Consider the following 55,078-nt stretch of genomic DNA (forward strand, 5'->3'; position numbering starts at 1 on the left):
CACGAATCTGGTCGAAGGCATCAACAATCGGATCAAGGTGATCAAGCGCATGGCCTATGGCTTCCGCGATGACCACTACTTCTTCCTCAAGATCCGTGCGGCTTTCCCCGGAATTCGGCGATGAACCTTATTTTTGCGGCGTGCTCGAAACCGGCGGAAAGGCGCCATCGGTGGCGCGGCTGCGCGCTGACGAAGCGCGCTTGCTGCGCCTGCTGGACGCGGTGCAGCGCGGAGGCTGAAAGGGCATTCGGCTGAATGGGCATGCGCGAGCGGCCATCCGGCGCCCGGGCTTCAGTACTACAGCGCAGTACTACAGCGGACCGAGATAACCGGGCAACTCGCGCGCGCCTGCGGCATGCGCCAGCCGGAACGCGCGCGCCAGCGCGGCGGCGAAATGATGCGCCGTGTCGAACGGACCCGGCACGGTGCGGCGGAAATAGTCGGCCCAGCGGAAATCCAGGTAAGCGGTCTTGACCTTGCGATAGCCGCCGGCGAGCTGCACGAACGCCTCCAGGCTGCGGTAGGGATCATCGCGCATGTCGTGGATGGCCTCGGGCAGCTCCGTCAGCGGCCGGCGGCGGCCGTTCTCGTCAAACGGGTGCACCAGATGGTTGGCGACCATGTAGCGCCAGAATGCCGGCACGTCGAAATCGCTGACATCGGCGCGGACGATGGCGGGCACATGGGTCAGGCCGAGGTCGTGCCAGGCGCGGACCCAGTGGTGGTGGTCGACCACGTAGAGCGCCTGCTCCGGCCCGACCACCAGGTGGACGCGGTGCCGGTCGAGGAACGCAGCGCGGGCCTCGGGCGGCACGCGGCGCGTCACGTGGACCTTCTGCGCGACGTGGTAGCCGCCGACGGTGATCTGGGTCGGGTGCAGCGTGTCCAGAGGCACCATCAGCTTGCTGTCGGGACGAAATTTGCGGGGATGGCGCGGCATGTCGGCGCGGCGCGGGCTGGCGCTTGCACGCGCCGCGCCGCGCCGGATGTCTGACGCTCAGCTCTTGTTCAGCGTGCGCTCCGGCGACGTGCCGGTGCCGCCCGCGGTGCTGCCTGCATCTTCGCCGCCCACCTCGGAGCCCGTGGCCCAGGCCGAGCCCCGGCCGGCCTGGGCACCTTGCCCGCGTTCCACGCGCAGCCGGTTGTCGACCTCGGTCACGCCGAACACCGCGTCGGCGATTTCCTCGATGACATACTTCTCGCGGCGCTCGCGCACGGTGCCGTCCAGCGTGACCACGCCGTTGGCGACTTCAACGCTGACTTCGCCGACATCGATGTACGGATTCATGGCGAGGCGCTCGCACACGTCCTCGCGCACGCGCTCGTCCGAGCGGCGGTAGCCCTTGGGTCCGGTCATGCGCCTGCCCGCGTGCTGGCTGCGCTGGCTCCATCCCTGCGCGGCCGCCTGCTCGCCGAAGGCCCGGCTGCGGCGATAGCCATGATCGTCCGGATAGACCCGCTGCCCGCCGCTGAACGACTGGCCGCCGCTGGCGGAATCGCCATAGTAGCCGCTGCCATAGCTCGGCTCGCCGCCGCGCTGGCTGCGGTCGCGCTCCATGCCTTCGCGCCAGTGCATGGCGCGGCCGCCACGCTCGCCACGCTCGCCACGCTCGTCCCGGTCATCGCGCTCGCCGCCTCGGCCGCGCGGCCCGAAGCGGTCTTCGTCGCGGTAACCATAGCCCGATTCGCGCTCCTGGCTGCGATAGCCGCTGTCTTGCGCCGACGGACGGTAGCCGCCGTAGGCACTGCTGTAAGGATGGCCGGTGCCGCCGGCATCCGAAGCGCCATAGCCTGGCTGGCCCCAGCTGCCGCGGCCCTGGCCGGCGGGCGTGTCCTGCTGGTACCACGGACCGCCGTGGCGCGCGGATTCGCTGCCGCGGCGTTCGTCGCCACGTTCATTGCCATAAGCTTCATTGCCATAAGCTCGGGCTCCGGAGCGGCCGCGGCCCTCGCCACGCCACTCGCCGCGGCCCTCGCGCTCCTCGGCGCGCTCGTCACCGCGCCAGTCTTCGCCCCATTCCTGGCCCCAGTCTTCCGAGCCTCTGCCCCGGCTCTCGTCGCGCCGGCCCGCTTGCTGGCGCTGGCCCTGATTTCCGCCGCGGCTGCCGCGGTCGTTGCGGAAGTTGAACATTGCTTGCCTCCTGGCTGAATGGTCCGGCTTTGCCGATGCCTGCGCAAAGGCTGGCTGCGGCGCCGGGCCGTTGAAGTGCGGTGATTTCCGCAGGGAAATGCAGCACAGCAAAGCCGCAAAATCCGTGCCCCTTCGCCACCGTGCCCGCACACCGCCACGCGCGCTGCGGCGCTGTAAGGATTGCCGGGCGATGTAAGGGTTACGGGCGGCTGCCACGTCACCGCAGTTGGCGCGGCGCGCCGCCGAGGCAGCATTCCGAATGCGTTCCAGCGGCATGGAACTTGCGCGGCACGCCACATGGGCCAGCGCGCCCTCCACCGACAGGAGTCAGCCATGTCCACACCGAAGAGCGTCCCACCCCAGCACCAGGATCGCCAACCCGGGCTGGAAGCACCCATGCGGCCGCAGCCGGACAGCGGCGCGGACGACTACGTCGGCAGCGGCCGGCTGCAAGGGCGCGTGGCGCTGATCACCGGTGGCGACAGCGGCATCGGCCGCGCCATCGCGGTGGCCTTCGCGCGCGAAGGCGCCGACGTTGCCATCTCCTATCTCGACGAGCATGCCGACGCGCGCGAAACCGTCGAGCTGGTCGAAGCCTCCGGCCGCAAGTGCCTCGCCATCGCTGGAGACCTTGCCGACTGCAGCCATGCCGAAGGGGTCGCCCGCCAGACGCTGCAGCAATATGGCAAGCTCGATATCCTGGTCAACAATGCCGCCGAACAGCATCCAGAGAAGTCCCTGGAAGACGTCGACGAAAGCCAGGTCGAGGCCACCTTCCGCACCAATGTCTTTGCCATTTTCCACCTGACGCGCGCGTTGCTGCCGCACATGAAGGCGGGCGCGTCGATCCTGAACACCACGTCGGTCACGGCGTATCGCGGCAGCAAGCACCTGCTCGACTACTCGGCGACCAAGGGCGCGATCGTGTCATTCACGCGTTCGCTCGCGCTGCAGGTGGTCGAACGCGGTATCCGCGTCAATGGCGTTGCGCCGGGTCCAATCTGGACCCCGCTGATCCCGTCCACCTTTACCGCGGAGGAAGTCGCCGAGTTCGGCAAGAAGACGCCAATGGGCCGGCCGGGGCAGCCGTTCGAAGTGGCGGCGGGCTTCGTGTTCCTGGCCTCGGACGCCGCCAGCTATATCACGGGGCAGATCCTGCACATCAACGGCGGCGAGGTCGTCAATGGCTGAGTCGCTGCTCTGGTCCGCGCACGCCGCCGAGTTTGTGCCCCGCGCGCATGCCGCGCATGTAGTTCGGGTGCGGCGCTTGCAAAAATTGCACGTGCCGCGCGCCGTCGGGGCCACTCCCCGGCAGAATCCGCGCGGGCGTGGCTTTTGCGAGTTGCGTGGGGAAGTACCACATCCATTCTTCGATACCAGGGAGCCGCCATGTCACCGATCGTAGCGGGTCGCTTTGACTCCATCGCCAGCGCCGAAGAGGCGGCGCGAATCTTGTTCTCGCGGGGTTTTTCGGTCTGGGACGTTTCCATCATGTCGATACGGCCGCAAGACGAGACGCACGCCGGGGCGGAAGCCGAGACACACGCCGACAAGAGTACCGGCAACGTGATGCTGGCCGCTTGCGTAGGCAACGGCCTGTCGTCGATCGTGGTAGATGTGCTGCGTGAAGCAGGCGCGAGCCACCTTGAGCGCGCGCAGGGCTGCTGGGAATGCGGGCAGTGGACCGACTTTGACCCGAACGTGCATGGCGAGCCGGTGCAGGACTTCGAGGGCGAATACTGGCCGCGGCCGCTGGCACGCGAATCGGTGGCCGAGCAGTCCACAGGCAACGAGGATCCCGGCAGCGAGCTGGAGCACTTCGTCAATCAGAAGCGTGCCGAGCATGATTGAACGGGGCGACCGCGGCGGCCCCAGGAAAGGCAATGCCATTGCCGAACTCGCCCGGCTGCGTCCAACGCAACTGACGCTGGGCTATATCCACGTCAATCACAAGAAAGAAGTCACGCAGTGCCACGCGGACTCGGACGACCTCGCGGCGCTGCGGCGCTTCATGCGCAGGCATCGCATCGAGACCATTGCGGGCCCCGGCGGCAGCCTCTATATCGTCGATCATCATCACTGGGCGCGCGCCTGGATGGAGCTGGGATACCAGTGGGGGCCGGTGCGCATCCTGCGCGACCTGAGCGCGTTGAGTCCGTCCGCGTTCTGGGAGCGCATGCGCCAGCTCAACCACGTCCACCCGTACGATGAGCACGGCGAGCTCCATGGTCCAAAGGCGCTGCCGCCCACGGTGATGGGGATGCGCGACGATCCGTACCGCAGCCTGGCGGCATTTACGCGCATGGCGGGCGCCTACCGCAAGCCGGGCAATGCCTACGGGGATTTCCGCTGGGCCGGCTTCCTGCGCGAGCGCGTGGTGCAGGATCTCCACAGCATCGCCGGCTTCGGGCTGGCGCTGTCCGAATCGATCAAGCTGGCGCGCAGCAGCGAGGCCAGGCGGCTGCCCGGATTTTGCGGCGGGCCTGCAAACAGCGGAGAAGGGAAAACCTGAAACGGCGCGGCGAGATCCGCGCCGCTGGCCGCGTCGTCCCCGCGGCAGCGGGAACGGCGGGTTGCGGGAAACGCGTCAGCGCTCCGATTTGTGCTTTGGCAGTTTCCTGGTCTTGGTCGATGCCATCTTGTCGAGTTCTTTTTCGCTCATCGACTCGTACATCGAGCGCGAAGCGCCCTTCAGCGATCCGGCCTTCGTATCCCCGCGCTTGGCGGAGAGCGCCGCTCCAGCAGCCTGCTGTTGCGCCTTCGATTTGGCTGGCATGTCAGTCTCCTTGGGACAGGGTGGCAGAAAAGCCGGGCGATGCGGCAGCGGCCCCGGCATGGGTGCCAACGCCGCAGCGATGCCGCCCATGCCGGGGCCTGCCAGCCGCTGTCGCCCGCTGGACAGCCGGAACGCTATATCCGGCCGAGAACCACGAGCAGCAGCACGATCAGGACGATCAGGCCCAGGCCGCCGCTTGGCCAGTAGCCCCACCCGGAACTGTACGGCCAGGCCGGCAGGGCACCTAGTAGCAGCAGGACAAGAATGATCAGAAGGATAGTGCCGATTCCCATGGCTTGCTCCTTGTTCGTGGATCGGGGAAGCCGGGGGCTTCCGTACCGAAGCGGCCCGCGCATCCGAAAGGCCACTGCTCAAGGTTCAGCCTAGGTCAAGGCCCGGCCGCGTCCCTCCGGGCAGGGACTGATATCGGTGTAGGAATCGGACGACGCCGTGCGCCGCGAGCGGCTTTGACGCGCTGCACCACGGCTCGCGCAGCACATTGGCGCAGTTGTGCCTGCGCCCTCAGCCCGCCTCGGTCAGGCCGTGCTCGACCGCGTAGACCGCCACCTGCACGCGGCTGGCGAGGTTGAGCTTCTTCAGGATGTTCTGCACGTGGATCTTCACCGTGCTTTCGGCCACGCCGAGATCGCGCGCGATTTCCTTGTTGCTTTCGCCGCGCGCCAGCCCCTGCACGATTTCGCGCTCGCGCGCAGTCAGGCGCGGCGCGTCGTCGTGGCGCGGCGCGGCGGCGGGCGCCGGTGTGCGGAACTGCGCCACCAGCTTGGCCGTCATGCTGTCGGAGATCACCGGCTCGCCCGCGGCGGCGCGGCGGATGCCGGCGATCAGCGCCTCGGTCTCGATGTTCTTGATCAGGTAGCCGCGCGCACCGCTGCGCAGCGCGGCGGCCAGTTCCTCGGCCTCCTCGGACACCGTCAGCACGATCACCGCGGTCTGCGGCAGGTCTTCCACCAGCAGCTGCAGCGCCTCCAGCCCCGACAGGCCGGGCATGTTGAGGTCCAGCAGGATCACGTCGGGGCGATGCTGCTTGGCGCGCTTGATGCCCTCCACGCCATCGGCGGCTTCGTCGACGATCTCGAAGTCGGTCTGGCGCTGCAGCAGCGCGCGGATGCCGGAGCGGAACAGGGTATGGTCGTCGATCAGCAGGATGCGGATGGTCATGGCTGGGTCTCGGTGGTCTGTGGGGCGCGGCGCGGCAGCACCAGTTCGATGCGCACGCCGCGGCCGGGGGCTGCCTGCACGTGCAGCTGCGCGCCCAGGCGCGCGGCGCGCTCGCGCATGATGTTCAGGCCGATATGCGCGTCGGCGCGCGTGGCGAGCTCGGCGGGATCGAAGCCTTCGCCGTCGTCTTCCACCGCCAGGCGGAAGTCGCGGCCGTGGCTGAGCGCCACCGTCACGTGCGCGGCCAGCGCATGCTTGCGCACGTTGGAGAGCGCTTCCTGCAGGATGAAGAGGACCTGCAGCTGTTGCTCCGGCGCCAGCGGCCGGCCGCCGGCGCCGTTGCCGTCGGCATGCTCGTCGATGGTGAGCGTGGCTTCGGTGCGGCACTGGCGGCGGAAGCGCGCCACGGTGTCTTCCACTGCCGGGCGCAGCTCGCCGCTGCCCAGGCGCGAGCGGAAGTTGTTGAGCAGCTCGCGCACGTCCTGGTAGCTCTCTTCCACGCCGTGGCGCAGCATCGGCACGATCTCGCGGGTTTCGGCGAGGTCGTCGCGCGCGACCGCGTCGTCGAGCAGCTGCACCTGCAGGTTCAGGTAGTTCAGGCCCTGCGCGATGCTGTCGTGCAGGCCCTGCGCCACCAGGTTGCGTTCTTCCACTACCGCAAGCTGGCGCGCCGTCGCCGACAGGCGCAAGTGTTCCAGCGCCGTGCCGAGATGCTGGCCCAGCGTTTCGAGCAGCTGCCGGTCGGAGGCGGGCAGCGCGCGCGGGGCACGGAAATGCAGCGCGAACACGCCGGTGGCGCCGCGCTGGCTTTCGATGCGGAAAGCCGCCAGCGCCCGGAAACCGTTGCGCGCGCACGGCGTGTCGTCCTGCATGGCTGCGGCGCCTTGCCCGCCGCGCAGGTCGGTGATGGTAATCACGGACTCGCGCGTCGCGTCGCCGCAGTGGCAGGCATCGGCGGCGGCACACGACGCGGCCTCGGCCAGCGCCGCGGGCAGGCCCGCGCTGGCCAGCAGGTGCATGCGGCCGTGGCGCGGGTCGAGCACGCGCACGCTGCCGCCCTCGGCATCGAACTGCCGCATCACTCGCGCCAGGAAGCCGCGCGCCATGGTGTCGGCGTCGCGGGCCTGGTTCAGGAACGCCGCCATGTCGTACAGCTCCTCCAGGTCGCGGTTCTGGCGCTCCAGCTCGGCGGTCTTCTGCGCCACGCGTGCTTCCAGGTCGTGATACAGGCTCTGCAACTCGCCGGCCATGCGGTTGAAGCCTTCGCTGAGGGTGCCGAACTCGTCGCGGGTCTCCACCGGCAGACGCAGCGAGAACTCGCGCGCGGCCATGCGCAGCAGGCCGTCCTGCAGCCGCAGCACCGGCAGGATGATCCACAGGTAGAGCAGGTAGATCACGGCCACGGTGCCCACGCAGGCCATCAGTGCCAGCGCCGTCTGCGACAGGCGCAGCAGGTCGGTCTTGCGCGCACTGTCGTGCTCGATCATGCCGACCAGCGTGTCGGCCTGCGCCACGAAGCCCGGCAGCGCGGCGATATAGCGCGCCGGCGCGGTGCTGTCGGCGCCGGCGGCCATGGCGATCGGGCGCAGCTGGGTGTGCCAGTCCCTTGTCACGCGCGCGAGCTGGGCGTGGATGGCGGGTTCGTCGGGCAGGAACAGCGGGCGCGACGGGTTGCCGCGGCGCAGCTGCGCCAGCGTGCCGTCCAGCGCCTGCACCTGCATTGGCAGCGCGTTGCCGCGCTGCGCGTGCGCCAGCGCAAGCTCGATCGCGACCCGGTTGGCGCGCATGCGCAGGCTGCCGGCGTCATTGATGGCGGCGCCGGCGCCTTCGAGCTTCCACGACAGCCACAGGGTGCCGGAAATCATGCCGAGCACCACCAGCAGTACGGCCAGCGACAGCGAGATGATGCGCGTGGAAAGGCGATGGCGCAGCGGGGTGGCGGCCTGCGCTTCGGCCGGGGGATCGGCCGGTGGATCGGTGTAAGGCATGGTTCGGTATCGGGGGCTACCTGTCAGGAAAACGCCGGGGTGTTGGTCACGCGCGCGTCTGGAAGGCAATTCTCCGCGGGACAGGTGCCGCACTACCTGCGCCAGATCAATAAAACGCGAGGTCGGCGGTTCGCATATGCGCGAGGGACCTCATTGCCCGGCCCGCGTCAAGCGTGATGGTGATGAATGCGACGCTCCTGACATGTCACGTTGTGATATATCGACACACCGATCTCCTTACACCGGCTATTGGCGCCCGACTTATTCCCGATCAAATCCCCACGCCGGGCAGCGCCCTAGCATCCGGTCAATACCGGTCCGGAGAATCCACACCATGTCCGATGTCATCGACACCCTGGTGCAGCAGCACCGCAGTTGCGACGCCGCGCTGGCACGCCTGGAAGGCGCGCTGCGCGAAGCCGACTGGACACAGGCTGCCGCGGCGTTCGCCGAGCTGGAGGCGGCGCTTGACGGCAACTTCGGCGCGGAAGAGGCGCGGCTGTTCCCCGCCTTCGAGCAGGCCACCGGCATGGCCGGCGGACCGACCGCCGTGATGCGCCATGAACACGATGAAGTGCGCGCGCTGATGGACAACGTGCGCGAGTGGCTGTCGCTGCGCGACGCCAATGCGCTCGCGGCCGAGACCGACACGCTGGTAGTGCTGTTGCAACAGCACAACCTCAAGGAAGAGAACGTGCTGTTCCCGATGTGCCGCGCGCATGTGCCGGGTCTCGATGCCGTGCTCGACGGCATTGCATAGCGCTGGCGAGGCAGGGCAACCGGAATGAAGGCCGCCAACCTCGACTACGAGCGCGCACCGCGTCCCGCGGTGGTGTTCGGCTGCCTGGTACCGGCGCCATGGCTGGGCGCAGCGGCAGGACTGCTGCTCGCGGCGGGGCCCGCCGACGGCTTGCCGGACCGCTTTGCGCCACTGGCGCTGGTGGCGGTCCATGTGCTGGCGCTGGGCATGCTGATGCCGGTGATGGTGGGCGCGTTGTTCCAGATGATGCCGGTGGTGGCGGGCGTGGCCGTGCCAGGTGCCGGTGTGCTGGCACCGTTTATTGCCGTTGCTGGTGCCGGCGTGGCCGCCGGACTGGGCTTCGGGTTGCTCGGCGGCATGCCGGAAGGGATGCAGGCCGCCGCCGCGGCCGGCGTGCTGTTGTTGCTTGCCGGCGCCTTGCTGCTCACCGCCGGACGGCGCGTCGTCGCGGTCGATGCCACCACGCGCACGCTGGCCGGCATCGGCGCGCCGCTGCTGGCCGCGGTGCTGTGTGGCATCGCGCTGGCCGGCACCTTCGGCGGCTGGTGGCAGGTGCCGGTGGCGCCGGTACTCGGCATGCATGTGGCCTGGGCGCTCGGCGGCTGGCTGGCGGCATTGGTGTCCGGCGTGGCCACCACCGTGTTGCCAATGTTCTGGCAGACGCGCCGCCTGCCCGCGGCACTGGCGCGGGGCCTGCCGATGGCGCATTGGGTGCCGCTGGCGCTGTTCAGCGGCGCAACCCTGCTGTGGCCCGCGCAGCCTGCCATGGGCCAGGCGGTGCTGCTGGCGTGGCTGGCGTTCGTCGCCGTGGTGGCTGCCTTCGGGCTGGCCGGCACGCTGCGCGCGCGGCGCCGCCAGGATCCGCTGTGGCTGCTGTGGCCGGTGGCCTGCGCCAGCATGCTGGGTGCCGCCGTGCTGGGCGCGGCGGCGATCGTGTGGCCCGCATCGGATGCACCGCTGGCGTGGTGGGCCGGCACCATGGCGCTCGTCGGCACCGGGGTGATGCCGGTCACCGCGATGCTCGGCAAGATCGTGCCGTTCCTGGTCTGGCTGCATCTGCGCCGGCTGCTGCCGCCGCGCGCGCGGGCGCCTGCCATGCAGGTAATCATCGCGCCCGCCCGGCAGCGCCGCCAGGCGTGGCTGCTGCTGGCGGCCTACCTGCTGCTGCTGGCGCTGCCGCTGGCACCCGCGCCGATGGCGCGCGCTGCCGGCCTGCTGCTTGCCGCGGCCAACGGCTGGCTGGGCTGGCAATTGTTGTCCGCGTTGCGCTGCATGCGGCAGATGCGCCGCAGCGGCGGCCTGCCGCCGCGCCATGCGGCCTGGAATGCTGAACGCAGTCATGCCGAAGGAGGTCATCACCATGGGTGAAGCCATCAACCTGGAAGCGCTGCCGTTGTTCCGCGGCGTCGATGCGGCCGTGGTGGCGCAACTGCGCGCCGCGGCAACGCTGCGCTACCTGCGCAAGGGCGAATACCTGTTCCGCGGCGGCGAGCCGTGCGCCGGCCTCTATATTGTGGCGGAGGGCCTGCTCAAGCTGGCGCTGCAGCCACCCGCCGGCGACGAAGCCACGGGCGAGCGCGCCATCGAAGTCTTCGGCCCGGGCGCGGCCTTCGGCGAAGACCTGCTCTGCCTGGATGTGCCGGGACGCATGGCCTGCCAGGCGCAGACGCGCACGCTGGTGCTGCAGATCGCCAAGGCGGCGCTGTGGCAGGCTGTACTGCAGGAGCCGCTGCTGGCCGCGCAGCTGTTGCGCAACCTGTCGGGCCGGTTGCACGGCCTGATGCGCGATATCGAGGCGATCAGCCTGCAGACAGCGCTGCAGCGCGTGGCGGGCTTCCTGCGCGAGCAGGCGTTTGCCACGCGGCGCACCTGGCTGGCCTGCACGCAGCGCGTGATTGCATCAAAGCTGGGGATTACGCCCGAGACCCTGTCGCGTGTGATGCACAGGTTCTGCGCCGAGCGGCTGGTCCGGATCGAGCGCGGCAAGATCTACCTGATCGATTCGGATGGCCTGGCGCGCCAGGCCGGCGTGGGGGAACTGGCGGTGGCGTGATTGCCGGGCCGCAGGCTTTACAGGCTCTGCAGGCTCTGCAGGCGCGTCAGGCACCGCGTGCCGGCGAACCGGACGCGGCAGGCAGGCTCATGCCGTAGCGGCCACCCTGGCGGAGGCCAGCGCCTCTGGCTTTTCCCCTGTCATCAGGTAGTGGATCAGCTCGGCCACCGGGCGGATCGCCTCGCCGAACGGCAGCGCGCCCTTGCCGCGGAAGAACAGCCCGCGTTCCACGTCGCCACGCACCGCCTGCGCCAGCTTGAGGTCGATGCAGAACTGGCCGATGCGCGCAATGCCGTCGCGCAGGCCGCACGATTGCAGGCAGTCGAAGCCTTCCAGGCAATCGCGCACCTTGGCGCGGCGCTGCAGCCTGGCCTCGCTCGAAAGGTAGCGCGACAGCCACGGCGTCAGCACCGCGCGCGCCGGCAGGCCGGCCACGCTGGTGAACTCGCGCAGCGTCTCGGGCCGCGCCGTTGCCAGCACCTGCTTGAAGGCGGGGTGCGCATCGCATTCCTCGGTGACGGCAAAGGCCGTGCCGAGCTGCACCGCGGCGGCACCCTCGTTGAGCCAGTGGCGCACCTTGGCATGGCTGTCGATGCCGCCGGCGAGAATCAGCGGGATGCTGTCCCAGGCGATGCCCAGCGACTGGAACAGTTCGCGGCATTCGGCGAGCACGCGCGAGAACGAGAAGCGCGGCTCGGACAGGTCCTGGATCGTCGCGGCGCCAAGATGGCCGCCGGCATGGGCCGGGTGCTCGACCACGATGGCATCGGGCAGCCGGCCTTTCTTCATCCAGCGGCGCAGCACCAGGCCGATGCCGCGCGACTCGGACAGGATCGGGATCAGCGCCACTTTGGGATGGCCGGCGGCCAGCTCGGGCAGGTCCAGCGGGAGGCCGGCGCCCATCACGATGGCATCGGCGCCGCTTTCGCACGCCTGGCGCACCAGCGAGGCGTGCGAGCCCACCGCCTTCATCACGTTGACCGCGATCATCCCGCGGCCTTCCGACAGCGTGCGCGCGGCGCGGATCTCGCGGTCGAGCGCCTCGAGGTTGGCGGCTTCTATGCCCGCCTTGTCGCGCACGCCGCGGGTGCGCGCCATCAGGTCGGGATGGTGGTGGCGCAGGTCGATGCTGGCGATGGTGCCCACGCCGTTCTCGCGTGCCACGGCACCGGCAAGCCGGTGCGCCGAGATGCCGATGCCCATGCCGCCCTGCACGATGGGCAACAGGCGGCGGCCGGCCAGCTTCAGCCAGTGTTCGTTCATAAAGGAATCTCCGGAAGGTGAATCGCGTGTGGCCGGCAGCCGGCCTGGCGCGGGGGGTGACTGGCGAAGCGTGGCACAGCGGAAAGCCCCGGCGTTTGCCGCAGGTCAAGCCCGCGGGCGCTGCCTGCCATCGGCCTACGCCGACTGGCATACGCCGGCGCCGCTCATGCGCCGTTGGTATGCGTTTGCGCTCGATCAAGCCCCTTCGGCCAGCGCGTGGCTAGCATCTGCCGCTGTTCTTGTCCTGTCCCCTTGTCTTGCTTCCCACACCATGACAACTGCCTGTACTGGCCCGGATGCGGCCACCGTCGCGCCCGCCTGCGCGCCACGCCGGCCCCAGCTGGTCGCGCCCGCCGGCTCGCTGGCGGCGCTGCGCATGGCGCTGCAGCACGGCGCCGACGCGGTTTACCTGGGCCTGCGCGACGCCACCAATGCGCGCAACTTCGGCGGCCTGAACTTCACCGAGGCCGACATCCGCACCGGCGTCGCGGAAGCCCACGCCCGCGGCGCCGAAGTGCTGTTCGCGATCAACACCTTCGCGCAGATGGGCGCGGTGGCGCAGTGGCACCGCGCCGTCGACGCCGCGGCGGAACTGGGTGCCGACGCGGTCATCATGGCCGACGCCGGGCTGATGGCCTACGCCTGCGAACGCCATCCCGGGCTGCGCCTGCACCTGTCGGTGCAGGGCTCGGCCACCCATGCCGACGCCATCGAGCTGATGCGCGAGCGCTTCAATATCCGCCGCGTGGTACTGCCGCGCGTGCTGTCGCTGGCGCAGATCGGCAAGCTGGCGCGGCAGACCAGCGTCGAGCTGGAAGTGTTCGGCTTCGGCAGCCTGTGCGTGATGGCGGAAGGGCGCTGCCTGCTGTCGTCGTACGCGACCGGCGACTCGCCCAACAACAAAGGGGTCTGCTCGCCCGCGCATGCGGTGCGCTGGACCGAGCAGGACGGCACCATGCAGGCGCGCCTGTCGGGCATCCTGATCGACAGCTACGCGCCGGGCGAGCCCGCCGGCTATCCGACGCTGTGCAAGGGCCGCTTCGAGGTGGAAGGCGAACGCGGCTACGTGCTGGAAGAACCCACCAGCCTCAACGCGCTGTCGCTGCTGCCCGCGCTGGTCGGCATGGGCATCGCCGCGATCAAGATCGAAGGCCGGCAGCGCAGCCCGCGCTATGTCGCCGATGTGGTCGGTGTGCTGCGCGCCGCCATCGACGACGCGTGCGGCGATCCCGCCCGTTTCGCGCCGCGCCAGGAGTGGCAGGCCACGCTGGGCCGCCATGCCGAGGGCGACCAGGTGACCCAGGGCGCCTACGACCGGCCATGGCGGTGATGCGGATGGACGCCACCTTCCTCGATCTTCCCGCCCCGACTCTTGCCACGATGGAGCCTGCCATGCCCGACACCGCCGCGGCGAGCGCGCCGCAACCAGCTTCACGACGCGCCGCAGCGCAGTTCGGCATCGCCCTCGGCCCGCTGCTGTACTACTGGCCGCGCGAGCGCGTGCTGCAGTTCTACGCCGCCGTCGCCGATGCCCCGGTGGACCGCGTCTACCTCGGCGAGACCGTCTGCACGCGGCGCCACGAACTGCGCCGCGCGCAATGGCTGGAGATCGCCCAGATGCTGCGCGATGCCGGCAAGCAGGTGGTGCTGTCCACCCCGGTGCTGGTGGAGTCCGATACCGACATCGCCTGGATGCGCCGCGCCTGCGAGCAGCACGGTTACCTGGTCGAGGCCAATGACCTTGGCGCGGTGCGCTGCATGGGCGGACGGCCTTTCATCGCCGGCCCGCACCTGAACGTCTACCACGCCGACACGCTGGCCTGGCTGTCCGGACTGGGCGCGGCCGGCTGCGTCGTGCCGGTGGAAATGGACGGCCGCACGCTGGCCGCGCTGGCCGCGTCGCGGCCGGGCGGCGTTGGCGTGGAAGCCTTTGTCTGGGGCCGCATGCCGCTGGCGTTCTCGGCGCGCTGCTTCACCGCGCGCCACCATCGGCTGCGCAAGGACAGCTGCGAATTCCGCTGCATGGACTATCCCGACGGCCTGGTTGCCGCCACCGGCGAAGGCCAGGCATTCTTCACGCTCAACGGCGTGCAGACCCAGAGCGCGACCTGCCTGGACCTGTGCGGCGAGGCGCTCGCCATGGCCGAGATGGGCGTGGACATGCTGCGCGTCAGCCCGCACTCGACCGGCACGCTGGAGGTGGTGCAACAACTGGCGGCGATCCGGGCGGGAGAGCGCGCGCCGGCGCCCAGCGGTATCGCCCCGGCGGGGGCGCAGCCCTGCAACGGCTACTGGCACGGCGGCGCGGGCATCGCGTGGGAGGCACGGGCATGAATGCGAACCTGAGCCCATTGCACAAGCTGATGAGCGGCGTGCACCGGCGCATGCCGGCGCGGGCGCGCGCGCTGCCGCTGGTGGCGGCGTTGGAGTTGGCGCGCCGCGCCGGCTGGCTCGAGCCGCCGGCCGCGCTGGAAGGCCATGTGTTCCTGCTGACGGTGCAGGACCTGGGGCTGGAAGTGCCGTTCCGCTGCGAAGGCGGGCGCTTCCGCACCGCCGCTGCCGGCAGCGCCGAACCGGCGCTGACGCTGCGCGCCGCCGCGGTGGACTACCTGCGGCTGCTCGGCGGCGAGGCCGATACCGACACGCTGTTCTTCCAGCGCAAGCTGGTGATCAGCGGCGACACCGCGCTCGGGCTCGAGGTCAAGTACTGGCTCGATGCGGCGCCGCGGCCGGCGTGGGTCAGCCAGGCGGCGGCGCGGCTGGTGGCGTTGCAGGGCGCGCTGACGGTACGCGCGGGCTAGCGGGCTAGCGGGCGCAATGGCCAGGCCACGGCCGGTCAGGCCGTTTCGCCATCCAGCATGTAGCGGTTGCGGCCCGCGCGCTTGGCGCGGTACATCGCGCTGTCGGCGCGGTGCAGCAGCGGCTCCAGCCGTGGCGACTCGGGCACGGCGCAGACCGCGCCCACGCTGATCGTCACCACGGGCTGCACCGGGGTGCCGCGGTGCGCGATGCCGAGCTCGCGCACCGCCGCGACCATGCGGCGCGCCACGTCGCGAGTCTCTTCGCGCGATGCGCCGGGCAGCACCGCCGCGAATTCCTCGCCGCCCAGCCGCGCACAGAACTGCTCGCCCGCTACCGTGCCGGCCAGCGCGCAGGCGATCTGGCGCAGGCAGTCGTCGCCCGCCAGGTGGCCGTGCAGGTCGTTGTACTGCTTGAACAGGTCGACATCCAGGATCAGCAGTCCAAGCGCCTGGCCGCGCTCATGCGCGCGGGTCACGGCGGCGAGCGACTCGCGCTGGAAGTAGCGCCGGTTGTGGATGCCGGTGAGCGCGTCGACGTCGAGGTCGGCCTGCACCTGCCACAGCTGCTCCTCGGTCTGGCCAAGGCGCGCGGTCAGCGCCAGCTCGCGCGACTGGAAGCGGCTGATATCGCGCATGAACACCAGGCTGCCGATCTGCCTGCCGTCCAGGCGCGCGACGCTTTCGACAGCCAGCTCGAACGGGGCGCCCGGCGGCACGAACGGCGTGGCGGGTGCGAGGCCGGGCGCGGCCTGCGCCGGTTCCAGCGCCGTCTCCCAGCCCGCCGGCACCTGGCTGCCGCGATGCAGCTGCGGCCACAACTGGGCCGCGGCGGGGTTGAATTCCACGACCGCGCCCTTGGCGTCGACGATGACGCAGCCCTCGCGCAGCGCGTCGAACACGCGCAGCCGGGCGTAGTGGCCGATATCGTCGAGGTGCGTGCGCAGCGCGCAAAACCACACCAGTACCGCCATCAGCGAAAACGTGGCCGGGGTCAGGTCGCCGCCCAGCGGGCCGGTCCAGCGGTTCAGGTAAGCGACATGGGCAATCAGCGGCAGGGCCAGGCCGCCGGCGAGGATGACGCGGCCGCGGCGCGACAGGGCGTCGTTGGGCACTTCGGCCGTCATCAGGAAATACCAGCTCAGCGCCAGCAGCGAGTAAGACCAGAAGGCCGCCACGGCGTAGCCCGCGCCATGCTCGAACACCGCGCCGGGCGCGACCCCGGGCGGCATCAGCGTAATGCGTGTCCAGACTAGGTGGTGCCGCTCGTTGGTGAAGACCAGCACCACCGTCACCACCGCCGCGAGCACCGGCAGCCACAGCCGCGACCATGGCACCACATAGCGGGGGCGGCTCAGGTGCACCATCGCCACCAGCCAGCCGATCGGCACCGCGACGATGCCGATGTACTGGATCTTGGCCCACAGGATGCGCCCGGGCAGGTCGGTCGAACTGATCTCAAGCAGGCGTCCGCCGCTCCAGACCACCGCGCCGAAGGCCAGCACCAGGAACGCCTGGACGGTGGGGTCGTCGCGCCGGGGCCAGGTGGCAATGGCCATGCCGATGCAGCAGACGACGGCGACGGTGAGCAGCAGGACCAGTGGATATGAGGGCATGAACCGGGGCGCGTCCTGAACCAGTCCTGTGTGGAGATCCGCCAGCCGGGACGGCAGGGGTGGCGGATCGGGGTGTCATGATTTGCATGATACCGGCGCGCGCGCGTTGCCATGGCAAGGATCGCAGGAAAAATTGGCCGCGGCGTGCCGGCATGCAACGCCAGCCGCTCGTGCCGGCTCAGTTCGCGGGCGGACGCGGTGTCTCGCGGATCAGCCAGCCAGGAATGTCGGTGACGGCCTTCGCGCCCGCAGTCCAGTCGGTCAGCGGGCCCTGCATAAACAGGTGGCCCCAGCCGTCGATCCATTTCTGCTGGGCGCGCGCCAGCAGTTCCAGCATGGCCGAGGCATAGTGCAGCGGCCCGCCCAGCAGCGGCATCTCGCTGGCGATCTCGCGCGCATACAGGGTCTCGGGATCCTGTTCCACCAGCAGGCCCACCGCGTCGAAGCGCAGTTCCTCGGCCATGCTGCGGGCAAATTCCAGGTTCAGCTCGGCCATGCGGCGCCAGTTCTCGGCCAGGTCTGCCTGCATGGACTGCAGCTGTTGCAGGCTGCCAAAGCCTGCCGTGAAGACGGCGGGGAATGGCCAGAAGGCTTGGGTTGCGGTCATCATCATGGGCATCTCCGGTACGAGTCGGTGCGGGGGTCACGGTGAGGTCAGGGCGCGCCGGACGCAAGGTGGTGATGGCACCACATGCATGTTGCACTGCAAACGACGCCTGACTAGCTTAGGCACACCAGGCGGCCTTTGCCATCGCCGATGCCGCCCATGCCCTCACTTGCAGCCCAGGCGCCTGGCCAGCTTGTGCAGGTTGCTGGCATCGACGCCGAGCTGCCGCGCCGCCTGCGCCCAGTTGCCGCCGTGGGCCTGCAGGGCCTGCTCGATGCAGGCGCGCTGGGTCTGGTCGACGGCCTCGCGCAGGCTGGCGCCGGGGGCGATCGCGGGCAGCGAGGCGCGGGCGGCTTCCGCCAGCGCCGGCGGTGCTGCCGCGTCGAGCCCGTCCAGGTCGAGCAATTCCGTCTCCAGCGTGACGATGTCATTGCGGCCGGCGCCCCGGCTGACCGCACGCAGCGCGGCGCGGCTGAGCACGTGCTCGAGCTCGCGCACGTTGCCGGGCCAGCGATAGCGCCGCAGCGCATCCTGTGCCGCCGGTGACAGGCGCAGGCTGCGCAGGCCCAGGCGGGCGCGGTTCAGTTCCAGGAAGCGCCCGGCCAGCAGCAGCACATCGTTGCCGCGCTCGCGCAGCGGCGGGATCGGGATCGGATAGACCGACAGGCGGTGGTACAGGTCGGCGCGGAACGAGCCGTCGCGCACATGTTCGCGCAGGTTACGGTTGGTGGCCGCGATCACGCGCACGTTGACGCGGCGCGGCCGGTCGGAGCCCAGCCGCTGGATCTCGCCGTTCTGCAGCGTGCGCAGCAGCTTGGCCTGGATCGACAGCGGCAGCTCGCCCACTTCATCGAGAAACAGCGTGCCGCCGTCGGCGGCCTCGAAGCGGCCCGGGCGTTCACCGGTGGCGCCGGAGAAGGCCCCGCGGGCGTGGCCGAACAGCTCGCTCTCGGCCAGGGACTCCGGCAGCGCCGCGCAGTTGACGTGCACCAGCGGCTGCGCGCGCCGGCGCGACTGGCGGTGCAGCCGGTGCGCGAACAGCTCCTTGCCGACCCCGGTCTCGCCCAGCAGCAGCACCGGCAGCTCGGTATCGGCAACTACCTCCAGCTCGTGCAGCAGGTTGGCGATGGCCTCGCTCTGGCCGACGATTTCGCCGGTGATATCGCCGTTGCCGACGGTGCCTTCGTCGGCAACGGGTTTGCCCCGTGCCACCTGCAGCGCCAGGATCTCGGCCTCGAGCCGGGTGGTGCGGATCGCCGCCTCGACCACCACGGTGAGCCGCTGCAGCTCGGCCTGCGCGGCGACATCGAAGGTGCCAACGGCAAGGGCATCGAGCGTGAGCACGCCCCATGGCTGCCCTTCGACCTCCAGGCGGGTGCCCATGCAGTCGTGCACCGGCAGCGGCTCGCCCACGCGCTCGTCGATCAGGCCGTCGTACGGGTCGGGCAGCACGCTGTCGTGATGGAAGCAGGTCACGCCGCGCCGCGCCAGGATCGCCGCCAGTCGCGGATGCAGGCCGACTGCAAAGCGCCGCCCCAGCGCGTCGCCGACCAGGCCGTCCACTGCCAGGGGCCGCAGGTGGTCTTCTTCCAGCCGCAGCAGCGCCACGGCGCCGCAGCGGAAATGCGCCCGCAGGCCGCTGACCAGGCGCTGCAGGCGCACGGCGTGGGGCAGGTCGGCCACCAGGTCGGCCAGCAACTCGTGAACGATCGCGGAAGTTGTCATGGTGAAAAACACCAGTCAGGGTTATTAGTACCACGAACAGTCTAGGGTATTTAGAACCATCTGTGTAGCAACCTATTGATCCTGAATGGTTTTTTTCAGGCACGCTCCTCGCGTCATGTCATGCGGACGCAACTTCCCACACAGGAGCACCTCATGACCTTCCAGGACCAATCTCTGGGCCAGCTGGCCCGCCGCATTCCCGGCGCTACACGCATCTTCCATGACTACGCGCTCGACTTCTGCTGCGGAGGCAAGCAGACCCTGCGCGATGCCGCGCTCGAAATGGGCCTCGATGCCGCCGCCATCGACAGCATCGAAGCCCGGCTGCGTGCCCTGCACGACGATGCCGCACCCGCGGGACAGGACTGGAACACCGCGACGCCGGCCGCGCTGATCGACCATATCCTGACGCGCTTCCACGCCCGCCACCGCGAGCAGTTGCCGGAACTGATCCGGCTCGCAAGCCGGGTCGAACAGGTCCACGGCGACCGGCCCGATTGCCCGGTCGGCCTGGCCGACCACCTGACCGGCATGCTCGGCGAGCTGGAAACCCATATGCAGAAGGAAGAGCAGGTGCTGTTCCCGATGCTGACCCGCGGCATGCAGGCCGCCGCCGGCCGCCCGATCGCGGTGATGCGCATGGAGCATGACGACCATGGCGTCGCGCTGCAGCGGCTCGCCGCGCTGACCAACGACATCACGCTGCCGCGCGCCGCCTGCAATACCTGGCGCGCGCTCTACCTGGGCCTGCGCGCATTGCGCGAAGACCTGATGGAACACATCCACCTGGAAAACAACGTGCTGTTCGAGAACGCGACCGTGGCCGCCACCGTGCCCGCCACCGGTTGCGGCTGCGCGGGCCACGCCTGAGCCGCGCACCAGCCATCACAACCAACGACTTCGCATCATGGGTTCCTACCGCAGACTCTGGTTCCTGCTGATCGCCGTACTGGCGGTCACTTTCTCCCTGCTCGGCTACTACGGCGTCGAGGTGTACCGGCAGGCCCCGCCAATACCGGCCAAGGTCGTCACGGCCGAAGGCCGCACCCTGTTCACCGGCGACGAGATCCTGGACGGCCAGACCGCCTGGCAGTCGGTGGGCGGCATGCAGCTCGGCTCGATCTGGGGCCACGGCGCCTACCAGGCGCCGGACTGGACCGCCGACTGGCTGCACCGCGAACTGACCGCGTGGCTCGAGCTGGCGGCGCAGGACACATACGGCCGTCCGTACGCCAGGCTGGCCGCGTCCGAACAGGCCGCGCTGCGCGAGCAGTTGCGCACGGAATACCGCGGCAATGCCACCGATCCGGCCACCAATGTGCTGACCGTGTCGAAGCGCCGCGCGCAGGCCATCGCCAACACCGCGGCCTACTATGACCAGCTCTTCTCCGACGCGCCGGCGCTGCACACCACGCGCGATCACTACGCAATGAAGGAGAACACGCTGCCCAGCGCCGAGCGGCGCCAGCAGCTGACGCACTTCTTCTTCTGGACCGCATGGGTTGCATCGACCGCGCGCCCCGGGCAGGAAGCCACCTACACCAACAACTGGCCGCACGAGCCGCTGATCGGCAACCATCCGACCAGCGAAAACGTGGTGTGGTCGGTGATCAGCGTGGTGGTGCTGCTGGCCGGCGTGGGCTTCCTGGTATGGGCGTGGGCCTTCCTGCGCGGCAAGGAAGAAACGCCGCCGCAGGCGCCCGCGCGCGACCCGCTGCTGTCGGTGGCGCTGACGCCGTCGCAGCGCGCGCTCGGCAAGTACCTGTTCCTGGTGGTGGCGCTGTTCGTGTTCCAGGTGTTCCTGGGCGGCTTTACCGCGCACTACACCGTCGAGGGGCAGAAGTTCTACGGCATCGACGTATCGCAGTGGTTCCCGTACGCACTGGTGCGCACCTGGCATATCCAGAGCGCGCTGTTCTGGATCGCCACCGGCTTCCTGGCCGCAGGGCTGTTCCTGGCGCCGCTGATCAACGGCGGCAAGGACCCGAAGTTCCAGCGGCTCGGCGTCGATGTCCTTTTCTGGGCGCTGGTGGTCGTGGTGGTCGGATCGTTCACAGGCAACTACCTGGCAATCGCGCAGAAGCTGCCCGCGCACCTGAATTTCTGGCTGGGCCACCAGGGCTATGAATACGTCGACCTGGGCCGGCTGTGGCAGATCGGCAAGTTCGCCGGCATCCTGATCTGGCTCGTGCTGATGATGCGCGGCATCCTGCCGGCGCTGCGCGCGCGCGGCACCGACCGCAACCTGCTGGCGCTGCTGACCTCTTCGGTGGTGGCGATCGGCCTGTTCTACGGCGCGGGCCTGGCCTACGGCGAGCGCACCAGCCTGACGGTGATGGAGTACTGGCGCTGGTGGGTGGTGCACCTGTGGGTGGAAGGCTTCTTCGAGGTCTTCGCCACCACCGCGCTGGCCTTCATCTTCGCCACGCTGGGGCTGGTGTCGCGCCCGATGGCGACCGCAGCCAGCCTGGCTTCGGCATCGCTGTTCATGCTCGGCGGCATTCCCGGTACCTTCCACCACCTGTACTTTGCCGGCACTACCACGCCGGTGATGGCGGTCGGCGCCGCGTTCAGCGCGCTGGAAGTGGTGCCGCTGATCGTGCTGGGCCATGAGGCCTGGGAGAACTGGAGCCTGAAGCAGCGCGCGCCGTGGATGGCCGACCTGAAGTGGCCGCTGATGTGCTTCGTTGCGGTGGCGTTCTGGAACATGCTGGGCGCCGGCGTATTCGGCTTCATGATCAACCCGCCGATCGCGCTGTACTACATCCAGGGCCAGAACACCACGCCGGTCCACGCGCATGCGGCGCTGTTCGGGGTCTATGGCTTCCTCGCCCTCGGCTTCACGCTGCTGGTGCTGCGCTACGTGCGGCCGGCGTACCGGCTGAGCCCGGCGCTGATGAAGACCGCATTCTGGGGCCTGAACGCCGGCCTGGTGCTGATGATCGGCACCAGCCTGCTGCCCGTCGGCATCATCCAGTTCCTGGCCAGCGTCGAGCATGGCACCTGGTATTCGCGCAGCGAAGAATTCATGCAGCAGCCGATCCTGCAGACGTTGCGCTGGGTGCGCACCTTCGGCGACGTGGTGTTTATCGTCGGCGCGGTGTCGTTTGCCTGGCAGGTGGTGCTGGGGCTGGCGAATCGTACGCCGGCCGCGGCGGATGGAGCGGCCGTGAGGATGAAGGCGGCGGCGCGCTGAAGCGCGCGGTAACGACGCAGCAAGAGGTAAGGAGAGGCAGTACTTGCCCGCCCGGCTTCCGGGCGGGTTTTTTTACATCAGTTGTAGCCCAGAACCGCGATCGTCGCGACGTCTGGCCGGTCGTTCGAATTGTCCGTCAGCACTTCGGTGGGCGTCTTTTGCTGGCCCGCCCGATGCGGCCGGATCTGCACTGCCTGCCGGATGGCGCCCGGCAACGATTCGGGAGAGGGGTCAATGCTTGGAGTGGCGTTCATAGGTGTTTCTCGGCAAGAAGCTCTTCAGGTCGGCGATTCTTCAGGCGCGGCCTGCCTGGGCAAGGCCATCGTGCGATTTATGGGTCCGGCTGCGCTTGATGATGCCGAACACGATCAGCACCACGGGAAGGATCAACAGGCCTTCCGCCAGCTCGGGATCGACGGGCAGCTTTACGACATGCAATGCCTTCAATCCCGCCGCCGCAATGGACAGTACGTAATACGAGATCGCGGCGACGGACAGGCCCTCGACGGCATGCTGCAGATGCAGCTGGTTCCGCGCGGTACGATCCAGTCCGGCCAGCAGCCGGGTCACATCGCGTTCCTGGGTCAGATTGACGCGGGTGCGCAGCAGGTCGACAGCACGCGCGACCCGTGCCGCGATCTGTTCATGGCGTGACCAGACGCTGCGACACGTCTCCATGGCGGGTCCGAAACGCCGCTCCATGAATTCCGAGATCGTAGGCATGCCTTCGATGCGCTGTTCCCGCAACTCCTGGATGCGCGCCAGCACGATCCGCTCATAGGCGCGCGAAGCGCTGAAGCGCCCGCTGTGCCCGGACAGCGATTCCACGCGCACGGCCAGTTCGGTGAGCCTGTCCAGCAGTTCCGCATCGTCGTCGCCGGCGCGACGGGTATCCATGGCCCGCATCAGGTCCTGGAGCGATGCATGAATGTCGTCGAGCTCCCGGCCCAGGCGGCGTGCGACCGGCAACGCCAGCAACGCCATCATCCGATACGTCTCGATCTCGTAAAGCCGTTGCAGAAGCCTGCCGCCCTGTTCCTCGCGGAAGTCCTCATCGATGGCGAGGATGCGCATATAGCCGTCGGCCCGCACATTCCAGTCGCAGTAGACCTTGCCGCCGCCGAGGACATCGCTGCCGACGAGAACCGGCCCGTCGAGCCAATGGCGCAAGTTCGCCGTCACGCCGGCGGCAGCGTCTGCCGAGAGCAATTCCATCCGGACCGCATGAAACCGCTTGCCCGCCAGCAGGCTCAGCCAGTCCGCCGGAACACCATGGATCGCGAGGTCGTTGAAGTAGTCGGTGTCGTCGCGCGGACTGACGAACGTGAACGTGGAGAACTCGGTATGCCGCTCCCATTTCAGATGCCAGCCGAAAGGCGATTGCACGGCGTAGTGCGTGACCCCGTCCGCGGGCAGCGCCATGCCGGTCTGTTCGCACAGGGTGCGAACGAGAAATTCGTGGATCGAAGGGTCCTCATCCGCGTAGATCGCGTAGTGGGTCAGCGACACGCTGCCGCTGAGCCGCAGAAAAGGGCGGGCGTGCAGTTCAGCGACGAGCGAGGCGCGTAGCGGGTGGTCGACGAGTTGCGAAGCGGCTTTGTTGTCCATGCTCGGATGGCGGATACGGAAATCCCGCGGTCAAGACGTGGCGCGAGCTTGCAGTCCACGTTTTTTGTTTGTTGCTGCCGAATATCGCACGCCGTTTTCCAGAAGAAAAACGCATAATATTGATTGTTGCATTCAGTTTTCCTGATAGCCATGAAGATGCTCGACCACGATGTCCTGGCCACGGTCGTCGCCGTCGCAGAGACCGGCAACATGACGCGGGCCGCCGAGGCGGTGAACCGTTCGCAGTCCGCCGTCAGCATGCAAATCAAGGCACTCGAGGAAGCGCTGGGCCGGGCCCTGTTCGTGCGGCGGCCGCGCAGCATTGTGCTGACGCACGAGGGTGAAGTGCTGCTGGGCTTCGCCCGGCGCATGCTGGCCCTGCACGACGAAGCCTGGGCCGCCGTGGTGCGGCCGGAGGTGACGGGGAAGGTAGCGATCGGGGTGCCCGACGACTACGCCTCATCGCTGCTGCCCTCGGTGTTGAAGAAGTTCTCGACGACGTATCCGAAAGTGCAGATCCAGGTCGTCGGCCTGCCCAGCAGCGCGCTGGCGCCACTGGTCAAGGACGGCACGGTCGACCTGGTCTGCGGCACGCGGGTGAAGGGCTTGTCCGGCGACTTCATCCGGAACGAGCCGATGGCATGGGCCGCCATGACGAACGGGCCGCAGGTTTGGGAAGACAGGCCGTTGCCTATCGCCGTGTTCATGCCAGGGAGCGTGGCGCGCGAGAACGCGATCCGCAGCCTGGATCGCGCACGGATTGCGCATCGAACGTCGTACGAGAGCCCGAGCCTGCTGGGTTTGCTCAGCATGGTCGAGGCCGGGCTGGCCGTCGCGGCGCTGGCCCGATGCGCGATCCCGCCACAACTGACCGTGCTCGGCCAGGCCCATGGTTTGCCCGACCTGCCGCCGCTCGAGCTCATCCTCGCCCGAAGCGCGAAGTCCAGGCGGCCTCCTTGCGATTTCCTTGCCGAGCAGATCATGACCGACCTTCGGGCGGGGATAGCGCAGGCTTAGCGCCGGCTGCCAATATTAAGAAGGCGCTTAAATGGTGCTTTGTCCGTGCTATGCCGGCACGATGCGGACATGGCTAACGCCTGCCCGATAGTCCATACTGCATTGCGTGCATTCCGGCTCTAACCATAAATCCAAGGAGCTAGCCATGAAGCTATCCTGCACTGCTGCCCTGGCCTTCATACTTGCCGGATGCGCCATGAACCAGGGATCGCCAGCCAGTCCACAGGCGGCGCCGCAGTCGTCGCCACAGGCGTCACGCACCGAATCCTGCAAGCAAGCCTCGGAGCAGGAAATCGCCGCGTTGTTTGACCGATGGAACCAGTCCCTGCAGACAGGCGACCCCAACAAGGTGGTGGCCAATTATGCGGAACGCTCGATCCTGCTTCCGACGGTATCCAACAAACCGCGCATGACTCCCGCCGAGAAGCTCGACTATTTCAAGGAGTTCCTGCAAAGCCGTCCTTCCGGAAAAATCGACTTTCGCAGCATCGAGCTGGGCTGCAATTTTGCGGTGGATGCCGGGACCTATACCTTCACGTTCGCGCGAACCGGAGCCGTCGTGAAGGCGCGCTATACCTACACCTATCGCTGGACCGGTTCGCAATGGCTGATCACAAGCCACCACTCGTCGGCCATGCCGGAAAAGACCTGACGCAAGTCTCGCTTCAGGAGCCCTTGCGCCCGGCCATATGATGCAGGTACGCCAGCAGGTCCTTCAGGTCCGCATCCGATAGCGTCTTTTGGTCGATGGCCGGCATGCGCGCGCCGGGCCACCAGCGCAGTGACTGCGGGTCGCGGATCAGCCTGGTCAGCTTGTCGTCGCCCATGTACTCCACCGCGCTGTACGGCACATTGAGGTCCGGACCGAGGTGGGCATCGCCCACCTTGTTCAGCGAGTGGCATGAGAAGCAGACGCGCTGGAAGGCCGCGAAGCCGCGCATGACGGCGCCGTCGGCCGGCTGGTCGGAGCCGGGCCGGATGGCCGCAAAGCGCTCCGCAGGCGATGCGGTGATATCGATGCGCACGATGTTGTAGGTCCAATGGCTTTCATTGACCACGGATGCGGCGCGCCCCGACGGCAGTGTCCAGATCAGCCGAAACGGGCCGATGCCCTGGCCCTTGAGCTTCGGCCACGGCCTCGCAGGATTTTCTACCGCCAGCCAGGCCCGCGGCTCGTCGGCGCTATCGGCCAGCAGCATCCGCAGGGGCAGGTGAGAGACGTAGCCATCGCTGGCTGCCGTCGTGGCAGTCGCGCCGGATTCCGCAGGCATGCCGCGCAACAGGGAGGCCATGGGGATCGCCTTGAATGTCAGGCGGCGTTTCAGGTTGTCATCGTCGACCGTCACGTCGGTCAGCCGACGGTCCTTCAGCAACGTATCGACCGTCCAGCTGCGTTGTTGCGTACCAGCCGAAATGACCAGCGCGGCCGGTTCGGCGCCGCTCGCCGGACCCGCAAGGAGTGCCATGGCACAGCCAAACGCTCCAACTGCCTTTGCAACCCAGGCTTTCATGCGTGTCTCTCCGGAAGCAGGGTGACGTGTCGAAATTCGGGTAAGGGATACGGCTCGAAGGCTCAGTGTAATAAAAAAGACGGGCAGCCTGCGCTGCCCGTCTTTTCTCCGTCCGCCCTGCCTGTTACCTCGCGCTGACCGCCACCGCGCGCTCCATTGCTTGCTGCTGCCGCAGGACTTCCGTCGTCTGACCCTTCCCGTCCGGTGCCCAGCCCGGAGGCATCAGCAGGTAACCGATCGCATTCAGCAGGCTGTCGGCGTTGATCATGTCCTTGCCCAGGCCAATCCAGTGTTCGAACTGGTTGACGAACGGGTTGCGCGTGGTGGTCGGGTGGACCAGGCCGTAGCGGCACGGTTCGTCTTCACGCTCTTCCACGTAGGTGCCGAACAGGCGGTCGAATACGATCAGCACGCCGCCATAGTTGGCATCCAGGTAATCCACATTCGAGGCATGGTGCACGCGGTGCGCCGACGGGGTGTTGAACACTTTTTCGAACCAGCCCAGCTTGGGAATCCAGGTGGTATGCAGCCAGAACTGGTACAGCAGGTTGAGGCTCAGCGTGGACAGCACGACTTCCGGACGCACGCCAAGCCAGACCAGCGGGACAAAGAACATCGACGCGCCAAGGATCTTGCCGGTCCAGCCCAGCCGATAAGCGGTACCCAGCGTCAGTTCGTTCGGCGAATGGTGCACCGCGTGCGTGGCCCAGAAGAAGCGGATGCGGTGCGAGGCGCGGTGGTACCAGTAGTAGCAGAATTCTTGTCCGAGGAAGAGCAGCAGCACGGCCAGCGCGCTGTTGATTTCGACCGTGAAGATGCGGTGTTGCCAGGCGAACGCGAAGATGGGCGTGGCCAGTGACAGCGGCAGCAGTGCCATCAGCTTGCGTCCGACCATGTCGGCCAGCGACAGTCCCATTTCGTGCCAGGGGTAGGCCTTGCCTTGCTGGCGAGCTTTGCGCGCCAGGAAGAAGGCTTCGACCAGTGAGACCGCCACGACGAAGACTGTGGCGAGAAGGGTGATCTTGTGGAGGCTGTGCATGATCGTCCTGTGTGGTGAGAGGTGACGCCTTGCTTTGCGGGGGAGCGGGCATTGCTGCGTCGGTGAGGCAAATGTAGTGATCGATCGCGGCCGGCGCCATGCGGGAAATATGTCGCCCCATGTCATGCCTCGCGGGGCCGCCGCCGTGTAACACCGCGACATGTTTTCCGCGTCGAAATTCGCCGGCCCCCGACCTATAGTTCGGTCCGTTGCCGCGCTGCACCGCCCGGCTGAAACCGAAACTGAAGGACTTGTGATGACCTCGCGCTTCCCCCGACTCCCCCGAATCCCCCGCTTTCTTGGCGCTGCCGCCGGTACGCTGATCCTGCTGGCGAGCAGCCAGGCCTTTGCCTCCACCGTGGTGGTCGCGCCGGCCAGCGTCTATGTCCGTCCGCCGGCGGTGGTGGTCGCGCCGCCGCCCAAGGTGGTGGTCAAGCCTGCACCCAGGGTGGTCGTTGCCTCGGCGCCGCTGCCGACGGTGGTCGTGAAGGCCACGCCGCTGCCGCGTACCGTCTACGTCGCATCTCGCCCGGTCTACGTGGTGCGGTGATGAGAGTTGCTGGTCGCGGCGCTGTTCTCCGCCGGCGGCATGAAGGGCGTGATGCCACTGCCGCAACCCGTGCCGGGCATGATCGAGCAGAAGAAGGCGATCATGCCCAGCACGTTGCGTTCGTGCTGCGATCGGTCTGCCTCAACCAGCTTTCGAAGGGAGCGAGGGGCGGTCCCCAACGCTGTCCCTGCAGCGGAAGGGGCAGGCACCTGCGGACCAGGGTGGCGAAGGCGGGCCGTCTGTGCCCATCAGCACAGATCGGGAATCGACCGGTCTGTGCCTGCCTTGACGCCCCCGCCATTGGTGTAGCACCATCGATTGCTAGCAAAACCAGGTCGACCTCGCCATGAACGATCCTCTCAAGCCTTCGTCCACCATTGCCAATGATTGGCAGTCACCGCCGGACCGCACCAGCGTGACTGACGACGCGCATGTCGAAGACATCATCCCGCTGCCGCCGCCCGAACACCTGATCCGCTTTTTCCCGATCCGGAACACGGCTGTCGAGTCGCTGATCACGCAGACGCGCCAGCGCATTACGCGTATCCAGCATGGCGCGGACGACCGGCTGCTGGTGATCATGGGACCTTGCTCGATCCACGATCCGCAGGCGGCGCTCGAGTACGCGCGGCTATTGCTGGCGCAACGGCAGCGCCATGCCGGGACGCTCGAGATCGTGATGCGCGTGTATTTCGAGAAGCCCCGGACCACGGTCGGCTGGAAAGGGCTGATCAATGACCCTTATCTGGACGAAAGCTATCGTATCGACGAGGGCCTGCGCATTGCGCGCAGCCTGCTGGTCGACATCAACCGCCTCGGCCTGCCGGCGGCCGGCGAGCTGCTGGACGTGATCTCGCCCCAGTACATAGGCGACCTGATCTGCTGGGGCGCGATCGGCGCCCGCACCACGGAAAGCCAGGTGCATCGCGAGCTGGCTTCGGGTATTTCAGCGCCGATCGGATTCAAGAATGGCACCGACGGGAACATCAGGATTGCGATCGACGCGATCCAGGCCGCATCGCGTCCGCACCATTTCCTGGGCGTGCACAAGAACGGCCAGGTCGCGACGGTGCACACCAAGGGCAATCCGGATTGCCACGTCATTCTCCGCGGCGGCAAGGTTCCCAACTACGATGCGGATTCGGTGGCGGCGGCCTGCCGCGAGCTGCAGGCGGCAGGGCTGGGCAATGCCCTGATGGTGGATTTCAGTCACGCCAACAGCAGCAAGCAGCATGAGCGGCAGCTGGATGTGGCGCGGGACGTGGCGCAGCAGATTGGCAGCGGCAGCCGCTCCATCTTCGGGGTCATGGTCGAGAGCAATCTGGTGGCCGGCGCGCAGAAGTTCACCCCGGGGCAGCACAGCCCGTCCGCCTTGACTTACGGGCAGAGTATTACCGATGCGTGCATCGGCTGGGATGATTCGCTGGCAATGCTGGAGTTGCTCGGCGAAGCGGTCAATGAACGGCGCGGACACAAGCGCAGTTCTTAGCCCGCAAGCTCCCCGGCCTGCGGGCCATGCCAGGTCGGCCGGTCAGCGCCCTCGTCGCTTCAGCCGGCCGTACCCGCCTGCGCCTCGGCCGCGATCTCCCGGATCGCCTGCTCGAAGGCCTCGACCGGCTGCCCGCCCGTTACCAGGTAGCGGTTGTTGAAGATCACGGAGGGCACCGACTGGATGCCCATCTGCTGGTACTGGCGCTCCTCGGCGCGCACCTCGTCGGCGTACTGGCCGCTTTCCAGCACTTGGCGCGCAGCGTCCGCATCCAGGCCGACGGACGCCGCCGCCTCAAGCAGCACGGCATGGCTGCTCGGATCCTTGCCATCGGTATGGTAGGCGCGCAGCAGCGCCAGGTTCAGCGGGACTTGCTTGCCTTCCAGGCCGGCCCAGTGCAGCAGCCGGTGCGCGTCGAAAGTGTTGTAGACGAAGGCGCGCTCGCCGAAGGTGAAGCCCACGCCGGCGCCGCGCTCGCGGATCATGGCCTGGGTTTCGGCGATCTGCGCGGGCGTGCGGCCATACTTCTTGCCGAGGTAGTCGACGATGGCCTGGCCTTCGGGACCCATGTCGGGGTTCAGCTCGAAGGGATGCAGCACGATCTCGGCGTCGACATCGTCGCCCAGGCGCTGCAGCGCCAGCTGGAGCGAAGACAGGCCGATGGCGCACCATGGGCAGGCGATGTCGGAGACGAAGTCGATTCTCAGGGGTTGGGTCACGGCGGTTTCCTGGCAGGCTCAAACGGGATGTTGGCCGACAGGGTAGCCCGACTTGCGGATCTTTGCTGGAAGGGTCTTTCCGCGGCGGCCGGACCAGCGGGCCCGGCCGGCAGCAGCGCGTCAGTCCCAGTGGCGGCCCGGACCGCCGCGGTGATCGTGGTGGCCGTCATGGCGACGGGCCCATTCGCGCTCGCGCCATTCGCGGCGGGCTTCACGGTATTCCGCGCGGTGATAGCCGGGACGATAGTCGGCGTGGTAGCCGGCATGATAGTCGGGGCGATAGCGCACCGGCACCGGGGCCACCACCACCGGGCGCGCCGGAACATAGGCGACGGGGGCAGGGGCATACGCAACCGGCGCCGGCGCGTAGACCGGGGCCGGGCGGTACACCGGCGCCGGCTCGGCCACCACAACGGCGGGCGCGCCGATATTGATGCCGACGCTGACGCCGGCATGGGCTGCGGCGCTCGCCGCCAGCAAGGCACCGCCTGCTACCGCCATTGCAAGGATTCGTTTCATGGCTGCCTCCCAAGGGGCGTTGGACATGGGCTCACTGTAGGGGCAGGGTCCGTAATATTGGGCGCTCGAAGTGTTGCAAATGTGACGTGGTGTAACCTGTCCACCCACCCGCGCGCCTGTATCATGCAGCCTCGCAGTTCATTGCCCCGTGTTGCCCATGCGCCGTACCGTCTTGCCCGCCGCCCCCGCCCTGGTCTTGTCCATCCTTGCCGCAATGCCCGCCGTGGCGCACGCCGCGCCTGACCTGCAGGCCGGCAAGGCACTGTTTGCCACGCGCTGCGCGTCGTGCCACTACGTCGGCCGCAATGCGCGCGGCGCGTTCGGGCCGCAGTTGAACGGCATCTTCGGGCGCGAGGCGGGCAGCACGACGGATTTCCAGTATTCGGAAGCGATGCGCACATCCAGGGTGGTGTGGTCGCACGACACGTTGAGCGCCTTCCTGCGTTCTCCGGCCAAGGTCGTGCCGGGCACCAAAATGCGGTTCTGGGGCATGGGCAACGACAAGCAGATCGAAGACCTGCTCGGCTACCTGCAGACATTCCGCTAGGGCGTCCGCTTATATGGCGTCCGCTTAATCCTCTTCGCCGGGGAAGTGCGGCCCCGGCCCTGCTCCGGCCAGCGCATCGTGCGGATTGCGCAGCGGGCACGCCTTCAGCGACAAACAGCCGCACCCGATGCAGCCATCGAGCTGGTCGCGCAGCATCGTCAGCGTACGGATGCGTTCATCCAGGTCATCGCGCCAGCTGGCCGACAGCCGTCGCCAGTCCGCCACCGTCGGCGCGCGCCCGTCGGGCAGCTTCTGCATTGCCGCCGCGATCACCGCCAGCGGCAGCCCCATGCGCTGCGCCACGCGGATCACCGCCAGCCGCCGCAGCACGGCGCGCGCATAGCGGCGCTGGTTGCCGCCACTGCGCGTGCTGGCGATCAACCCGCGCGATTCATAGAAATGCAGCGCCGATACCGCGATGCCGGTGCGTTCGGCCACCTGGCCGACCGACAGCTGTTCTTCGGCAGGTCCTGGCCGGCGCCGGCGCGGCGCACCGGCCGCGGCAGGCGCGGCAGGGGCGGCGGAAGCGGGTCTGGATGTCTTGGGCATGGGCTGGGAGCGGTGGCGGCGCGAAGTGCTGGTAGGTGGCGGCAGGCGGCGGCGGGAATGCCCATGCTAACACCATGGCCGCGCTTGACCTTAACCTAACTTGAGGTTTGATACTTGCGGCTCCATTGTTCGCCTTTGCTCAACACAGAGTTGATGACCATGCTGACGCTTGCCCGCTCCAATGCTTCGCTGAACCTGATCAATCCCCCCGCGCTGTACGACCCGCGTCCCAACGGTTATTCGCACATGGCGGTGGTGGAAGGGCCAGCCCGCATCGTCTACGTGGCCGGACAAGGCGGCGAGGATGCGGCCGGCTGCCTGGCTGCGGATTTCCCGCGGCAGGTGGCGCGTGCCATGCAGAACCTGCGCATTGCGCTGCAGGCCGCGGGCGCCGACGTTGGCGATGTCGCCAAGCTCACGGTGCTGGTGGTCGACCACTCGCACGACCGCCTGCGCACCTTCGGCGCCGCGCTGCGCGAGATGTGGGGCGACCGGCCGGCGCCGGCCTGCACGTTGATCCCCGTGCCGCGGCTGGCGCTCGACAACATGCTGTTCGAGATCGAAGCCACCGCGGTGCTGCCCGGCTGAGTTGCGCGGGCAGCCGCCGCGTGCGTTACTGCTGCGCGCGCGGCGCCGCGCTGAAGGTCTTGTTGACGATCTTCCACGCGCCGTCGATCTGCAGCAGCGTCATGTAGTCGGTAAAGACCACGTCCGGATGCTCCAGCACGACCTTGGCCACGCCGGCATTGCCGACCACGTCGAACTGGGTGATGGCGCGCTGGCGTTGCGCTTCGTCGGCCGCGGGATGGCCGGGGCAGCGCGCGGCGATAAAGTCTTCGACCGTCAGCGAATGCAGCTTGCCGTCGCGGAACGAGACGATGCGGGCGTCGGAATGGAAGGCGCGGCGCATTACCTCGGGGTTGCCGGTGGCGTGGCCCTGCAGGTAGTCCTCGATCGGGGCCAGCGCGGCGGTGTGGCGGGAAGTCAGGCCGGTTGCACTGTAGGTCATGGGTCTCCTCCAAGACTGGGGCGGCGCGGAAAGCACCCGGCCGCTATGTTGAAAACATTGATTGTATTCCAATTTTGTATGCAAAAATCTGCGCGCGATCTGCGGTGTCACAGCGAGGCTGCGATGTGCTCCCGCAGCCAGCGGTGCGCCGGGTCGCGATGCACGCGCTCGTGCCACAGCATTGACATCTCGTAGCCGGGCACCTCGACGGGCGGCTCGACCACGCGCAGTCCCGGCGCGTCGCGCACCAGCCGCTGCGGCACCATTGCCACCAGGTCGGTGTTCGCCAGCACGGCGGTGACGAAGAGGAAGTGCGGCACCGACAGCACCACGCGGCGCTGCATGCCGGCCAGTGCCAGCGCGTCGTCGGTGACGCCGGAGAAACCGCCGCCGTCGGGCGACACCATTACATGCTCGAGCGCGCAGAACTGCGCCAGCGTCGGCCGCCGCTTCAGCCGCGGATGGCCGGCGCGGCCTGCCAGCACATAGCGCTCGGTGAACAGGGCGCGCCGGTGCAGCGCGGGCGGCGAGCCTTCGGTCGTGTGGAAGGCCAGGTCAAGTTCGGCCTGCTCGCACTGGCGGGCGATGCGTGACGGCACCATCTCCAGCACCGCCAGCCGCGCGCCCGGCGCCGCAGTGCGCAGCGTCTGCATGGCCGGCAGCACGATGGTCGATTCGCCGTAGTCGGTTGCCGCCACGCGCCAGGTATGCGTGGAGGCGGCGGGATCGAACGGGCTGTCGGGCGACACCGCGTGCTCCAGCGCGGCCAGCGCTTCGCGCAGCGGCTCGCGCAGGGACTCGGCCTTTGCCGTGGGCCGCATGCCGCGGGGTCCGGGCAGCAGCAGCGGATCGCCGAAGTAGTCGCGCAGCTTGGCCAGGTGGACGCTGACCGATGGCTGAGAGAAGTGCAGGCGCTGCGCGGCGCGGGTCACGTTGTGCTCGGACAGCAGCACGTCCAGCGTGACCAGCAGGTTGAGGTCGAGCCGCCTGAGATTAGTCATGACAATACCTGTGATATTGGATATTCATTTCCAATATACCTTGCCACGGCCTAAGCTGGCTTTCCCGAACAATGCTTATGCAAGGAAGCCGCTGTCATGAACGTTCTGATCGTCTATGCCCACCCCGAACCCACGTCGCTCAACGGCGCCATCCGCGATTTCGCGGTGCAGCGGCTAAGCGATGCCGGCCACCAGGTCCAGGTGTCCGACCTGTACGCGATGCAATGGAAGGCGCAGCTCGATGCCGCCGACAGCAAGGCGCGCCGCGGCGACGCGCCGTTCCATCCGTCGCTCGATTCAAAGCATGCATTCGAGAGCGGCCTGCAGAGCGACGATATTGCACGCGAGCAGGACAAGCTGCGATGGGCCGATACGGTGATCCTGCAGTTCCCGCTGTGGTGGTTCTCGATGCCTGCGATCCTGAAGGGCTGGATCGAGCGCGTTTATGCCTATGGCTTCGCCTACGGCGTGGGGGAGCACTCGGACGAACGCTGGGGCGACCGCTACGGCGAAGGCATGCTCGCCGGCAAGCGCGCGATGCTGGTCGTCACCACCGGCGGCTGGGCATCGCACTACAGCGCGCGCGGCATCAACGGGCCTATCGACGACGTCCTGTTCCCGATCCAGCACGGCATCCTGTACTACCCTGGCTTCGACGTGTTGCCGCCGTACGTGGTGTACCGGACCAGCCGGGTCGACGATGCGCGCTTCGCCGCGATCCGCGAAGAGCTGGGCCAGCGCCTCGATACGCTGGCGGCCACTGCGCCGATCCCGTTCCGGCCGCAGAACGCCGGCGACTATCGGATTCCGGCGCTGACGCTGCGCGAAGACGTGGCGCCCGGCCTGGCAGGATTTGCCGCGCACATCGCATAAGCCGCGCGCGGCAATGGCAGGCAAGTGGCGCCCGCCGCCGTCATTCCGCGCGGATATCCGCACGCGCAGCCACCGCGCGCATCTCCGGCAGCTCCTTCTCGACTCGCGCCCGCACCGCGGCGCCGTTGCCGTAGGCCGGCGTCAGCGCCAGCTCGACCATGCGCGCTCGCGTGGCCGGCGCATTGGCGACTTCGGCCAGCGCCTTTTCCAGCTTCTGCTGCACGGGCGCGGGCAATCCCGCCGGCGCCAGCAGAGCGAACCACGTGCCCATCTGGAAGCCGGGATAGCCGCTTTCCGCCACCGTCGGCACCTGCGGCAGCGCCGGCAGCCGCTGCGGCGACAGCACCGCCACCGGCCGGATCTTGCCGCCCTTGATCAGCGGCAGGCTGGCCACCACGGTATCGACCGCGACCTGCACCTGCCCGCCGGTGAGCGCGGTCAGGCTCGGCGCGCTGCCATTGAAGGGAACGTGGACCATGCGGATGCCGGTGGCGGACTTGAGCATCTCGCCGCCGAAATGCACCGACGATCCCGTGCCGAACGAGCCATAGGAGAACTTGTCGGGATTGGCCTTGGCCTGCGTCACCAGGTCTTTCACCGAGCCGATCTTCGCATCGGGATTGGCAACCAGCACCAGGCTCATGTCGGCGACCAGGCCCAGCGGCGTGAAACTCTTGATCGGGGCGTAGCCCAGGTGCTGCCGGATCGCCGGGTTCAGCGTCAGCGTGGTGCTGGCCGCAAGCAGCAGCGTGTAGCCGTCGGGCACGGCCTTGGCGACCTGGGTGGCGCCGACCACCGTGCTGGCGCCGGGCTTGTTCTCGACCACCACCGGCTGGCCCAGCTTTTCGCCGAGGCCGACGGCGAGCAGCCGGCCCAGGAGATCGGTGGCGCCGCCGGCGGCGAACGGCACCACCAGCCGCAGCGGGCGCTCGGGCCAGGCCGGCGCTTGCGCCATGGCGGGCGCCGTGGCCATCGCCGCGCTGAATGCGGCACAGGCGAGGAACAGCTTCGGGGGCATTGCGGTCATCGGAATCACTCCTGCCGGCAGTTGTGGGAAAGCGAAGCGTGGGCGCCGGCCCGGGATCAGCCCGGGCCGCGTGGTGCTGTGATGGTGTTGTGATGGTGTGGTGTGGAACTAGGCCGCGCGGTCCAGCCAGGGGCTGCGCACGCGCGAGAAGCCGCCGGCCTGGTCGTAGGCATGGCCCAGCTGCAGCACCGCCGCGTCGGCCTGCGCCGGTCCGATGATCTGGATGCCGGCCGGCAGCCCGTGCGGGCCAAAGCCGGCGGGCGCGGCCAGCGCCGGCAGCCCGGCCATGGTGGCCGGCACCACGACCTGCATCCAGCGGTGGTAGGTGTCCATGTCACGGCCGCCGACAGTGCGCGGCCAGTCCAATTCGGCATCGAACGGGAACACCTGCGCGGCCGGCAGCACCAGATAGTCGAAGCGCTCGAACAGAGAGCGCAGCGCCTGGTACCACGCGCTGCGCTCGCACAGGGCTTCGTAGACGCGCGTGCCGGGCAGCGCCAGGCCGCGCTCGATTTCCCAGGCTGCCTCGGGCTTGAGCAATGCGCGCGTGGCCGGGTCGCGGTACAGCGCGCCATTGGCGCCCGCCACCGAAAAGCTGCGCAGGTCGATCCACGCATGCCACAGGCGCTCCAGCTCGAAATCCGGCAGTGCGGCATCGACGTCGCAGCCGAGCGCGCGGAAGTGGTCCAGCGCCTGCTCGCAGGTTTCGAGCACACCGGGCTCGGTCGGCAAGTGGCCGCCCAGGTCGCCAAGCCAGCCCACGCGCACACCCTTCCAGTCGCGCGCGGGCGGCAGCGTGAAGGCGCCGGGCGCTTCGGTTCGGCGCGTCAGCGGCATGCGCGCATCGAAGCCGGCCTGCACCGACAGCAGCAGCGCCAGGTCGGGCACGTTGCGCGCCATCGGCCCGGCCACGCTGAACTGCTGGAAGAAGACCTCGTCGGCGGGCCCGTGCGGCACGCAGCCGACCGAGGTGCGCAGCCCGTACACCTGGTTGAACGCCGCGGGCGTGCGCAGCGAGCCCATCATGTCCGATCCATCCGCCACCGGCAGCATGTGCAGCGCCACGGCCACCGCGGCGCCGCCGGAGCTCCCGCCGGCCGAGCGTGCCGGGTCGAAGGCATTGCGGGTGGTGCCGTAGACGGGGTTGTAGGTATGGCCGCCGAGGCCGAACTCGGGCGAGTTGGTGCGGCCGATAAAGACCGAGCCCGCCGCGCGCATGCGCTCGAAGATCGCGGCATCGCTCTGGGTGACCTGCCCGGCAAAGATCGGCGAGCCCTTGGTGGTGACCATGCCCGCCGCCGGGCTGATGTCCTTGGGCGCTTGCGGAAAGCCGTGCAGCGGGCCGCGGCTGTCGCCGCGCGCCAGTTCGGCATCAAGCGCCTGCGCCTGGGTGCGCACCGCGTCGCGGTCGGCCGGCGCGACGATGGCATTGACGCGCGGGTTGTGGCGGTCGACCTGGGCGAGGAAGGCCTCCAGCACCTCCACGCAGGAAACCTCGCGGGCATGGATGGCGCGCGACAGGGCCACGGCATCGAGTTCGGTGATCGGGTCGGTGGAAAGCGCGGTGGAAGGCGTATTTGCCATGAGTTCTCCCGGTGTCTCCTGTGGTGTCGGGAAAAAGCATACGGGCCCGGCGGGACTTTACGCAATCGATGATTTTTTCAAATATCCTTGCGTAAAACGCAAAGCAGCGGATCGCTGCACTGCCGCATCCCACGGAGCTGCCCCCATGTTGTCGCACCGCCTGCAGGACACTTCGCTGCGCTACTTCCTGGAGGTGGTGCGCAGCGGCTCGCTGACCGAGGCGGCGCAGCGCCTGAGCGTGACCGTGTCGGCGGTCAGCCGGCAGGTCGCGGCACTGGAGGCATTGCTGGGCGTGCCGCTGTTTGACCGGCGCCCGCGCGGCATGGTCGCCAGCGCGGCCGGCGAACTGCTCGCCGCCTATGCGCTGCGCGGCGCACTGGAAGCGGACCGCGTCGTGGCGGAGATCGCCGCGCTACAGGGGCTGCGCCGTGGCCGCGTGCGCGTTGCCAGCTCCGCCGGGTTTGCCATCGACTTCCTGCCGCGCATCATCGCCGAGTTCCGCCAGCGCTATCCGGGGCTGCATTTCCATGTGCGCGTTGCGGCGCCGGCGGAGGTGACCGGCATCGTGCTGCATGGAGACGCGGACATCGGCATCACCTACAGCCGCGCGGCCGAGCAAGGCATCCGCATCGAGCATCGCCAGCCCGCGCCGGTCATCGCCATCATGCGGCCGGACCACCCGCTGGCGCGCTTTCGCAGCATCACGCTGGCGCAGATGCAGCCGTACCCGCTGGCGCTGCCGGAAGGCGACAACACCGTGCGCCAGCTGTTTGACATTGCCTGCGGCGAGCGCGGCATCGTGTTCGATCCGGTGCTGGTGACCAACCACTTCGAGACACTGACCAGCTTCGTGCTGCACGGCGGCGGGCTGTCGATCTCGGGCGCGTTGACCGTAGGCGACCGCCTGCGGCGCGGCGAACTGCATGCCGCGGCCATCCGCGAGCGCGGCATGCGCAGCCGTGCGGTCGAGTTGCAGACGCTAGCTGGCCGCACGCTGCCGGAGGGCGTGCGCGCCTTCCTGGGCTTCGCCCGGGAGCGCCTTGCGGCGGAGATGGGCGCGGCGGCCTGAATCCCGCGCTGGCCTATGCCGGGCGCTTGCGCCGGGCGGCGGGGCGGTCCAGCACCACCCACGCCGGAGCATGGTCGCTGGGATGATCCTCGCCGCGGACCCAGGTGTCGACGCCCGCGTCGCGCATCCGCGGGGCCAGGTCCGCGCTCAGCAGCAGGTGGTCGATGCGCAGCCCGGAGTTGGTCTGCCAGTGCTGGCGGAAGTAGTCCCAGAAGGTGTAGATGCGTTCCTCGCCATAGTGCGTGCGCAACGCATCGGTCCAGCCTTGCGCCAGCAGGCGTGCGTAGGCATCGCGGCTTTCCGGCTGCAGCAGCGCGTCCTTGCGCCACGAGCGCGGGTTGTAGATGTCTTCGTCGGTGGGGACCACGTTGTAGTCGCCCGCCAGCACCACCGGGTGGCCGCTGTCGAACAGCGACTGCGCATGTTCGATCAGCCGCGCAAACCAGGCCAGCTTGTAGTCGAACTTGGGCCCGGGCTGCGGATTGCCGTTGGGCAGGTACAGGCAGCCGACCAGGATCCCGTGCACGGCTGCCTCCAGGTAGCGGCTGTGGCTGTCGTCGGGATCGCCCGGCAGGCCGCGGCGCACTTCCACCGGCTCGGCGCCGCGCGCCAGGATGGCAACGCCGTTCCATGACTTCTGGCCGTGCCAGATGGCGCCGTAGCCGGCCTCGCGCAGTTCGCGCGCGGGAAAGCTCTCGTCGGCGGTCTTCAGTTCCTGCAGGCAGGCCACGTCGGGCGCCTCGCGCTCCAGCCAGTGGCGCAGCGCGCCGATGCGGCTGCGGATGCCGTTGATGTTGAACGTGGCGATCTTGAGGGCGGGCATGGGCACCTTGCGCGTTGGAACGAGGCCGGCCGGCACAAGTGCCGGCCGGGGCATCTGCTGCGCGCACCGGCGCTACGCCGGTGCGCCGATGAAGCAGCTTAAGCCCGCCACGTGCTGCCGGTGGCCTCGGAGGCGCTGGTGCTGCCCATGCTGCCCGCCGTGGTGCCGGAACCTTCGCGGCGCACCCGGATGTCGTTGTTGACCTCCTTCACGCCGTAGGTGCCGTCGGCCAGGTCTTCGATGTAGTACTTCTGGCCGCGTTCGCGCACCGTGCCGGTCAGCGAGACCACGCCATCTTTTACGTCCACGCTCACGTCGCTGACGTCGATGCCGCGTGCATAGCTGAGCCGCTCGCAGACCTGGTCGCGGATGCGGTCATCGCTGCGCTGGTAGCCACGCGGGCCGGCCTTGCGCTCATGCTGGTCGGTGCCGAACAGGTCGCCGACGGCCTCGCCGATGCGGCGGCCAAGGTTGTAGAGCACGCCGTGGTCTTCGCGGTCGTCGTCGCGATAGTCTTCACGGTCGTCGGTTTCCCAGCCACGCTGGCGCGCTGCCTCGCGGCTGTAGCGCTGGCGGTACCGCTTCTGGTCGTCGTCCTCGTCGCGCTCCTCGGTCCAGTAGCGGGTGTCACTGCGCAGGTCGCGGAAATAGCGCTCGCGGTTGCGCTCGCGCGCCGATTCATAGGGATCGCGCGCGCGTTCGGCGCTTTCGCGCCACTGGCGCTCGGCGTAGTCGTCATCGCGCTGCCAGGCTTGCGGATCGCGCCATTCGCCGGCGCGTTCCCAGCCATAGCCACCGTTCAGGCCGTAGCTCAGGCTGCTGCCGGCACGGCGGCGATACCGCTCTGCGTCCTGTTCGCGCTGGCCGCGCTCATCGCGTTCATACCGGCCTCCTTCATAGCCCTGGTAGCCCTGGGAACGCTGATAGCCCTGCTGGCCCGGATAGTTCTGGCCACTGCGCAAGGCGCCGCGGGAGCGCTGCTGGCCGCGGCTGCCGTAATCGCTTCCGTAACCGCCGCCATAAGAGCCGCCGCCATAAGAGCCGCCGCCGTAACCGCTGTCGTAATTTCCGCCGCTGCCATACTGGCCCTGCGGCGGCCGCTCCGGATACCGGCCCGCACCGTACTCGTCACTGTAGCCGCGGTCCTGGCGTGCCGGGCCGCCATAACTGGTCTGGCCCGGCGTCAGCTGCTGGCGACGGCGCTGCGCCTGCCAGCGCTCACGATCGGATTCCGGTTGCCAGTCGTCGTCGTCCCACGCCTGGCGGCGTTGGCGTTCGTCGTAGTAATAGCTCATGCTGGTTTCCTGATATGTGAATGGCGCCGTACGCGGACGGGCACAAGGATGGCCCCATTCCGCCGGCGGGTTTCCAGTAGCGGCAAGATTCATACCGTGCGGCAGACGCGCGCCTGTGGTGCAGGTGACGCCGCGGGCCGTGCAAGCCTTGCAGACCTTGTAAGGGATGCAGGGTGCGAAACCGGAAAAAATTGCGCAATGTCCACACAGCCCGGATCAGCGGAAGCCAGCGCGCTCGTGGCCTGATTCCACAGGCCCGGTGGGTCAGGGCGCGGCCGCGCCTCCCCAGAACATGGGATGGGCAAGCGCCGTCGGCTGTGCCATGGATACGGCTGGTGCAGGCACGCTGCGGCGGCGCTTGTGTTTACCCTGAAACCGGCCCGTGCCACGCCAGCGACCCCGGGGATATGTCAGAATCCGCCGGCAACTCGTCGCGCCGACGCAACGTCCGGGCCTCGCAACCACACTGGCATGACAAGCACAACCAGAGTCCTGATCGTCGAGGATGACCCGGCAGCGCAGAGCCGCCTGGTGCAGGCCGTCGAGATACATGCGCCCGCCACCACCGTGGCCGGCTGCGCCGGCAGTGTCGCCGACGCGCTTGCCTGGCTGGCGCTGCACCAGCCCGACGTGCTGCTGTGCGACCTGGGCCTGCCGGACGGCAGCGGCATCGCGGTGATACGCCAGGCACGCGAACGCTATCCCGCGTGCGAATGCATGGTGGTCACGGTGTTCGGCGATGACCAGCACGTGCTCGCCAGCATCGAAGCCGGCGCCATCGGCTACCTGCTCAAGGACGAGACCACCGACCGCATCGCGGCTTCGATCGGCGAACTGCGTGCCGGCGGCTCGCCGATGAGCCCGCTGATTGCGCGACAGGTGGTCAACCGCTTGCGCGGCGAACCTGCCGAAGCCGCCGGGCGCGGCCATGCCGCCCAGCGCGGCGTGACGCTGTCCGCGCGCGAGAGCGAAATTCTCGACCTGATCTCGCGCGGCTATACCTATGCTGAGACCGCGCGCTATGTCGGCCTGAGCGTGCATACCGTGCAATCGCACATCAAGAACATCTACGGCAAGCTCGCGGTGCGCTCGCGCGGCGAAGCCGTGTACGAGGCCGCCAAGCTCGGCCTGCTCAAGTCCCTGTAGCTTCCCGCGCCATGCCGCCAACCTGGCTGCGACTCATCCGTACCGTGCTTGCCGTGCTTGCGGTACTGCTGCCGCTGTCGTGGCTGGCGGCGCCGGCCCGTGGTGCCGCGCCGGCCGCCAGCGAAGGGCTGGCAGAACTGGCGCAGGCCGTGCGCAGCGCCACGCTGAGCGACGGCAGCGTGCTGCCGGCGCAGCCGCTGACGCTGCCGGACTATTGGGACCGCGCGCTGCCGGGCAAGTCCGGCATGGCGGTCTACGACCTGCGCTTCGACCGCGCGTGGCCGGCGGCGGCAGCGGCAGGGCTGTTCGTGCCGTGGGCAGGCGGCAGCTACGAGGTGCGGCTGAACGGCATATTGGTGGCGGCTGGCGGCAGCCTGAGCGCGCCGTCATCCGCGCTGGCCAAGCGCCCGTACTATGTGCCATTGCCACCGGAGCTGGTGCGCGAGCATGGCAATACGTTGCGCATCACGGTGGCGGCGCGCGCGTTTTCACGAGCCGGGCTGCTGCCGGTCACGGTGGGGCCGGCCAAGGCGGTGCGCGCGCGCTACCAGGACGCATTCATGGTGCGCGTGGCCGGCCCCTTCATCGTTGCCGTGCTCAGCGCCGTGCTTGGCACCATCGCGCTGCTGATCTGGTGGCGCCAGCGCGATCCGCTGTTCGGCCTGTACGGCCTGGCCGAGGTCGCCTGGAGCGTGCGGCTGCTCGATTATTTCGTCGACGACCTCGCGCTGCCGCCGGAACTGCGCGGCTATATCGTCGCCGCCGCGCGCGAGATCTTTCTCGGCGCCATCGGCAAGTTCTGCCTGCTGGTGATCCGCGTGCCCTGGCGCTGGCTGCACCGCACGCTCAGCGCCTACCTGTGGCTGGCGCTGCCGGTGCTGGCGCCGCTGGCCGCGCTGTCCAGCCATCCGCTGGTGTTCCCGCTGAGCTGGCTGGCCAAGGTCGGCATCATCCTGACGGTGGCGGTCGCGCTGGTATGGGCCGCGCTGCGGCATCCGAGCCGCGAGGCCAGGCTGCTGGCCGCTACCGTGGGCGCGTCGGCGGTGCTGTTCCTGGGCGACTGGCTGCGCGTGTGGCTGACCGGCGACTACTACTGGGTGCATTCGATGACCCGCTATGTCTCGGTGCCGTTCAGCGTGGTCATGGCGTGGATGCTGGTGGAGCGCTACACCAGCGCGGTACGCAGCCTGCAGCGCGCCAACCAGGTGCTGAGCGAGCGCGTGGCGCAGCGCGAGGCCGAGTTGCGCGCGGTGTTCGCACGCACGCAGAAGGTCGCCGCCGAGCAGACCGCGCTGCGCGAGCGCAGCCGCATCCTGCGCGACATGCACGACGGCCTCGGCAGCCAGCTGGTCACCACGCTGTCGATGCTGGAGTCAGGCCAGCCCAGCCGCGCCGAGATCGCCGGGCAGGTGCGGCATGCACTGGACTCGCTCAAGCTCTCCATCGATGCCATGCAGGACACCGGCGGCGACCTTGCGGCGGTGCTGGGCAATCTGCGCTACCGGCTGGGGCCGCGTATCGAAGAGGCCGGCATCGCCATCCACTGGCAGGTCGAGCGCCTGCCGGTGCTGCCCCACTTCACCGCGCGCAAGGTCCAGGAGCTGCAGTACCTGCTGCTCGAGGGCATCACCAACGTGCTGCAGCACGCCGCCGCCAGCGCGATCACGCTGGCGGCGCATGCCGACCCGGCGGCGCAGATGATCCGCATCGCGCTGGCCGATGACGGGCGCGGCTTCGACCTCGCCGCCACGCGTGGCGGGCGCGGGCTGCGCAATATGCAGGTGCGTGCGGCGGCGATCGGCGGGCGGCTGGCGCTGCAATCGGTGCCGGGCCGGACCACGCTGACGATCGAGGTGCCGCTGGCGGCGCCGGCAGGGGAAGAGGCGGACGGCGAGGAGGGGGAGGGGCTGGCACCCGCCGCATGATCTTGCCGCGGTGGCTGCATGCCAGGACCGGAAAGCGATGGGCGTTAGCTCATGGCAACTGCGCAACGGACTCCGGCGGCATCGCCGTCGCTGCGTGTGCAAGCACGATTTTCCTGCCCCCTGCGCGTGCATTTTGCCCCGATGGAGGGCATTTTCAGCACCCTATTTGCGCATCGTCAAAACGATCGGAATTCGTGCTTCAGGGCTGGAAAACGCAACCGATAGCCGGGGAGAAGCCTATCCCTCGCCAGTCCATTTCCCGCCAGTCCAGCCGAGCCGATGACCGCCTTTTTCCGCCCCGCCGAGCGCCTGATGGCGCGCCTTGACATCAACCAGAAGCTGATCCTGATCGCGGTGCTGTTCCTCGTGCCGCTCTGCGGCGCGATGTACGTCGTGCTGCATGGCTCGGCGCAGTCGATCAGCTCCACCGACAGCGAACGGCGCGGTCTGGTCATCGTCGGCCACGCGCTTGACTTCATGCGCGAGACGCAGGTACGGCGCGGTGCCGCGAATACCGTGCTCGCCGGCAACGCCGGTTTCCGGCCGACCTTCGACGCGGCCGACGGCAAGGCCGCGGCCAACCTCGCCGAACTGCTGCGCGCCACCATCGCCAATCCCGGCTTTGCCCTCGAGCCGGCGGCACGCAAGCTGGAGCAGGACTGGCAACACATCCGCGGCCTCGGCCTGAACACCACGTCCGGCGCACTGTTCGAGCGTCACAGCGCGCTGGTGAAGCAGACGCAGCTGTTCATCGCCGACGTGTCCGACCGCTCGGAGCTCGCGCTCGACGGCGAGGCCGGCGCCTACTACCTGATCAGCCTGATGGTGGGCCCGATGCCGCGCCTGGCGGAGCATAGCGCGCTGGCGCGCGGGCGCGGCGCCGGCATCATCGCGCAGGGCGGCTATGCGGATGCCGCGCAGCAGGCCGGCCTGGGGGCGCTTGCCGAGCAGATCCGGGAGGGACTGGAAGCCGTCCGGCGCGATGCCGCGCGCGTGCGCAGGAATGCGCCGGCACTCCAGCCGCAGCTCGATGCGGCCATGCAGCAGCTGGCGGCGATGGACAACTTCCACCGCACGCTCACGGACCGCATGCTTGGGGCGAGCGGCATCAGCATCGATGCCAGGACCTATTTCGACGAGGCGACCGCGGCGATCAACGGCGTGCTGGCCACCAACAAGGAGTTCTCGGCAATTGCCGGCGCCATGCTGGCGCAGCGCATTGCCGCGCAGCAGCGCCAGTTCGCGCTGCTGGCGGCACTGGGCGTGGTCGCGCTGGCCCTTGCCTTCTATTTGTTCGGCGGCTTCAGCCGCGGCATGCGCAGCGACGTGCGCGCCGTGAGAGACATGGTCGACCGCATCAATGCCGGCGACCTGAGCCTGCGCATGGCCGTGCACGGGCGCGACGAGTTCAGCGAGGTCAAGCGCCACCTGCTGTCGCTGGTGGACAGCTGGCGCGGGCTGATCGGCGACACCAAGGCCGGCGCGCACAACGTGCTGGCTGCCGCCGGCGAGATCGCGCAGGGCAATATCGACCTGTCGCAGCGCACCGAGGAACAGGCCTCGTCGCTGGAGCAGACCGCGGCCAGCATGGAGCAACTCACCGCCACCGTGCAGCAGAACGCCGGCAGTGCCGGGCAGGCCAGCGAGCTGGCGCGCGAGGCCTCGGAGATCGCGCTGGCGGGCGGGGCCGCGGTGGGGCGCATGCGGCAGACCATGCAGGACATCGAGGACGATTCGCGCCGCATCGTCGACATCATCGCGGTGATCGATGCGATCGCCTTCCAGACCAATATCCTGGCGCTCAACGCCGCGGTGGAAGCGGCGCGCGCGGGCGAGGCCGGGCGCGGCTTCGCCGTGGTGGCGACCGAGGTGCGCGGGCTGGCGCAGCGCGCCGGTAATTCGGCCAGGGAAATCGGCACGCTGATCTCGCAGTCGGCGCAGCGCGTGGCATCCGGCACGTCGCTGGCGGTGGATGGTGCCGCCAGCATGGACCGCACGGTGGAATCGATCCGCCGCGTGACGGCGATGATGGACGAGATCAGCCACGCCTCGCGCGAGCAGAGCAGCGGTATCGCGCAGGTCAACCAGGCGGTGGCGCAGATGGATCAGGTCACGCAGCAGAATGCCGCGCTGGTGGAGGAGGCCGCGGCCGCGGCGCAAACGCTGCAGGCGCAGGCGCAGCAGATGCAGCGCGCAATGGCGGTGTTCCGCACTGAGGCGCAGGCGGCCTGACCGCCTGATGCCGCTGGCACAGGTCAGCGCCGCAGCAGCCAGATCACGACCGAGATCACCACCGACACCAGGATGCAGGTCGTGATCGGCAGGTAGAAGCTGAAGCCTTCGCGGACGATATGGATGTCGCCGGGCAGGCGGCCAAGGCGGTCAAACGGCAGCCTGGACAGCCAGGGCCAGGCGGCGCCGGCGGCAAGCAGCACGGCGCCCAGGATGAGGAGCAGGCGTTGCATGGGATGGAGGTCGACGAGGTCATCTTTGGGCGTTTGACCGGCGGATCGACGCATTGATTCCGGCCTGCTGCGAGCGCCCGGCAGGTCAACACTCTGGGATTTCCCGGGATTCTGGAATGTAAATTGAAGGTTGGCGGTTTTTATATGAAATTTCCTTATTCATATTCATGAGTTGTCTGGAAAATTTCACAAATATGCGTGTTTTTGGAAGAAAGTATCCTGAGGCGCGTTGAAACGTGTTTAGAGAACGGGGTAAAAGACAAACCCTGGTGAATCCCGTCTCGTCGGACCACGCATTTTTGCCGGGTTAACGCCAATTCTTGGCCCTGATGCCCGTTGCCTAAGATTCGTTCATTCAGAGAACGTGAGTTCGCTGTTAGAACAGAATCGTCGCGCGCCGTACCGCCTGCTTGCAGGTGAAGCGCGCGAATTCCAAGGCAGACGGAGACAACAGTGCCCCAATCCCTCCAATCCAAGGCTGGCGTCGCCGACGTCCAGGCCCTGATCGACGGACAGCGATTCACTGGTTACCAGTGGCTCATCCTTGTGCTTTGCTTCCTGGTGGTTGCCGTCGACGGCTTCGATACCGCCGCCATCGGGTATATCGCGCCGGCGCTGGTGCAAGACTGGGGGATCGAGAAATCGGCCCTCGGCCCCGTCATGAGCGCGGCCCTGTTCGGCCTCGCCTTCGGCGCGATCGTTGCCGGTCCGATGGCTGACCGCATCGGCCGCAAGAAGGTGCTGGTGCTGTCGGTCTTCTTCTTTGGCGCCTGCAGCCTGGCCACGGCCTTCGCGCCGACGCTGGGCTGGCTGACGGCGCTGCGCTTCCTGACCGGCCTGGGTCTGGGCGCCGCCATGCCCAATGCCGTGACGCTGACCGCGGAGTTCGCGCCGCAACGCCGCCGGGCCGTGCTCGTGAACACCATGTTCTGCGGCTTTCCGCTCGGCTCCGCCGCCGGCGGCTTTGTCGCCGCCGCGATGATCCCGCACTTCGGCTGGCACAGCGTGTTGCTGCTTGGCGGCATCGTGCCGCTTGCGCTCGCGCTGCTGCTGGTGGTGCTGCTGCCTGAGTCGGTGCGCTACATGGTGTTGCGCAACTATCCGGCCGACCAGATCCGCCAGCTGCTGCGGCGCGTGACCGGCGCGGACGTGGGTGGGGCGAACGCCTTCATCATCGGCGAACCGGCGCCCGCGACCCGCTCCGCCGTCGGCACCGTGCTGGCGCCCGGCTATCGCCTGGGTTCGGCGATGCTGTGGTGCACCTACTTCATGGGCCTGGTCATCTTCTACCTGCTCACGAGCTGGATGCCCACGCTGATGAAGGACGCCGGATTCTCGATCCAGCACGCGTCATTCCTGACGGCGCTGTTCCCGCTCGGCGGCGGCATCGGCACCATCGCGGCCGGCTGGTTCATGGACCGCTTCAATCCGAACAAGGTGATTGCCATCACCTACGCAGCCACCGGCGTGCTGATCTACGCCGTGGGGCACGGGACCGGTAGCCAGGTGCTGCTTGGCGTGCTGATCTTCCTTGCCGGCACCGCCATGAACGGCGCGCAGTCGTCGATGCCTTCCCTGGCCGCGGCGTTCTACCCGACGCAGGGCCGTGCCACCGGGGTGGCGTGGATGCTTGGCATCGGGCGCTTCGGCGGCATAGCCGGGGCGTTGCTCGGTGCCGAACTGCTGCGCCTGCATCTCGGCTTCGACACCATCTTCACGCTGCTCACGGTGCCGGCATTCCTCGCCGCCGGTGCGCTGGTGGTCAAGCATTTCAGCGGCAGCCGCGCGCCGGATGCCGACGCCGCCGGCAACGCAGGCGTGGCAGCTCACTGAACATTCACTGAGCATTCACTAAGCGATAGGCGGCCGGGCCGCGGCGCGGATGCAGTCCGCCAGCGCTTCGGCCATCGGGCTGAGCGCGCGGTCGCCGTGCCGCAGCAGGCCGATCGGCTCCTCCGTGCCCTGCGTATCGAGCGGCAGGAGGATCAGCTCATCCTCGGCCACCGCACGCTGCGCGGCGGACAGCGGCGCTGCCCACACGCAATCGCTGTTGCGGGCCAGCAGCCGTCCGAGGTAGGCATCCGATGTTTCCACGCATCCGCCCGGCAGGGGCAGGCCGTGGCGGGCGAGCAGGCTTTCGGTGTTGTGGCGGGGGATCGAGCCCGCGGCGGGAATCACCAGCGGCCATGCCAGCACGTCAAGCAAGGTCGGCCGCCGCGATACGGCAATGGCCGCAAGCGGATGCCCGGGACGCACCGCCAGTGCCAGCGAGTCCGGGCCCAGCGATTCGAACCACAGGCTTTCCATGGCAACCGGGTCATCCATCCGGCCGATGACAAGATCCAGCACATCGGCCTTGAGCTGGTCGATCAGGCTGCGGTTCATGCCGGTCTGGACGGCAAGCCCGACCTCGGGGTGCGCGGCGCGGAAGCGCAGCAAGGCATCGGTCAGCACCGCCGGCACGACGCTGGGCAGTGCGCCCAGCCGGATGCGCTCCTGTGGCTGCGCCTGCTCGCCGGCCATGCTGTCGGCCGCGGCATCGATATCCGCGAGGATGCGCAGGGCGTGGCGCAGGAAGCGCGTGCCGGCGGTGGTCAGTTCCGTGCCCGCGCGCTGGCGCACCAGCAGGCGTGTGCCGGTCAGCTCCTCCAGCTCGGTCAGGGTCTTGGACACGGCTGGCTGCGTCAGCCCCAGGCGGTCGGCGGCGCGGCCCAGGTGCTGGGTCTGCGACACCGCCACGAAGCAATAGAGATGCCGCAGCCGCACGCGGTTGCGGAAGATTTCGAGCGCGGGCGGGGCGGGGGCTTTCATGCTGAAAAGTTATCGTAATTCTGAGAAATCTCAATTTACATGACTTTAAGTGTTGCTTAAAGTCAATGCCATGCCAACGACAAGGAGACTTCGCAATGACCCGCCTTGCCCAGTATCGCCGTCCCTACTGGGACACCCAGCCCGAATACCGCTTCGACCCCTACGGCTCCACGCAGAAGCGCTCGCCTGGCCAACCGCTGATTGCGCTGCCGCAGTCGCTGTCCGAAGTGACCGGTCCCACCTTCGGCGCCGAGTTCGTCCGCGAAGGAGATAACGACCTCACCGTCGGCAACGGTGGCGAGCCCATCGGCGAGCGCATCCTCGTGACCGGCCGCGTGCTGGACGAGAATGGCCGGCCGGTGCCGAACGCGCTGATCGAGGTGTGGCAGGCCAACGCCGCCGGCCGCTACGTGCACAAGCGCGACCAGCATGACGCGCCGCTGGACCCGCATTTCTCCGGCGAGGGCCGCACCGTCACCGACGCCAACGGGCACTACCGGTTCAAGACCATCAAGCCCGGCGCCTATCCCTGGCGCAACCACCACAATGCCTGGCGGCCGCAGCATATCCACTTCTCGCTGTTCGGCAACGCCTACGCCACGCGGCTGGTGACGCAGATGTACTTCCCCGGCGATCCGCTGCTGCCGTTCGACCCGATCTTCAACTGCGTGCCGGACGAGAAGGCGCGCGACCGGCTTGTCGCCAGCCTCGACTGGGAGACCACCCAGCCCGAATACGCGCTCGGCTACCGTTTCGATATCGTGCTGCGTGGCCGCGACGCCACGCCGATGGAGTAAGACCATGCTTTACGCCACCGCATCCCAGACCGTCGGTCCTTACCTCCATATCGGCCTGAGCGGGCTGAACTGCGCCGACCTGACCGCCAGTGCACCGGCACTGGCCGGCCAGCGCATCGTGATCGAAGGCCGCGTGACCGACGGCAACGGCGAGCCCGTGCCGGACGGCATGGTCGAGATCTGGCAGGCCAATCCCGCCGGCCGCTACCGCCACGCCGAAGACGCGCGCGAGCTGCCGCTGGTGCCCGGCTTTACCGGCTTCGGCCGCGTGCCGACCGAGGCTGACGGCTCGTTCCGTTTCGTCACCGTCAAGCCGGGCGCCGTGCCCGGTGCCGACGGCCGGCCGCAGGCGCCGCACATCATGGTGTCGGTGTTCATGCGCGGCCTGGTCAAGCACGTCGCCACGCGCATGTACTTCCCGGACGAGGCCGCGGCCAATGAGGCCGATCCGGTGCTGGCGCTGGTGCCCGCCGAGCGGCGCGGCACGCTGGTTGGCAACGATGCCGGCAACGGGACGCTGCGTTGGGATATCGTGCTGCAAGGCCCGAGCGAGACGGTGTTCTTCGATATCTGAAACGCCGCGCCGGCGGCGGGGGAATCTCCCGGGCCGCCGGCGACAGACGCATAACCAGGTGGTCGCTATCGCCACGACCCCTACCGATCGCCCCCATGCCAACCGTCACGCGTCTCACCGATCCCATGTCCGGCAGCCCCGCTGTGCTGGACATCTTCTCCGACGCCGGCACCGTGCAACGCATGCTTGCCGTCGAGGCCGCGCTCGCGCGTGCCGAAGCGCAATGTGGCGTGATCCCGGCCGCCGCCGCGACAGTCATCACCGAAGTCTGCCGCGACGTCGGCGCCATCGACCGCGATGCGCTGGCACAGGCCGCGGACGCCGCCGGCAATCTCGCCATTCCCTTCGTCAAGCAACTGACCGCCGCGGTGGCTGCGCGCGATGCCGATGCGGCGCGCTTCGTGCACTGGGGCGCCACCAGCCAGGACATCATCGACACCGCGCTGGTACTCCAGCTTGGCGACGCGCTGCGCGTGCTCGATACCGACCTGGTACGCCTCGGCGAAGCCTGCGCCGCGCTCGCCACCGCGCATCGCGCCACGCCGATGGTGGCGCGTACCTGGCTGCAGCATGCACTGCCGACCACCTTTGGCTGCAAGGCCGCCGGCTGGCTCGACGCGCTGCGCCGCGACCTCGCCCGCCTTGATGCGGCGCGCGCGCAGGCCTGCGCGCTGCAGTTCGGCGGCGCCGCGGGCACGCTGGCCAGCCTCGGCGACGCCGCGCCCGCCGTGGCCGCCGCACTGGCCCGCGAGCTGGGCCTGGTCGCACCCGTAGTGCCGTGGCATGCGCATCGCGACCGCGTGGTCGAAGTTGCCACCACGCTCGGCATGCTCACCGGCACGCTCGGCAAGATGGCACGCGACATCTCGCTGCTGATGCAGACTGAGGTGGCGGAGGTGGCCGAGCCCGCCGGGCCCGGCCGCGGCGGTTCCAGCACCATGCCGCACAAGCGCAATCCGGTCGGCTGCGCGGCGGTACTGGCGGCATCGGTGCGCGTGCCGCCGCTGGTGGCCACCATGCTGTCAGGCATGGTGCAGGAACACGAGCGCGCACTTGGCGGCTGGCAGGCGGAATGGGACACGCTGCCGCAGATCGTCACGCTGGCCGCGGGCGCGCTGCGCCGGATGGGCGAGGTGGTGGCAGGGCTGCAGGTCGATGCGGCACGCATGCGTGCCAATCTCGATCTCACCCGCGGGCTGATTCTCGGCGAGGCTGCGATGCTGGCGCTGGGTGCCCGCATTGGCCGCTTGCCGGCGCACAAGCTGGTGGAGAACGCCTCGCGGCGCGCGGTGGAGCAGGGCACGAGCCTGCGCGACGCGTTGGCGGCGATGCTGCAAGAAGATCCCGCGCATGCCGGGCTGCTGGATCCGGCCGCGCTGGACCGTCTGGCCGACCCCGCCAATTACGCGGGGCAGTCGGCGCAGTTCGCGGATGCCGCGGTGGCGGCGTGGCGGGAAACGGTGGCGAGGCATTGATGTGCGATCCGCACGACCGCCTACTGTGTCGGCTCAGGGTTGCCGGGTTTTCGGGTATTGGCAGGGCGGTACGGCGTGGTAGCGCCGGCCCTCTCCCCCGCCCCTCTCCCGCGCGGGGGAGAGGGGAGCAAACCGGCCGGTATGCGGAGGTCATCGAGTTGGCCCTCACCCGTCGTGAACGCTCCCCTCTCCCGCTTGCGGGAGAGGGGTGGGGGAGAGGGCAGGCGCCTGCCAAGCCCGTCGCGCGCCAATTTCACCAATAACCAGTATCCAGGGAGACCACCTTGCCTTATCTAGACCACGCCGGCGCCCGCCTCTTCTACACCGTCGACGGCCCCGAATCCGCACCGGCCATCGTCTTCTCCAACTCGCTCGGGACCGACCACACCATGTGGGAGCCACAGGCCGCGGCGCTGGCCGGGCGCTTTCGCGTGGTGCGCTACGACACGCGCGGGCACGGCCGCTCGAGCGCACCCGGCGATGCCTTCACGGTTGAACAGCTCGGTCAGGATGTGATCGCTATCCTGGACGCATTGGCCATCGGCCAGGCCGTATTCTGTGGCTTGTCGATGGGTGGCCTGACGGGGATGTGGCTCGGCATCCATGCGCCCGAGCGCTTCTCACGCATCGTGCTGGCCAATACCGCCGCAAAGATCGGCAACGCGGAGGGATGGAACACGCGCATCGACACCGTCCTGCGCGACGGCATGGGCGTGATGGTCGCGCCTTCGGTCGAGCGTTGGTTCACCCCCGGGTTTGCCGCCACGGCAGAGCGCGCGCTGGACGGCCTGCGCAGCGTGCTGGCAGGGCTCGATCCCCGCGGCTATGTGGCCAACTGCGCGGCGGTGCGCGACGCGGACTTCCGCGAGACGGTGTCGTCGATCATGGTGCCGGTGCTGGTCATCGCCGGCAGCCACGACCCATCGACGACGGCGCAGGAGGGCCGCGCGCTGGCCGATGCGATTCCCGGCGCGCGCTTTATCGAATTGCCCACCGCGCATATCTCCAGCTTCGAGCAGCCGGGCCGCTTCACCGCCGCACTCATCGATTTCGTGCGCGGCCGGCTGCCCGTGAGCGACGACCACGCTCGCTATGAGGCCGGCCTCTCGGTGCGGCGCGAGGTGCTCGGCAGCGCCCACGTCGATCGTTCGCTGGCGCGGCTGACGCCGCTCAACGAAGAATTCCAGAACCTGATCACGCGCTATGCCTGGGGCGAGATCTGGACGCGCGAGGGCCTGCCGCGCCATACGCGCAGCCTGCTGACCATCGCCATGATGGTGGCGCTGAACCGCGCCGAAGAACTGAAGCTGCATCTGCGCGCGGCGGCCAACAACGGCGTGACGCGCGACGAGATCAAGGAAGTGCTGTTGCAGACGGCGATCTATTGCGGTGTTCCGGCGGCAAACTCGGCCTTCCACATGGCCGAGGAAATCTTCGCCGGGACGGACCAGATGGACAAGCCAGCCTGATCGATCAGCGCACGGCAAAGGCCGGCAGCCGCGCCCGCCCCGATTGCCGGAACTCCGTGGGCGCCTGTCCCACCTGCCGTGCGAAGAAGCGCGAGAAATACGCCGCATCGGAAAACCCGAGCGACAGCGCGATGTGCTTGATTTCCAGGTCGCTGAAGAGCAGGTCGCGCTGCGCTTCGGCGAGCACGCGCGCGTGGATCATCTGCAGGGCGGACAGCCCTGAGGCCTGGCGGCACACGCGGTTGAGCTGCGTGGGCGTGATGCCGATCGCGCTGGCGTAGTGGCCGATCTCCTTCTGTTCGCGGTAGTCCGATTCCAGCAGTTGCTGGAAGTGCTGGAAGTGCCGCGCCGGGCGGCTGCTGCTGCGCGCGGCCGCCGGCTGGTCGGCATTGCTCAGTCGCGCGATACCGATCAGCACCAGCGTCAGCAGCGCCGACAGCGACGCCCCGCGCCAGGCGGACACTGCTTCCATCTCCCCGCGAAACAGCGCCAGCGCATCCGCCAGCGCGTGGCCGCGCCGCACGCGGTCGTGCCGCGGCTGTTCAAACAGCGGCAGCGCATCCGGCACCCCAGCCAGCAGCGTGCGCAGGTGACTGTCGGTCATGGTCACAACCATGCCGTCAGTGTCCGGCGTAAACACGAAGCCGTGAATGTGCCGCGGCGGCATCGTCACCAGCGAACCGCCGCGCAACGGCTCGCGGCGCTCTTCGAGCAAGGCTTCCCCGCCACCCGCATGGATGTACAGAATTTGCAGGAAGCGCTCATGCCGGTGGGGCTTGATCTCCCACCCGTGCAGGCGGCTGCGCGCGGCGATGGACTCGAAATGCAGCTGGTCGGAGAGCGGCTCGGACGAATTCACGCCGTACAGGGAGTAGGTCGGGACGGGTTTCACGGGGGCGTCAGTGTTTACCAGCAATGTTCCGATTGTCCTGTCATCGGTTCGGTCTGTCCATTCCGTAGCGGACGTCCGGCGACTATCGTTAGCGCCAGCAGTTCGCTATGCACAAGGAGACAAGACATGCGCACCCAGGTTGCCATCATCGGCGCCGGCCCCGCCGGCCTGTTGCTCGGGCAGTTGCTTACCAAGGCGGGCATCGACAACGTTATCGTCGAGCAACGCAGTCCGGAATACGTGCTGGGGCGCATCCGCGCCGGCATCCTCGAAAGCGTGACCGTCGATGCGCTGGAACGCGCGGGCGTGGCGGCGCGGCTGCATGAGGAAGGGCTGGTGCACGACGGCATCGAGCTGTCGTTCGATGGCCAGCGGCATCGCATCGACCTGCACGCGCTGGTCGGCCGCAGCGTGACCGTCTACGGCCAGACCGAGGTCACGCGCGACCTGATGGCGGCACGGCAGGAAGCGGGCATCACCACGGTCTATGAGGCGCAGGATGTCAGCCTGCATGACTTCGACGGTGCGAGTCCGGTGGTCCGCTATCGCAAGGACGGCGTCGCGCACGAGATCCGCTGCGACTACATCGCCGGCTGTGACGGCTTCCATGGCATCAGCCGCCAGAGCGTGCCGCGTGCCGCCACGCAGCTGTTCGAGCGCGTCTATCCGTTCGGCTGGCTTGGCATTCTCTCGGACACACCGCCGCTGGCGGACGAACTCGTCTACGCCAGCCACGAACGCGGCTTTGCGCTGTGCAGCATGCGCTCGCGCACGCGCAGCCGCTACTACGTGCAGGTGCCATCCAGCGAGCGCGTGGAGGACTGGTCCGATGACCGCTTCTGGGACGAACTGCGCCGCCGCCTCGATCCGCGGTCGGCGCAGTCGCTGGTGACGGGCCCGAGCATCGAGAAGAGCATCGCGCCATTGCGCAGCTTTGTGTGCGAGCCGATGCGCTTCGGCAGCCTGTTCCTGGCCGGCGATGCCGCGCATATCGTGCCGCCTACCGGCGCCAAGGGGCTGAACCTGGCGGCCAGCGACGTGCTGACCCTGGCCGACGGACTGATCGCCGCCTACCGGCATGACGACAAGCGCGAGCTGGATGCCTATTCGGCGCGCTGCCTGCGCCGCATCTGGAAGGCCGAGCGCTTTTCATGGTGGCTGACTTCGTTGATGCATCGCTTCCCGGATGCGGATCCGTTTGCG

General features: G+C 68.5%; 55 protein-coding genes (1 of these 55 cut by a window edge). 29 read left to right on the forward strand and 26 right to left on the reverse strand.

What is annotated here, in order from left to right; genetic code table 11:
- Positions 1-124: transposase (locus VSR71_RS20080; protein ID WP_342915760.1), on the forward strand; the 124-nt coding region annotated here is incomplete at its 5' end.
- 186 nt (positions 125-310) lie between these two features.
- Here VSR71_RS20080 and VSR71_RS20085 read toward each other — a convergent pair.
- A complete protein-coding gene (locus VSR71_RS20085) occupies positions 311-940 on the reverse strand; it encodes a ParB-like protein (RefSeq protein ID WP_342915605.1) in 630 nt (209 codons plus the stop codon).
- A 57-nt stretch (positions 941-997) separates the two neighbouring features.
- The gene (locus tag VSR71_RS20090; protein ID WP_342915606.1) at positions 998-2,131 is read right to left on the reverse strand and encodes a BON domain-containing protein; all 1,134 of its coding nucleotides are present in this window, start codon (positions 2,129-2,131) and stop codon (positions 998-1,000) included.
- Between the two features lie 333 nt (positions 2,132-2,464).
- Between VSR71_RS20090 and VSR71_RS20095 the strand changes: the two genes are divergently transcribed.
- The 3 genes from VSR71_RS20095 (at position 2,465) to VSR71_RS20105 (ending at position 4,643) form a co-directional block, all read left to right on the forward strand.
- A complete protein-coding gene (locus VSR71_RS20095; RefSeq protein ID WP_342915607.1) occupies positions 2,465-3,322 on the forward strand; it encodes an SDR family oxidoreductase in 858 nt (285 codons plus the stop codon).
- A gap of 198 nt (positions 3,323-3,520) precedes the next feature.
- Positions 3,521-3,982 (forward strand): hypothetical protein, encoded by a 462-nt coding sequence (locus VSR71_RS20100; RefSeq protein ID WP_342915608.1) that lies wholly within the window; start codon positions 3,521-3,523, stop codon positions 3,980-3,982.
- Complete coding sequence (locus VSR71_RS20105) at positions 3,975-4,643, forward strand: ParB/Srx family N-terminal domain-containing protein (protein ID WP_342915609.1); 669 nt, start codon at positions 3,975-3,977, stop codon at positions 4,641-4,643. The genes VSR71_RS20100 and VSR71_RS20105 overlap by 8 nt, the downstream gene beginning before the upstream one ends.
- A 75-nt stretch (positions 4,644-4,718) precedes the next feature.
- Here VSR71_RS20105 and VSR71_RS20110 read toward each other — a convergent pair whose 3' ends face one another.
- The 4 genes from VSR71_RS20110 to VSR71_RS20125 form a co-directional block, all read right to left on the reverse strand.
- A complete protein-coding gene (locus VSR71_RS20110; protein WP_342915761.1) occupies positions 4,719-4,907 on the reverse strand; it encodes a DUF3008 family protein in 189 nt (62 codons plus the stop codon).
- Between the two features lie 134 nt (positions 4,908-5,041).
- On the reverse strand, positions 5,042-5,200 hold the full coding sequence (locus tag VSR71_RS20115) for a DUF3309 family protein (protein ID WP_084254457.1): 159 nt from the start codon (positions 5,198-5,200) through the stop codon (positions 5,042-5,044).
- 229 nt (positions 5,201-5,429) lie between these two features.
- Positions 5,430-6,086 carry a response regulator gene (locus tag VSR71_RS20120; RefSeq protein ID WP_063237447.1) on the reverse strand — a complete coding sequence of 219 codons (657 nt, stop codon included), beginning with the start codon at positions 6,084-6,086 and terminating at the stop codon, positions 5,430-5,432.
- Positions 6,083-8,074: a type IV pili methyl-accepting chemotaxis transducer N-terminal domain-containing protein gene (locus VSR71_RS20125; RefSeq protein WP_342915610.1), complete on the reverse strand. Its 1,992-nt coding sequence runs from the start codon at positions 8,072-8,074 to the stop codon at positions 6,083-6,085. The genes VSR71_RS20120 and VSR71_RS20125 overlap by 4 nt, the downstream gene beginning before the upstream one ends.
- Positions 8,075-8,408: 334 nt before the next feature.
- On the opposite strand from VSR71_RS20125, the gene VSR71_RS20130 reads away from it, so the two are divergent.
- The 3 genes from VSR71_RS20130 to VSR71_RS20140 are packed head-to-tail and all read left to right on the forward strand — an operon-like array spanning position 8,409 to position 10,887.
- A complete protein-coding gene (locus VSR71_RS20130; RefSeq protein ID WP_342915611.1) occupies positions 8,409-8,834 on the forward strand; it encodes a hemerythrin domain-containing protein in 426 nt (141 codons plus the stop codon).
- A 24-nt stretch (positions 8,835-8,858) separates the two neighbouring features.
- Positions 8,859-10,202 carry a hypothetical protein gene (locus tag VSR71_RS20135; RefSeq protein WP_342915612.1) on the forward strand — a complete coding sequence of 448 codons (1,344 nt, stop codon included), beginning with the start codon at positions 8,859-8,861 and terminating at the stop codon, positions 10,200-10,202.
- The gene (locus tag VSR71_RS20140) at positions 10,174-10,887 is read left to right on the forward strand and encodes a Crp/Fnr family transcriptional regulator (protein WP_342915613.1); all 714 of its coding nucleotides are present in this window, start codon (positions 10,174-10,176) and stop codon (positions 10,885-10,887) included. Before VSR71_RS20135 ends, VSR71_RS20140 begins: the two co-directional genes overlap by 29 nt.
- Positions 10,888-10,974: 87 nt before the next feature.
- Here the strand turns inward: VSR71_RS20140 and VSR71_RS20145 are convergent, their stop codons facing one another.
- Positions 10,975-12,150, reverse strand: a complete 1,176-nt coding sequence (locus VSR71_RS20145; protein WP_342915614.1) for a nitronate monooxygenase family protein — start codon at positions 12,148-12,150, stop codon at positions 10,975-10,977.
- Positions 12,151-12,421: 271 nt separating this feature from the next.
- Between VSR71_RS20145 and ubiU the strand changes: the two genes are divergently transcribed.
- From ubiU to ubiT, 3 genes are all read left to right on the forward strand, one after another.
- Positions 12,422-13,480, forward strand: coding sequence for a ubiquinone anaerobic biosynthesis protein UbiU (gene ubiU, locus VSR71_RS20150; RefSeq protein WP_428979440.1), 1,059 nt, complete (start codon positions 12,422-12,424; stop codon positions 13,478-13,480).
- Positions 13,481-13,542: 62 nt separating this feature from the next.
- Complete coding sequence (locus VSR71_RS20155) at positions 13,543-14,484, forward strand: U32 family peptidase (protein ID WP_342915615.1); 942 nt, start codon at positions 13,543-13,545, stop codon at positions 14,482-14,484.
- An 8-nt stretch (positions 14,485-14,492) separates the two neighbouring features.
- Complete coding sequence (gene ubiT / locus VSR71_RS20160) at positions 14,493-14,951, forward strand: ubiquinone anaerobic biosynthesis accessory factor UbiT (RefSeq protein ID WP_342915763.1); 459 nt, start codon at positions 14,493-14,495, stop codon at positions 14,949-14,951.
- Positions 14,952-14,986: 35 nt separating this feature from the next.
- Here the strand turns inward: ubiT and VSR71_RS20165 are convergent, their stop codons facing one another.
- The 3 genes from VSR71_RS20165 to norR all read right to left on the reverse strand — a co-directional run bounded on the left by VSR71_RS20165 (position 14,987) and on the right by norR (position 18,896).
- Complete coding sequence (locus tag VSR71_RS20165) at positions 14,987-16,564, reverse strand: histidine kinase N-terminal 7TM domain-containing protein (protein WP_342915616.1); 1,578 nt, start codon at positions 16,562-16,564, stop codon at positions 14,987-14,989.
- Positions 16,565-16,742: 178 nt separating this feature from the next.
- Positions 16,743-17,177 carry a polyhydroxyalkanoate granule-associated phasin gene (locus tag VSR71_RS20170; protein WP_342915617.1) on the reverse strand — a complete coding sequence of 145 codons (435 nt, stop codon included), beginning with the start codon at positions 17,175-17,177 and terminating at the stop codon, positions 16,743-16,745.
- A 159-nt stretch (positions 17,178-17,336) separates the two neighbouring features.
- Complete coding sequence (norR, locus tag VSR71_RS20175; RefSeq protein WP_342915618.1) at positions 17,337-18,896, reverse strand: nitric oxide reductase transcriptional regulator NorR; 1,560 nt, start codon at positions 18,894-18,896, stop codon at positions 17,337-17,339.
- Positions 18,897-19,049: 153 nt separating this feature from the next.
- Here norR and ytfE point away from each other — a divergent pair, with 153 nt between their 5' ends.
- A complete protein-coding gene (gene ytfE, locus VSR71_RS20180; RefSeq protein WP_342915619.1) occupies positions 19,050-19,766 on the forward strand; it encodes an iron-sulfur cluster repair protein YtfE in 717 nt (238 codons plus the stop codon).
- Positions 19,767-19,803: 37 nt separating this feature from the next.
- A complete protein-coding gene (locus VSR71_RS20185; protein WP_342915620.1) occupies positions 19,804-22,092 on the forward strand; it encodes a nitric-oxide reductase large subunit in 2,289 nt (762 codons plus the stop codon).
- 77 nt (positions 22,093-22,169) lie between these two features.
- On the opposite strand, the gene VSR71_RS20190 is transcribed toward VSR71_RS20185, so the two are convergent.
- The gene (locus VSR71_RS20190) at positions 22,170-22,346 is read right to left on the reverse strand and encodes a hypothetical protein (protein WP_342915621.1); all 177 of its coding nucleotides are present in this window, start codon (positions 22,344-22,346) and stop codon (positions 22,170-22,172) included.
- 40 nt (positions 22,347-22,386) lie between these two features.
- Positions 22,387-23,700, reverse strand: coding sequence for a DUF3422 domain-containing protein (locus tag VSR71_RS20195; RefSeq protein WP_342915622.1), 1,314 nt, complete (start codon positions 23,698-23,700; stop codon positions 22,387-22,389).
- 150 nt (positions 23,701-23,850) lie between these two features.
- On the opposite strand from VSR71_RS20195, the gene VSR71_RS20200 reads away from it, so the two are divergent.
- Together VSR71_RS20200 and VSR71_RS20205 are read left to right on the forward strand one after the other, a co-directional pair.
- A complete protein-coding gene (locus VSR71_RS20200) occupies positions 23,851-24,717 on the forward strand; it encodes a LysR family transcriptional regulator (protein ID WP_342915623.1) in 867 nt (288 codons plus the stop codon).
- 145 nt (positions 24,718-24,862) lie between these two features.
- A complete protein-coding gene (locus tag VSR71_RS20205; RefSeq protein WP_342915624.1) occupies positions 24,863-25,369 on the forward strand; it encodes a DUF4440 domain-containing protein in 507 nt (168 codons plus the stop codon).
- Between the two features lie 13 nt (positions 25,370-25,382).
- Here VSR71_RS20205 and VSR71_RS20210 read toward each other — a convergent pair whose 3' ends face one another.
- Positions 25,383-26,228, reverse strand: a complete 846-nt coding sequence (locus VSR71_RS20210) for a cytochrome c (RefSeq protein WP_342915625.1) — start codon at positions 26,226-26,228, stop codon at positions 25,383-25,385.
- Between the two features lie 124 nt (positions 26,229-26,352).
- Positions 26,353-27,267 carry a sterol desaturase family protein gene (locus tag VSR71_RS20215; RefSeq protein ID WP_342915626.1) on the reverse strand — a complete coding sequence of 305 codons (915 nt, stop codon included), beginning with the start codon at positions 27,265-27,267 and terminating at the stop codon, positions 26,353-26,355.
- A 256-nt stretch (positions 27,268-27,523) separates the two neighbouring features.
- Here VSR71_RS20215 and VSR71_RS20220 point away from each other — a divergent pair, with 256 nt between their 5' ends.
- On the forward strand, positions 27,524-27,817 hold the full coding sequence (locus tag VSR71_RS20220; RefSeq protein ID WP_342915627.1) for a hypothetical protein: 294 nt from the start codon (positions 27,524-27,526) through the stop codon (positions 27,815-27,817).
- 346 nt (positions 27,818-28,163) lie between these two features.
- On the forward strand, positions 28,164-29,306 hold the full coding sequence (locus VSR71_RS20225; RefSeq protein ID WP_342915628.1) for a 3-deoxy-7-phosphoheptulonate synthase: 1,143 nt from the start codon (positions 28,164-28,166) through the stop codon (positions 29,304-29,306).
- 59 nt (positions 29,307-29,365) lie between these two features.
- Here VSR71_RS20225 and VSR71_RS20230 read toward each other — a convergent pair whose 3' ends face one another.
- Both VSR71_RS20230 and VSR71_RS20235 read right to left on the reverse strand, forming a co-directional pair.
- Entirely contained in the window at positions 29,366-30,025 is a 660-nt protein-coding gene (locus VSR71_RS20230; protein WP_342915629.1) for a DsbA family oxidoreductase, read from the reverse strand.
- 120 nt (positions 30,026-30,145) lie between these two features.
- On the reverse strand, positions 30,146-30,544 hold the full coding sequence (locus VSR71_RS20235) for a hypothetical protein (protein WP_342915630.1): 399 nt from the start codon (positions 30,542-30,544) through the stop codon (positions 30,146-30,148).
- Positions 30,545-30,701: 157 nt separating this feature from the next.
- Between VSR71_RS20235 and VSR71_RS20240 the strand changes: the two genes are divergently transcribed.
- Positions 30,702-31,091: a c-type cytochrome gene (locus tag VSR71_RS20240; protein WP_342915631.1), complete on the forward strand. Its 390-nt coding sequence runs from the start codon at positions 30,702-30,704 to the stop codon at positions 31,089-31,091.
- 24 nt (positions 31,092-31,115) lie between these two features.
- Here the strand turns inward: VSR71_RS20240 and soxR are convergent, their stop codons facing one another.
- On the reverse strand, positions 31,116-31,640 hold the full coding sequence (gene soxR, locus VSR71_RS20245; protein ID WP_342915632.1) for a redox-sensitive transcriptional activator SoxR: 525 nt from the start codon (positions 31,638-31,640) through the stop codon (positions 31,116-31,118).
- 159 nt (positions 31,641-31,799) lie between these two features.
- Between soxR and VSR71_RS20250 the strand changes: the two genes are divergently transcribed.
- Positions 31,800-32,228 carry a RidA family protein gene (locus VSR71_RS20250; RefSeq protein ID WP_342915633.1) on the forward strand — a complete coding sequence of 143 codons (429 nt, stop codon included), beginning with the start codon at positions 31,800-31,802 and terminating at the stop codon, positions 32,226-32,228.
- 25 nt (positions 32,229-32,253) lie between these two features.
- Here VSR71_RS20250 and VSR71_RS20255 read toward each other — a convergent pair whose 3' ends face one another.
- Together VSR71_RS20255 and VSR71_RS20260 are read right to left on the reverse strand one after the other, a co-directional pair.
- On the reverse strand, positions 32,254-32,649 hold the full coding sequence (locus tag VSR71_RS20255; protein WP_342915634.1) for a nuclear transport factor 2 family protein: 396 nt from the start codon (positions 32,647-32,649) through the stop codon (positions 32,254-32,256).
- Between the two features lie 107 nt (positions 32,650-32,756).
- Positions 32,757-33,650, reverse strand: a complete 894-nt coding sequence (locus VSR71_RS20260) for a LysR family transcriptional regulator (RefSeq protein ID WP_342915635.1) — start codon at positions 33,648-33,650, stop codon at positions 32,757-32,759.
- Between the two features lie 96 nt (positions 33,651-33,746).
- Here VSR71_RS20260 and VSR71_RS20265 point away from each other — a divergent pair, with 96 nt between their 5' ends.
- Positions 33,747-34,523 (forward strand): NAD(P)H-dependent oxidoreductase, encoded by a 777-nt coding sequence (locus VSR71_RS20265; protein ID WP_342915636.1) that lies wholly within the window; start codon positions 33,747-33,749, stop codon positions 34,521-34,523.
- 40 nt (positions 34,524-34,563) lie between these two features.
- Here the strand turns inward: VSR71_RS20265 and VSR71_RS20270 are convergent, their stop codons facing one another.
- Positions 34,564-35,550, reverse strand: coding sequence for a tripartite tricarboxylate transporter substrate binding protein (locus VSR71_RS20270; protein ID WP_342915637.1), 987 nt, complete (start codon positions 35,548-35,550; stop codon positions 34,564-34,566).
- A gap of 108 nt (positions 35,551-35,658) precedes the next feature.
- Positions 35,659-37,134, reverse strand: a complete 1,476-nt coding sequence (locus VSR71_RS20275) for an amidase (RefSeq protein WP_342915638.1) — start codon at positions 37,132-37,134, stop codon at positions 35,659-35,661.
- A gap of 145 nt (positions 37,135-37,279) precedes the next feature.
- Between VSR71_RS20275 and VSR71_RS20280 the strand changes: the two genes are divergently transcribed.
- Entirely contained in the window at positions 37,280-38,203 is a 924-nt protein-coding gene (locus VSR71_RS20280; RefSeq protein ID WP_342915639.1) for a LysR substrate-binding domain-containing protein, read from the forward strand.
- A gap of 13 nt (positions 38,204-38,216) precedes the next feature.
- Here the strand turns inward: VSR71_RS20280 and xth are convergent, their stop codons facing one another.
- Complete coding sequence (gene xth, locus VSR71_RS20285) at positions 38,217-39,026, reverse strand: exodeoxyribonuclease III (RefSeq protein WP_342915640.1); 810 nt, start codon at positions 39,024-39,026, stop codon at positions 38,217-38,219.
- Between the two features lie 98 nt (positions 39,027-39,124).
- Positions 39,125-40,321 carry a BON domain-containing protein gene (locus VSR71_RS20290; RefSeq protein WP_342915641.1) on the reverse strand — a complete coding sequence of 399 codons (1,197 nt, stop codon included), beginning with the start codon at positions 40,319-40,321 and terminating at the stop codon, positions 39,125-39,127.
- Between the two features lie 471 nt (positions 40,322-40,792).
- On the opposite strand from VSR71_RS20290, the gene VSR71_RS20295 reads away from it, so the two are divergent.
- From VSR71_RS20295 to VSR71_RS20305, 3 genes are all read left to right on the forward strand, one after another.
- Positions 40,793-41,467, forward strand: coding sequence for a response regulator transcription factor (locus tag VSR71_RS20295; protein WP_342915642.1), 675 nt, complete (start codon positions 40,793-40,795; stop codon positions 41,465-41,467).
- 11 nt (positions 41,468-41,478) lie between these two features.
- On the forward strand, positions 41,479-43,392 hold the full coding sequence (locus VSR71_RS20300; RefSeq protein ID WP_342915643.1) for a histidine kinase: 1,914 nt from the start codon (positions 41,479-41,481) through the stop codon (positions 43,390-43,392).
- Between the two features lie 279 nt (positions 43,393-43,671).
- A complete protein-coding gene (locus tag VSR71_RS20305; RefSeq protein WP_342915644.1) occupies positions 43,672-45,624 on the forward strand; it encodes a methyl-accepting chemotaxis protein in 1,953 nt (650 codons plus the stop codon).
- A 23-nt stretch (positions 45,625-45,647) separates the two neighbouring features.
- On the opposite strand, the gene VSR71_RS20310 is transcribed toward VSR71_RS20305, so the two are convergent.
- The gene (locus VSR71_RS20310; RefSeq protein ID WP_342915645.1) at positions 45,648-45,857 is read right to left on the reverse strand and encodes a DUF2905 domain-containing protein; all 210 of its coding nucleotides are present in this window, start codon (positions 45,855-45,857) and stop codon (positions 45,648-45,650) included.
- A 453-nt stretch (positions 45,858-46,310) separates the two neighbouring features.
- On the opposite strand from VSR71_RS20310, the gene VSR71_RS20315 reads away from it, so the two are divergent.
- Positions 46,311-47,690 carry an aromatic acid/H+ symport family MFS transporter gene (locus VSR71_RS20315; RefSeq protein ID WP_342915646.1) on the forward strand — a complete coding sequence of 460 codons (1,380 nt, stop codon included), beginning with the start codon at positions 46,311-46,313 and terminating at the stop codon, positions 47,688-47,690.
- Positions 47,691-47,708: 18 nt separating this feature from the next.
- On the opposite strand, the gene VSR71_RS20320 is transcribed toward VSR71_RS20315, so the two are convergent.
- Positions 47,709-48,668: a LysR substrate-binding domain-containing protein gene (locus VSR71_RS20320; protein WP_342915647.1), complete on the reverse strand. Its 960-nt coding sequence runs from the start codon at positions 48,666-48,668 to the stop codon at positions 47,709-47,711.
- A 95-nt stretch (positions 48,669-48,763) separates the two neighbouring features.
- Here VSR71_RS20320 and pcaH point away from each other — a divergent pair, with 95 nt between their 5' ends.
- The 4 genes from pcaH to pcaD all read left to right on the forward strand — a co-directional run bounded on the left by pcaH (position 48,764) and on the right by pcaD (position 52,983).
- On the forward strand, positions 48,764-49,465 hold the full coding sequence (pcaH, locus tag VSR71_RS20325) for a protocatechuate 3,4-dioxygenase subunit beta (protein ID WP_342915648.1): 702 nt from the start codon (positions 48,764-48,766) through the stop codon (positions 49,463-49,465).
- A gap of 4 nt (positions 49,466-49,469) precedes the next feature.
- Positions 49,470-50,039, forward strand: coding sequence for a protocatechuate 3,4-dioxygenase subunit alpha (gene pcaG / locus VSR71_RS20330; protein WP_342915649.1), 570 nt, complete (start codon positions 49,470-49,472; stop codon positions 50,037-50,039).
- 95 nt (positions 50,040-50,134) lie between these two features.
- Positions 50,135-51,514 carry a 3-carboxy-cis,cis-muconate cycloisomerase gene (locus VSR71_RS20335; protein ID WP_342915650.1) on the forward strand — a complete coding sequence of 460 codons (1,380 nt, stop codon included), beginning with the start codon at positions 50,135-50,137 and terminating at the stop codon, positions 51,512-51,514.
- A gap of 284 nt (positions 51,515-51,798) precedes the next feature.
- The gene (gene pcaD, locus VSR71_RS20340) at positions 51,799-52,983 is read left to right on the forward strand and encodes a 3-oxoadipate enol-lactonase (RefSeq protein WP_342915651.1); all 1,185 of its coding nucleotides are present in this window, start codon (positions 51,799-51,801) and stop codon (positions 52,981-52,983) included.
- A 4-nt stretch (positions 52,984-52,987) separates the two neighbouring features.
- Here pcaD and VSR71_RS20345 read toward each other — a convergent pair whose 3' ends face one another.
- Positions 52,988-53,875 (reverse strand): helix-turn-helix domain-containing protein, encoded by an 888-nt coding sequence (locus tag VSR71_RS20345; RefSeq protein ID WP_342915652.1) that lies wholly within the window; start codon positions 53,873-53,875, stop codon positions 52,988-52,990.
- Between the two features lie 126 nt (positions 53,876-54,001).
- On the opposite strand from VSR71_RS20345, the gene pobA reads away from it, so the two are divergent.
- Positions 54,002-55,078 carry the 5' portion of a 4-hydroxybenzoate 3-monooxygenase gene (pobA, locus tag VSR71_RS20350; RefSeq protein WP_342915653.1) on the forward strand. It continues 93 nt past the right edge of the window, so 1,077 of the gene's 1,170 nt are visible here — the first part of the coding sequence; its start codon is at positions 54,002-54,004; its stop codon lies beyond the right edge, outside the window.

The organism is Cupriavidus oxalaticus (genome assembly GCF_038900635.1).
In the GTDB taxonomy this organism is placed as follows: Bacteria; Pseudomonadota; Gammaproteobacteria; order Burkholderiales; family Burkholderiaceae; genus Cupriavidus; species Cupriavidus oxalaticus_B.

Bases quoted from the DNA above. Each gene is read 5' to 3' on its own strand.
- VSR71_RS20085 (WP_342915605.1), bottom strand. From the start codon at position 940: ATGCCGCGCCATCCCCGCAAATTTCGTCCCGACAGCAAGCTGATGGTG.
- VSR71_RS20090 (WP_342915606.1), bottom strand. From the start codon at position 2,131: ATGTTCAACTTCCGCAACGACCGCGGCAGCCGCGGCGGAAATCAGGGC.
- VSR71_RS20095 (WP_342915607.1), top strand. From the start codon at position 2,465: ATGTCCACACCGAAGAGCGTCCCACCCCAGCACCAGGATCGCCAACCC.
- VSR71_RS20100 (WP_342915608.1), top strand. From the start codon at position 3,521: ATGTCACCGATCGTAGCGGGTCGCTTTGACTCCATCGCCAGCGCCGAA.
- VSR71_RS20105 (WP_342915609.1), top strand. From the start codon at position 3,975: ATGATTGAACGGGGCGACCGCGGCGGCCCCAGGAAAGGCAATGCCATT.
- VSR71_RS20110 (WP_342915761.1), bottom strand. From the start codon at position 4,907: ATGCCAGCCAAATCGAAGGCGCAACAGCAGGCTGCTGGAGCGGCGCTC.
- VSR71_RS20115 (WP_084254457.1), bottom strand. From the start codon at position 5,200: ATGGGAATCGGCACTATCCTTCTGATCATTCTTGTCCTGCTGCTACTA.
- VSR71_RS20120 (WP_063237447.1), bottom strand. From the start codon at position 6,086: ATGACCATCCGCATCCTGCTGATCGACGACCATACCCTGTTCCGCTCC.
- VSR71_RS20125 (WP_342915610.1), bottom strand. From the start codon at position 8,074: ATGCCTTACACCGATCCACCGGCCGATCCCCCGGCCGAAGCGCAGGCC.
- VSR71_RS20130 (WP_342915611.1), top strand. From the start codon at position 8,409: ATGTCCGATGTCATCGACACCCTGGTGCAGCAGCACCGCAGTTGCGAC.
- VSR71_RS20135 (WP_342915612.1), top strand. From the start codon at position 8,859: ATGAAGGCCGCCAACCTCGACTACGAGCGCGCACCGCGTCCCGCGGTG.
- VSR71_RS20140 (WP_342915613.1), top strand. From the start codon at position 10,174: ATGCCGAAGGAGGTCATCACCATGGGTGAAGCCATCAACCTGGAAGCG.
- VSR71_RS20145 (WP_342915614.1), bottom strand. From the start codon at position 12,150: ATGAACGAACACTGGCTGAAGCTGGCCGGCCGCCGCCTGTTGCCCATC.
- ubiU (WP_428979440.1), top strand. From the start codon at position 12,422: ATGACAACTGCCTGTACTGGCCCGGATGCGGCCACCGTCGCGCCCGCC.
- VSR71_RS20155 (WP_342915615.1), top strand. From the start codon at position 13,543: ATGCCCGACACCGCCGCGGCGAGCGCGCCGCAACCAGCTTCACGACGC.
- VSR71_RS20165 (WP_342915616.1), bottom strand. From the start codon at position 16,564: ATGCCCTCATATCCACTGGTCCTGCTGCTCACCGTCGCCGTCGTCTGC.
- VSR71_RS20170 (WP_342915617.1), bottom strand. From the start codon at position 17,177: ATGATGATGACCGCAACCCAAGCCTTCTGGCCATTCCCCGCCGTCTTC.
- norR (WP_342915618.1), bottom strand. From the start codon at position 18,896: ATGACAACTTCCGCGATCGTTCACGAGTTGCTGGCCGACCTGGTGGCC.
- ytfE (WP_342915619.1), top strand. From the start codon at position 19,050: ATGACCTTCCAGGACCAATCTCTGGGCCAGCTGGCCCGCCGCATTCCC.
- VSR71_RS20185 (WP_342915620.1), top strand. From the start codon at position 19,804: ATGGGTTCCTACCGCAGACTCTGGTTCCTGCTGATCGCCGTACTGGCG.
- VSR71_RS20190 (WP_342915621.1), bottom strand. From the start codon at position 22,346: ATGAACGCCACTCCAAGCATTGACCCCTCTCCCGAATCGTTGCCGGGC.
- VSR71_RS20195 (WP_342915622.1), bottom strand. From the start codon at position 23,700: ATGGACAACAAAGCCGCTTCGCAACTCGTCGACCACCCGCTACGCGCC.
- VSR71_RS20200 (WP_342915623.1), top strand. From the start codon at position 23,851: ATGAAGATGCTCGACCACGATGTCCTGGCCACGGTCGTCGCCGTCGCA.
- VSR71_RS20205 (WP_342915624.1), top strand. From the start codon at position 24,863: ATGAAGCTATCCTGCACTGCTGCCCTGGCCTTCATACTTGCCGGATGC.
- VSR71_RS20210 (WP_342915625.1), bottom strand. From the start codon at position 26,228: ATGAAAGCCTGGGTTGCAAAGGCAGTTGGAGCGTTTGGCTGTGCCATG.
- VSR71_RS20215 (WP_342915626.1), bottom strand. From the start codon at position 27,267: ATGCACAGCCTCCACAAGATCACCCTTCTCGCCACAGTCTTCGTCGTG.
- VSR71_RS20220 (WP_342915627.1), top strand. From the start codon at position 27,524: ATGACCTCGCGCTTCCCCCGACTCCCCCGAATCCCCCGCTTTCTTGGC.
- VSR71_RS20225 (WP_342915628.1), top strand. From the start codon at position 28,164: ATGAACGATCCTCTCAAGCCTTCGTCCACCATTGCCAATGATTGGCAG.
- VSR71_RS20235 (WP_342915630.1), bottom strand. From the start codon at position 30,544: ATGAAACGAATCCTTGCAATGGCGGTAGCAGGCGGTGCCTTGCTGGCG.
- VSR71_RS20240 (WP_342915631.1), top strand. From the start codon at position 30,702: ATGCGCCGTACCGTCTTGCCCGCCGCCCCCGCCCTGGTCTTGTCCATC.
- soxR (WP_342915632.1), bottom strand. From the start codon at position 31,640: ATGCCCAAGACATCCAGACCCGCTTCCGCCGCCCCTGCCGCGCCTGCC.
- VSR71_RS20250 (WP_342915633.1), top strand. From the start codon at position 31,800: ATGCTGACGCTTGCCCGCTCCAATGCTTCGCTGAACCTGATCAATCCC.
- VSR71_RS20255 (WP_342915634.1), bottom strand. From the start codon at position 32,649: ATGACCTACAGTGCAACCGGCCTGACTTCCCGCCACACCGCCGCGCTG.
- VSR71_RS20260 (WP_342915635.1), bottom strand. From the start codon at position 33,650: ATGACTAATCTCAGGCGGCTCGACCTCAACCTGCTGGTCACGCTGGAC.
- VSR71_RS20265 (WP_342915636.1), top strand. From the start codon at position 33,747: ATGAACGTTCTGATCGTCTATGCCCACCCCGAACCCACGTCGCTCAAC.
- VSR71_RS20270 (WP_342915637.1), bottom strand. From the start codon at position 35,550: ATGACCGCAATGCCCCCGAAGCTGTTCCTCGCCTGTGCCGCATTCAGC.
- VSR71_RS20275 (WP_342915638.1), bottom strand. From the start codon at position 37,134: ATGGCAAATACGCCTTCCACCGCGCTTTCCACCGACCCGATCACCGAA.
- VSR71_RS20280 (WP_342915639.1), top strand. From the start codon at position 37,280: ATGTTGTCGCACCGCCTGCAGGACACTTCGCTGCGCTACTTCCTGGAG.
- xth (WP_342915640.1), bottom strand. From the start codon at position 39,026: ATGCCCGCCCTCAAGATCGCCACGTTCAACATCAACGGCATCCGCAGC.
- VSR71_RS20290 (WP_342915641.1), bottom strand. From the start codon at position 40,321: ATGAGCTATTACTACGACGAACGCCAACGCCGCCAGGCGTGGGACGAC.
- VSR71_RS20295 (WP_342915642.1), top strand. From the start codon at position 40,793: ATGACAAGCACAACCAGAGTCCTGATCGTCGAGGATGACCCGGCAGCG.
- VSR71_RS20300 (WP_342915643.1), top strand. From the start codon at position 41,479: ATGCCGCCAACCTGGCTGCGACTCATCCGTACCGTGCTTGCCGTGCTT.
- VSR71_RS20305 (WP_342915644.1), top strand. From the start codon at position 43,672: ATGACCGCCTTTTTCCGCCCCGCCGAGCGCCTGATGGCGCGCCTTGAC.
- VSR71_RS20310 (WP_342915645.1), bottom strand. From the start codon at position 45,857: ATGCAACGCCTGCTCCTCATCCTGGGCGCCGTGCTGCTTGCCGCCGGC.
- VSR71_RS20320 (WP_342915647.1), bottom strand. From the start codon at position 48,668: ATGAAAGCCCCCGCCCCGCCCGCGCTCGAAATCTTCCGCAACCGCGTG.
- pcaH (WP_342915648.1), top strand. From the start codon at position 48,764: ATGACCCGCCTTGCCCAGTATCGCCGTCCCTACTGGGACACCCAGCCC.
- pcaG (WP_342915649.1), top strand. From the start codon at position 49,470: ATGCTTTACGCCACCGCATCCCAGACCGTCGGTCCTTACCTCCATATC.
- VSR71_RS20335 (WP_342915650.1), top strand. From the start codon at position 50,135: ATGCCAACCGTCACGCGTCTCACCGATCCCATGTCCGGCAGCCCCGCT.